Origin of the sequence: Clostridium ihumii AP5 (genome assembly GCF_000612845.1) — a bacterium.
Lineage (GTDB): Bacteria > Bacillota > Clostridia > Clostridiales > Clostridiaceae > Clostridium_J > Clostridium_J ihumii.
The window spans coordinates 230687-275830 of the sequence record NZ_CCAT010000045.1 but is presented as its reverse complement, the minus strand read 5'-3'; the positions used below and the strand labels follow the sequence as shown (position 1 = coordinate 275830).

Annotated in this window: 40 protein-coding genes and 1 pseudogene (1 of these 41 running past the window's edge); 38 read left to right on the top strand and 3 right to left on the bottom strand. The window is 26.5% G+C overall.

Features of this window, described 5'->3' with window-relative positions; genetic code table 11:
- From BN346_RS09135 to BN346_RS09090, 11 genes are all read left to right on the top strand, one after another.
- A partial coding sequence (locus BN346_RS09135) for an ATP-binding cassette domain-containing protein (RefSeq protein WP_040328085.1) occupies positions 1-1236 on the top strand: 1236 nt, incomplete at its 5' end.
- Positions 1229-2989 carry an ABC transporter ATP-binding protein gene (locus BN346_RS09130; RefSeq protein ID WP_040328025.1) on the top strand — a complete coding sequence of 587 codons (1761 nt, stop codon included), beginning with the start codon at positions 1229-1231 and terminating at the stop codon, positions 2987-2989. The genes BN346_RS09135 and BN346_RS09130, both read left to right, overlap by 8 nt.
- A gap of 237 nt (positions 2990-3226) precedes the next feature.
- A complete protein-coding gene (locus tag BN346_RS21605) occupies positions 3227-3376 on the top strand; it encodes a hypothetical protein (RefSeq protein WP_158644470.1) in 150 nt (49 codons plus the stop codon).
- Positions 3377-3420: 44 nt separating this feature from the next.
- The gene (locus tag BN346_RS09125; protein WP_040328024.1) at positions 3421-4038 is read left to right on the top strand and encodes an NUDIX hydrolase N-terminal domain-containing protein; all 618 of its coding nucleotides are present in this window, start codon (positions 3421-3423) and stop codon (positions 4036-4038) included.
- A 141-nt stretch (positions 4039-4179) separates the two neighbouring features.
- Positions 4180-5241: a hypothetical protein gene (locus tag BN346_RS09120; protein WP_040328023.1), complete on the top strand. Its 1062-nt coding sequence runs from the start codon at positions 4180-4182 to the stop codon at positions 5239-5241.
- A gap of 543 nt (positions 5242-5784) precedes the next feature.
- On the top strand, positions 5785-6546 hold the full coding sequence (locus BN346_RS09115; RefSeq protein ID WP_040328022.1) for a GNAT family N-acetyltransferase: 762 nt from the start codon (positions 5785-5787) through the stop codon (positions 6544-6546).
- A gap of 146 nt (positions 6547-6692) precedes the next feature.
- Positions 6693-8267, top strand: coding sequence for an ATP-binding cassette domain-containing protein (locus BN346_RS09110; protein WP_040328021.1), 1575 nt, complete (start codon positions 6693-6695; stop codon positions 8265-8267).
- Positions 8268-8392: 125 nt separating this feature from the next.
- Positions 8393-10048, top strand: coding sequence for an ATP-binding cassette domain-containing protein (locus BN346_RS09105; RefSeq protein WP_040328020.1), 1656 nt, complete (start codon positions 8393-8395; stop codon positions 10046-10048).
- Positions 10049-10376: 328 nt separating this feature from the next.
- Positions 10377-11237, top strand: a complete 861-nt coding sequence (locus BN346_RS09100) for an Rpn family recombination-promoting nuclease/putative transposase (RefSeq protein WP_242838413.1) — start codon at positions 10377-10379, stop codon at positions 11235-11237.
- A gap of 32 nt (positions 11238-11269) precedes the next feature.
- Positions 11270-11470, top strand: a complete 201-nt coding sequence (locus BN346_RS09095) for a hypothetical protein (protein WP_040328019.1) — start codon at positions 11270-11272, stop codon at positions 11468-11470.
- 393 nt (positions 11471-11863) lie between these two features.
- Positions 11864-12988: a radical SAM protein gene (locus BN346_RS09090; protein ID WP_040328018.1), complete on the top strand. Its 1125-nt coding sequence runs from the start codon at positions 11864-11866 to the stop codon at positions 12986-12988.
- Positions 12989-13249: 261 nt separating this feature from the next.
- On the opposite strand, the gene BN346_RS09085 is transcribed toward BN346_RS09090, so the two are convergent.
- Positions 13250-14431 (bottom strand): dicarboxylate/amino acid:cation symporter, encoded by a 1182-nt coding sequence (locus BN346_RS09085; protein ID WP_040328017.1) that lies wholly within the window; start codon positions 14429-14431, stop codon positions 13250-13252.
- A 415-nt stretch (positions 14432-14846) separates the two neighbouring features.
- Between BN346_RS09085 and BN346_RS09080 the strand changes: the two genes are divergently transcribed.
- The 14 genes from BN346_RS09080 (at position 14847) to BN346_RS09015 (ending at position 29778) form a co-directional block, all read left to right on the top strand.
- Positions 14847-15284 carry an ACT domain-containing protein gene (locus BN346_RS09080; protein ID WP_040328016.1) on the top strand — a complete coding sequence of 146 codons (438 nt, stop codon included), beginning with the start codon at positions 14847-14849 and terminating at the stop codon, positions 15282-15284.
- Between the two features lie 289 nt (positions 15285-15573).
- Entirely contained in the window at positions 15574-16101 is a 528-nt protein-coding gene (locus BN346_RS21170; RefSeq protein ID WP_051540226.1) for a YbjQ family protein, read from the top strand.
- Between the two features lie 283 nt (positions 16102-16384).
- Positions 16385-17062: a response regulator transcription factor gene (locus tag BN346_RS09070; RefSeq protein WP_040328015.1), complete on the top strand. Its 678-nt coding sequence runs from the start codon at positions 16385-16387 to the stop codon at positions 17060-17062.
- Complete coding sequence (locus tag BN346_RS09065; protein WP_203226292.1) at positions 17063-17908, top strand: sensor histidine kinase; 846 nt, start codon at positions 17063-17065, stop codon at positions 17906-17908.
- A 114-nt stretch (positions 17909-18022) separates the two neighbouring features.
- Complete coding sequence (locus tag BN346_RS09060) at positions 18023-18703, top strand: ABC transporter ATP-binding protein (protein ID WP_040328014.1); 681 nt, start codon at positions 18023-18025, stop codon at positions 18701-18703.
- Positions 18696-21122, top strand: coding sequence for an ABC transporter permease (locus BN346_RS09055; protein ID WP_040328012.1), 2427 nt, complete (start codon positions 18696-18698; stop codon positions 21120-21122). The genes BN346_RS09060 and BN346_RS09055 overlap by 8 nt, the downstream gene beginning before the upstream one ends.
- Before the next feature lie 172 nt (positions 21123-21294).
- On the top strand, positions 21295-22074 hold the full coding sequence (locus tag BN346_RS09050; RefSeq protein ID WP_040328010.1) for a carbon-nitrogen hydrolase family protein: 780 nt from the start codon (positions 21295-21297) through the stop codon (positions 22072-22074).
- A gap of 18 nt (positions 22075-22092) precedes the next feature.
- Complete coding sequence (locus BN346_RS09045; RefSeq protein WP_203226291.1) at positions 22093-22974, top strand: alpha/beta hydrolase; 882 nt, start codon at positions 22093-22095, stop codon at positions 22972-22974.
- A 235-nt stretch (positions 22975-23209) separates the two neighbouring features.
- Positions 23210-23848, top strand: a complete 639-nt coding sequence (locus tag BN346_RS09040; RefSeq protein WP_040328008.1) for a plasmid pRiA4b ORF-3 family protein — start codon at positions 23210-23212, stop codon at positions 23846-23848.
- Between the two features lie 306 nt (positions 23849-24154).
- Positions 24155-26581, top strand: coding sequence for a PEP/pyruvate-binding domain-containing protein (locus BN346_RS09035; protein WP_040328006.1), 2427 nt, complete (start codon positions 24155-24157; stop codon positions 26579-26581).
- A gap of 83 nt (positions 26582-26664) precedes the next feature.
- Positions 26665-27933: an alpha/beta hydrolase gene (locus BN346_RS09030; protein WP_040328004.1), complete on the top strand. Its 1269-nt coding sequence runs from the start codon at positions 26665-26667 to the stop codon at positions 27931-27933.
- A 132-nt stretch (positions 27934-28065) separates the two neighbouring features.
- Positions 28066-28608, top strand: coding sequence for an HAD-IIIA family hydrolase (locus BN346_RS09025; RefSeq protein WP_040328002.1), 543 nt, complete (start codon positions 28066-28068; stop codon positions 28606-28608).
- Positions 28609-28846: 238 nt separating this feature from the next.
- Positions 28847-29452 (top strand): histidine phosphatase family protein, encoded by a 606-nt coding sequence (locus BN346_RS09020; protein ID WP_040328000.1) that lies wholly within the window; start codon positions 28847-28849, stop codon positions 29450-29452.
- 59 nt (positions 29453-29511) lie between these two features.
- Complete coding sequence (locus BN346_RS09015; protein ID WP_051540224.1) at positions 29512-29778, top strand: GNAT family N-acetyltransferase; 267 nt, start codon at positions 29512-29514, stop codon at positions 29776-29778.
- A gap of 843 nt (positions 29779-30621) precedes the next feature.
- On the opposite strand, the pseudogene BN346_RS21345 reads toward BN346_RS09015, so the two are convergent.
- Positions 30622-30765, bottom strand: a pseudogene (locus tag BN346_RS21345) (IS6 family transposase); the annotation flags it as partial.
- A gap of 35 nt (positions 30766-30800) precedes the next feature.
- Between BN346_RS21345 and BN346_RS09010 the strand changes: the two are divergent.
- The 7 genes from BN346_RS09010 (at position 30801) to BN346_RS08980 (ending at position 38533) form a co-directional block, all read left to right on the top strand.
- Positions 30801-31583 carry a GNAT family N-acetyltransferase gene (locus tag BN346_RS09010; RefSeq protein WP_040327998.1) on the top strand — a complete coding sequence of 261 codons (783 nt, stop codon included), beginning with the start codon at positions 30801-30803 and terminating at the stop codon, positions 31581-31583.
- A gap of 133 nt (positions 31584-31716) precedes the next feature.
- The gene (locus BN346_RS09005; RefSeq protein WP_040327996.1) at positions 31717-32523 is read left to right on the top strand and encodes a GNAT family N-acetyltransferase; all 807 of its coding nucleotides are present in this window, start codon (positions 31717-31719) and stop codon (positions 32521-32523) included.
- Between the two features lie 308 nt (positions 32524-32831).
- Positions 32832-34652, top strand: coding sequence for an ABC transporter ATP-binding protein (locus BN346_RS09000; protein WP_040327995.1), 1821 nt, complete (start codon positions 32832-32834; stop codon positions 34650-34652).
- A 1-nt stretch (position 34653) separates the two neighbouring features.
- Positions 34654-36450, top strand: coding sequence for an ABC transporter ATP-binding protein (locus BN346_RS08995; RefSeq protein ID WP_040327994.1), 1797 nt, complete (start codon positions 34654-34656; stop codon positions 36448-36450).
- A gap of 104 nt (positions 36451-36554) precedes the next feature.
- Positions 36555-37241: a phosphatase PAP2 family protein gene (locus tag BN346_RS08990; protein ID WP_051540222.1), complete on the top strand. Its 687-nt coding sequence runs from the start codon at positions 36555-36557 to the stop codon at positions 37239-37241.
- A gap of 194 nt (positions 37242-37435) precedes the next feature.
- A complete protein-coding gene (locus tag BN346_RS08985) occupies positions 37436-37723 on the top strand; it encodes a hypothetical protein (protein ID WP_040327992.1) in 288 nt (95 codons plus the stop codon).
- Between the two features lie 177 nt (positions 37724-37900).
- A complete protein-coding gene (locus tag BN346_RS08980; protein WP_242838415.1) occupies positions 37901-38533 on the top strand; it encodes a beta/alpha barrel domain-containing protein in 633 nt (210 codons plus the stop codon).
- A gap of 170 nt (positions 38534-38703) precedes the next feature.
- Here the strand turns inward: BN346_RS08980 and ytaF are convergent, their stop codons facing one another.
- Entirely contained in the window at positions 38704-39318 is a 615-nt protein-coding gene (gene ytaF / locus BN346_RS08975) for a sporulation membrane protein YtaF (protein ID WP_040327988.1), read from the bottom strand.
- Positions 39319-39680: 362 nt separating this feature from the next.
- Here ytaF and BN346_RS08970 point away from each other — a divergent pair, with 362 nt between their 5' ends.
- The 6 genes from BN346_RS08970 to BN346_RS08950 all read left to right on the top strand — a co-directional run.
- Positions 39681-41024 carry an MATE family efflux transporter gene (locus tag BN346_RS08970; protein WP_040327987.1) on the top strand — a complete coding sequence of 448 codons (1344 nt, stop codon included), beginning with the start codon at positions 39681-39683 and terminating at the stop codon, positions 41022-41024.
- Between the two features lie 349 nt (positions 41025-41373).
- Complete coding sequence (locus BN346_RS21600) at positions 41374-41529, top strand: hypothetical protein (protein ID WP_158644469.1); 156 nt, start codon at positions 41374-41376, stop codon at positions 41527-41529.
- Between the two features lie 294 nt (positions 41530-41823).
- Complete coding sequence (locus BN346_RS08965) at positions 41824-42633, top strand: lectin OAA family protein (protein ID WP_040327985.1); 810 nt, start codon at positions 41824-41826, stop codon at positions 42631-42633.
- 201 nt (positions 42634-42834) lie between these two features.
- The gene (locus tag BN346_RS08960) at positions 42835-44013 is read left to right on the top strand and encodes a sensor domain-containing diguanylate cyclase (RefSeq protein ID WP_040327984.1); all 1179 of its coding nucleotides are present in this window, start codon (positions 42835-42837) and stop codon (positions 44011-44013) included.
- Positions 44014-44298: 285 nt separating this feature from the next.
- Positions 44299-45051: a D-Ala-D-Ala carboxypeptidase VanY gene (locus tag BN346_RS08955; RefSeq protein WP_040327983.1), complete on the top strand. Its 753-nt coding sequence runs from the start codon at positions 44299-44301 to the stop codon at positions 45049-45051.
- Positions 45052-45116: 65 nt separating this feature from the next.
- Positions 45117-45144, top strand: the start of a protein-coding gene (locus BN346_RS08950) for a heavy-metal-associated domain-containing protein (RefSeq protein ID WP_040327982.1). The gene runs 176 nt beyond the window's last position; 28 of the gene's 204 nt are visible here — the first part of the coding sequence; it begins with the start codon at positions 45117-45119; the stop codon falls past the right edge of the window.

Here is a 45144-nt window from a genome sequence, read left to right as displayed (position 1 = left end):
CCTACAATACTTCTTACATTCAGGAATGGTAGAGTGGTTTATGAAGAAGAAAAAAAGGTTGGATTTGTTACAAGACAGATGAATTATTTGTCAGAGATATTAGTTAATAGGGAAACAGCAAATGAAAGAGCTTTATTTGGATTTGCACCTTCTCTTAACAAAAGATTTATGAAAGCTCACCTTTTTAGGTCAAATTATAATACTAAGGTTTTAGCTAAAGAAACATCAAGCAGTATGATGGTGAATGTTGTGGCTAGTATTGCAGCTGTGTTTATTATTTTTATGTTGTCATTGAAAGTATCTAGTGGTGCGTTATCAGTAGGTATGTTCACTTCTATAGCAGGAAGCATGATTAGTTTAAGTAAGATAGTTGCTTTTCAGTCCTCTGAATTAATTTTAGAATTTTCAAAACACTATGAGTATGCAAAGGATTTAGATGAGTTTACAAAGCTTAAGAGAAACAGATTAGAAAACTCGGAGTGTGAAAATAAAATACCCTTTGAAAGTCTTGTGATAAAGGATCTTTGGTTTAGGTATGAAGAGTCTGGAGAATACATTTTGAAAGGAGTTAATTTATCACTGAATAAGGGGAAATCTTATTCAATGGTTGGACTTAATGGAGCTGGTAAATCTACCTTGGTAAAAATTATGGTAGGGTTGTATCGTGATTATGAAGGTGAAATACTTTTAAATGGGAAGGATTTAAAGTCATATAAATTTGGAGAGCTAACAAGTATATTTTCTGTAGTTTCTCAGGATTTTGCAAAATATTATGTATCACTAAAAGAGAATATAGCATTTGAAAATTCAGAAGCAGATATTAGTGAAGTGATTAGGCTTATGGAGTTGGATGAAGTAGTTAATAATTTACCTAAGAAAGAGCATAGTCATCTTGGAAAAATCTATGATGATGGTAATGATTTGTCTGGGGGAGAATGGCAAAGACTTGCAATTGCACGTGCTTTGCATTTGAATTCACCTTTTATGATAATGGATGAACCTACTGCAAGTTTAAGTCCAACAGCTGAGAGTATGATTTATAATCAATTTTTAAATATAGCCAATGAAAAGACTCTATTTATGATAACTCATAGGTTAGGTTCAACAAAAATAACTGATGAGATTATTGTGCTTGATGAAGGAAAAATTATTGAAAAAGGAACTCATGAAGAATTGATGGAAAATGATAATGTGTATGCACAATTATTTAGAAAGCAAGGTGAGATGTATGACTAATAAAAAAATGTCTGGGACAAAGGTTCTTAGTAGATTAATAAAATATACTTGGCATGCAAGCCCCATTACATTTGTTCTACTTGTTATATCCTCCTTGTTTATGAGTATTCTTGGATTCCTTGAAATTGTTTTAATAAAGACATTGTTTGATAGTATTGTAAATGTTGCAAATGGAGAGGCAATAAATTCAATTTATAAACCTATTTTAAGTTTACTAGTGATTTTGTCATTATATCCATTGGGGGAATGGATTGAGTATATGGCAAAAGGGTATTTTTGGAGACGTGGTAGTGGATATATGAAATTTTTACATCATAATCGTACAAGCTGTATGAAACCTATAGAGTTTGAGGATTCAGCTAATATAGATAGGCTGAAAAAAGCAAGCTTTGGCAGTGAAGAGGCTCCAAGTGGACTTCGTGTTATTATACAGATATTGTTTTTATATATACCATATATTTTAAGTTTATTAATATATTTGATGAATATTAATCCTATATTGGTACTTGTAATTATTTTAATTTTTATCCCCACATTCTTGTTAGAGAAAATTAGAGTAAAGCAAAGTTTTGATTTTGAAGACAAAATGGGCAATAGGAGAAGACAAACTGAGTACTTTGAAAAATGTATTATATCAAGAGAATACTTTAAAGATACATTGCTTAATGGTTCATTTGAGTATTTTTATAAACTATTTGATGAATCAAACAATGAATTTAGTAAAGAGTTTGTTTCTAATAAAAGACATATCCTTAAGGTATCAGTGTTTATGAAATTACTAAATTCTATAGGCTTTTTAAGTGTACTTATGCTTTTAGTGTATTTTGTTTACTCAGGAGTTATATCAATTGGTTTGTTTGCAGCTATTTATTATTCTATTTCTAAAATAACAACAATGATGAGAGATGCAATTGAGGATCTTGGAAGTGCCCTTGTAGGTATTTCAAATACTTCATTTTTAGTAAGGCTTCTTGATGAAGATTTTGATTTAGGTAAAGATGAGTACATTCCTAAAGATCAAGATATTCAATTAAGAGATGTAAGTTTTACTTATCCAAATTCTAATGTAAGTTCACTTAAAAACATAAATCTTACCATTAAGGCGGGAACATCACTGGCAATTGTAGGAGAAAATGGTTCGGGGAAAAGTACAATGACAAAGATAATTATGGGTTTATATGATCCTACAAAGGGTCAGGTTGTTTATGGAGATAGATCACTTAACTCTTATTCAAGTGATTCAAAGTTTAAAGGGATTAGTGCAGTTTTTCAAAATTTTATTAAATATAAGTTATCAGTAGAGGACAATATAAAAATAAGCAATATTACATCTGAACTAGGAACTGAAGATGTTCTTGATAAGACAGAGATAAGTTTACCTAAATTAAATATAAAAGGGAGCACAATTCTATCTAGGGAGTATGGAGGTCAAGACCTTTCTGGTGGGGAATGGCAAAAAATTGCAATTGCCCGTGGACTTTATCGCCCAAATAACATAATTGTCTTAGATGAACCTACTGCAGCCATTGACCCAATTGAGGAAGCTAATGTATTTGACTCCTTTAAAAGAATAAGTATTGGAAAAACATGTGTCTTTGTAACTCACAGATTAGGTTCGACTAAAATTGCAGATAGAATTATAGTAATGGATAAAGGTGAAATAATAGAAGAAGGAACGCATTTAGAATTGTTAAACATGAAAGGCAGGTATTATGAATTGCTGCAATCCCAAGCACAGTGGTATGAACGCTAACACATTTATGGCTTATAAACAGTATCAAATATTGATGAGTAATTTGGAATTATTATGTTCTAAAAAATTTATATAAGTAACATATAAATAACCTTGAGAAATCAGGGTTATTTTTATAGAAAAAAGAAAATACATCATATATAAAGTAAACTATTATAAAAAAGTTATTGAATAATAAAAATTAACATTTTTACAAGGTGAGATAAGAGTAATAGTTATTTCACATAGTATTAGAAAATGTGCTTTATAAATATTAAGATTATATTTATAAGAGGCAAATTAAAGAGATTGTCATCTGTTTGTAAAAATAATTATAAAAAGGTTATAAGTGGTAATGATTTAAAAAAAACTAACGATAATATTGTAGATGTATCTTATTTAATATAAAAGATAAATTCTAAGAAGGGGGAAATAAAATAGGGGATAAAATTATGAATGATTTAGATGAATTAATAAAGATTGCAATGGAATTGCAATCAATAGCTCAAAATGGCCTAACATATACAAAGGATCCGTTTGATAAACAGCGTTTTGAGAGAGTAAGGGAAATATCGGCACAAATGATAAGTATGAAAACAGAACTTCCACTTGAAAAAGTTAAAGGTTTGTTTTGTAATGAAACTGGGTATCAGACACCTAAAATAGAAACACGAGCGGCAATATTCAAAGAAAACAAAATTTTACTTGTAAAAGAGCAAGACAAATGGTCACTTCCAGGTGGGTGGGTTGATTACAATGAATCAATTGCGTCTAACACAATTAAAGAAGTAAAAGAGGAAGCGGGTTTAGATGTTATTCCTTTAAGGATTATTGCAATTCAGGATAGAAATAAACATAATTTTCCGAAATTTGCTTATGGAATTTTTAAAGTGTTTGTTCTTTGTTATGTAATAAGTGGTAGTTTTAAAGAAAATGATGAAACAACTGAAAGTGGTTTCTTTTCTCTTGATAATTTGCCTATCATAGATGAAAATAAAAATGTTTATGATCAAATCAAAATGTGTTTTGATGCATATAAGAATGAAAAATGGGAAGTTGTATTTGATTAGTTATATTGTTCTAATTGATATAAGTATTGTTTTCATATATGACAAATTATTAATATGTTATAAAGAGAAAAAAGTATAAAATTAAAGGAAGTGAGTTTTAGTGAGGGTTTGGTACATAAACTCTTTCACTAAAGATAAAATATGAATATTAATAGTACAACAAATTTAACAAAGATTAAATTTGATACAAGTCAGGCTTTAGTAAATAAAAATGATAAGATTAAAGAAAAATGTGTGCCAGATGAAATAACAATTATACCATGGGAAGATATAGATTATGAAAAATGCATAGGGAAAGATGAAAATGAATTTGAGGTAGTTAGTTATTACAAGATTAAAGAGGAAGTTTTAAATAAAGATTATCTTGATGTGTTTTCTTCAAAAGCTCAAGGTGAAGATGTAAAATGTTATGATTATTATGTAAAAAATTTTATAGCTGAAATAACTAAAAATTTAAGTGATAGTAGTAGTTTAAATGACGATGTACAATCATTAGAAAATGGAATAAATGATCTTGTTAAAGAACTGAAAAAGAACACTTTAGATGGTGTTTCTAATAAAATAGAAAACTTAAAAACTGAGTTTAGTGTAAATGGGGTAAATTTTACTTTAAAAGAATTAATGGATTCTTCAAAGGTTATGGAGTATGCAAAATTTACTATACCTAATATAAAAAGTGGTTTAGATTATGATAATTATGCAGAAATGGGAATAGCTAAAGGTAAGGTAAATACTTATGCAGAAAAAAATTTAAATACAGATCAACAAGGACTACTTAATTCAACTATGTCTGCAAGAATACAAAAGATTATAAATTCAGTTCCAGAAAGAATAGATGAAAATTATAAGAAATCTATAGTTGTGGATGTAGATAATAAATTCTATGGTATTAAATATGTACAGACTGCTACTAATATAGAGTATGCCAAAAATATTATGAATGTTTTTGAAAATGTAGACTATTCAAGTAAAGAAAGTTTTGAAAAAGCTACACAAGTATATAGAGATCTTATAAAACCCGTATTGGAATCAGCAGGTGTTAAAAATATGGGAAGAAATCAAGCTTTAACTGATACAATTAATTATGAAGTTAATAGACTCAAATCTTTATTTGATGAAAATTGTAAAAGTGTTATTTTATCAATTGATAGAGTAAAGAAAGTGCTTGGAAATTCAAAAAAGATAATAGATGTTTGGAGATAAGTTTAAAAATTAATAATATAAAGTTTATATTTGAAGCAACTCAAATAGAGGTGCTTCTTTTTTAGTTTATGCAGAAATTTAAAGAAATAACAAATCTATAAATACTTAAAAACAATATATCCTAATATAGGGTTCCAAGCTGAAAAATGAAATTATTCAAATATTAAATGAGAATAGTAGTATTCCAAGAAACAGGTTTTTCAATTGATAAATTTATTTTTTAATAATACTACTGATAGTATAGTTTGTTCTCAAATTTACTTTTATAATCAGTTTAGAATTGTAAGGTAATATATTCAAACATTCATAGGTAATGTTGAAACCTGGCATATAGGTAAGTTGTCACATTTTATTTTTCTATTGTGGATAAAAAGCTATAGCACCTTCGTAGCTGAGGTTTTAACCTTGGCGGTCTTTGCGTTGGATCCAAATACTTAAAAACTCAATTTTAATATTCATTTAGAAATTTTAATTGTAAATTATTATAAATATAGTTACAATATGGATAAGATGAAATTAAATTTAAAAAGGAGGTAAGAACATATGGAACTCATAAAGCTTACACAAGATAATCTTGAGACGGAACATATTTGTTGTGCTATTGCCAATAACAAGGATGTACAGGTTGTGTCAAAAAAGTTGTGGTTGAAAGAGCGATTGGATGAAGGACTTGTTTTTTTGAAATGTAATGTTCGAGGAAAATGCTTTATAGAGTATATTCCAGCAGAAAATTCATGGTCTCCAATAGATGCTAATGAATATATGTACATTAATTGTCTTTGGGTGTCAGGAAAATTTAAGGGTCAAGGATATTCTAATTTACTTATGGAGGAATGTATTAGAGATAGCAAAGAAAAGGGAAAGAAAGGGCTTGTTGTTTTATCTTCAACAAAGAAAAAGGGATTTCTTTCAGATCCTAAATATTTAATATATAAAGGTTTTAAGAGAGCTGACACAGCAAATCCATATTTTGAACTTATGTATTTTCCATTTTATGAGGACTCACCAAAACCATGTTTTAAGTCTCAAGTAAAAGATATATCCAAAGAGGTATGTAGGGATGGATTTACATTATATTACACAAGTCAATGTCCATTTACTGCAAAATACGTTCCAATTCTTGAGAATATGGCAAAAGAGAGAAATGTTAGGTTCAAATCTATTCATATTACCACAAAAGAACAAGCACAGAATGCACCAACACCATTTACAACTTTTACTTTGTTATATAATGGTGATTTCATTACTCATGAAATATTATCAGAGAAAAAATTTGATAATATTTTAAAAAAAAGAGGAATTTAAATGTATATTACCGTGGAAATTATCTAGATAAGGTTAAAATTAGAAATAGGGGAACATTTTAAGCTTTAACTATGAAGAACACAGATTAAAAACAATAATATATTAAAAAATAGTTATAAAACATAATGAACTAGGAGAAGGGGATTATGAGAAAATACTTTAAAAGTGTAAGAATATGTTTAATCATAAGTATAGTAGCTGATGGATTAGTAACTGCATCTAGTTCTATGCTCATGTATATTCAAAAAGTACTATTTGATTCAATAGGGGCAGGAGAAAGCGTTGGGATTTGGAGTTACATATTAGCTTTAATTATATGTATAGGGGCAATTATATTTTTTTCATATGTAACAATGATATTTAGTATTAAAAGTAGAGTAATGGTTGGAAAAGAAATGAGAAGAGATTTCTTTTCGATTATTACGAGTTATAGTAGCGAAAGATTTCATTCAAAACAGTTAGGGGAGTATATATCCATACAAGGAAATGACATAAAGGTATTAGCTAATTCATATTTAAACGCTGTAGTCGATATAATAAAGTCAATTAATATGTTTATTATTTATGGAGTTATAATGTTTGTATTTGTTAACTGGAAAATGGCAATAGTAGTTTTAATTTTAGCAATTTTTTCAGCTTTTATTCTTCCTAAAATAACTGAAGAAAAATTGTCAAAGAGAAATAAAGATTATTTAGATGATACTGGAAAATGTAATTCAAAAATACTAGATTTGATGTATGGATTTAAACTTATAAATAGCAATACTAGAGAAAATTTTAATAAAGTTTTTAATGAAAATATAAAAAATAATGCTAAAGTAGAGTTTTTATATAAACATGTGGAGTCAATTGCAAACGCAATGAATTCTACTGCCACATATCTAATTAATGGAATTGTAATTATTATTGCTTCAATTATGATGTATAGAGGAGAAATAACAATTGGAACAGCTGTTGCATCTATTGGGTTTACAACTTTATTTACTGAGCCAGTTGAAGTTTTTATTTATGCTATAAATGTATATAAATCAAGCAAAGGAATAAAAGGAAAAGTAGGAGATATGATGAATTTTGAACCAGTAAGTTTGGTTGAGAAAAATTCATTTGATAAAGGAATTGAGTTTAAAAATGTAAGTATAAAATATGATGATTTTTGTATGGAAAATATATCTTATAACTTTAGTAAAGGAAAAAAATATGCAATAGTAGGTAGCAGTGGTTCTGGAAAGAGTAGTTTGATGAAGGCATTGATTAAAGAGAATTTTATTGATGAAGGTGAAATATTAATTGATGGAATTAATATAAAGGATATAGATGTAAGTGCAATTATTAGTTATATTAGTCAGGAAGAACATATATTTAAAGATGATTTTTATAATAATGTCACATGTTTTTCTTCATATTCTGATGAAAAATTAGAGGATATTAACAGCTATCTAAAAGAAGAATTTCTTGAACCAATTAAAAATAATCCTAATTCATCAACACTGAGCGGTGGACAAAAAGGATGTATTAAGTTTATTAGAAGTTATCTTGAGGATAAAGAAATATGCATATTTGATGAGGTGTTTGCAGGTGTAGATAATCAGAATATGAATGTTCTTAAAGAATATATATTAAAAACCAATAAAACAATTATAATGATAACACATAAACTTGTTGATAATTTAGATGAGTTTGATGATGTCCTAATTTTAGATAAGGGAAAAATTTTGAGCTAAAAAATATTCTTTAATGTGGGAGAAAATAGAATAAATAAATACAGAAAATTCAAAAAACAAATTATATATAGGGTTCAAAGCTCAAATATATTTTTATGTAAGCTTAATTTAAGGGGAAGAGTACTATGAAGAAATATATAATGAAGGTAAAAAAATACCTTATATCTCAAATTATAATAGATGCTTTATTAGTAATAATACTTTCATTTTTGCCAGTTATTCAGAAAAATTTATTTGATACAATTGAAGGAAAGGGTGAATTACATATAGGAAATTATATATTTCTATATGTGTTCAGTTTAATTATTATAGCAGTATTAGCTTATTTTAATTATTTAATAACAAGCAAAGGAAGTATTGAGTTTAGGAGAGTATTAAAAAAAGACTTATTTAGATCAATTACATTTTATAATAATAAAAAATTTATAGAAAAATCAGTTCCAGAGTATATATCAATATTCAATAATGATTTAGCATCTATTGATGAAGATTATCTTTTAGGAATGGTAAGTATTATTAAGGCTGTTAATATGATTATTATTTATAGCGTTACTATAATACTATTCTTTGATTGGAGAATTGCAATATTACTTTCAGTGATATCAGTGATAAGCATAACAATCTTTCCAAGGTTCACTTCAAAAAAATTAGCAGATCAAAAGTATGAAGAACTTAAGAAAACAGAATTGTATACATTAAAATTTACTGATTTACTTCAGGGAATTAGATTGTTTAATAACAAAACTAGAAAGCATCTAGAATTAGAACATGAAAAGAAGCTAGGAGAAATGGCCGATATTGAATATAAATATGGACGAATGAGATCAATTGCTATAGTTGTAAATGGTGGTTCAACATATTTAATAAATTTTATTTCTATATTATTAGCAGCATATCTTTGTATTGAAGGAAAAATTACAATAGGAGCTGCAGTAGCATCACTAGGATATATATATTCATATATACCACCTATGCAAATGTTAATGAAAGCTATAAATGGATTGAATGCATCAAAAGATGTAAGGAAAAAGCTCATAAATCTTTTAGATAGTGATGAAGGAACAACTCAGTATGAGAAAATAAAAGAATTAAAATCAAATATAGAAATAAAAAACATGAATATTAAATTTGATGAATTTGAAGTAAAAGATTTCTCGTTTAAGTTTGAAAAGGGAAAAAAATATGCACTTATTGGAAGTAGCGGTTCTGGAAAATCTACTATACTAAAAGGGTTAGCAGGTATTAATAAAATAGAATCAGGAAATATTTATATAGATGGATTGGATATAAGTAACATTGATACAAGTGATGTTTTAGCATATTTAGATCAGAATGAATATATTTTTTCTGATGGATTTGAAAATAATATTACTGTGTATGATTCATATTCAATGATAGGAATAGATAAAATAAAAAACGGTATAGATAAGTATGTATACAACACGATTTCTAAAAGTAAAAACTGTAATGAATTAAGTGGTGGAGAAAAGAAGACTGTTGCTATTTTTAGAAAACTAATACAAGAATCGTCTGTTCTTTTATTAGATGAACCTTTTACTGGAGTTGATAAGAAACTTTCTAAAATTCTTATGGATGAGTTACTGAAACTTGAAGATAAAACTATTATTATGGTAACTCATGATATAAAAGAAGAATTAGAAGGATTTGAGGAAATAATACTCATGAAAAATGGACAAGTAATTAAAAATGGAGAATTCAGTGTAATAAGTGAAACTCCAGAGTATAATAATTTAGCAAATGGAGAAATTGTTACAGCTTAAGTTGAAATTAATATATACTTAATACAAGTATAGTTATGACAATAATTATTATAAAAGTTATTAAGAAAAACTTTTAAATCATATAAATGAAATAGAAGGAACCTTGAGAAGTCAAGGTTCTTTTTTGTGAAAAATATAAGCATTTATTTGAATTGAAGAGTAAACTTTCAATTTAAATTTATATATTGTTATAAAAATATTTTTTAGGATATAATATATTTAAGTATATAATAATTTAAAGGACGTGAAAAATTTGAATAAACAACATGATTTTGATGCCGCATGAAAATCTATACTAGAAGCATTCGAGGTAGAAATCACAGAATTATTGTTTCCAGAACTCTTTGATAAAATAGCATGGGAATTAGGCACAGAATCTTTAGATAAGGAACTACTAGAAATACAAAAAGAAATTTTTGATAAAGATAGTAGTGAAAAAATAATATCAGATAAAATAATAAAAGTAAGATTGAAAAACAATGAGAATAAAATAATATTTATTCATGTAGAAGTACAAAGTTACAGTAGTGACAGAGAAGTATTTGGAGAGCGAATGTTTAGATATTTCTACAGAATATGGAATAAGTTTAGATATAAGTATAATGATAAATCAGAAATAATAGCAGCAGCTATTTATATATATAAAGGTAGTAGAGGAAAAGATAAAAGTTACATATATAAACTACCAGAGATAGAAAAAGAAATATTAACATATAACTTTAAAACTATAGATATAGAAACATTAGATTTAAATAAAATAAGTGAAGAAAATCCATTAAAGTTAGTTTTTAAAATGGCTAAAATTTTACTTGAAACAGGTGCAAAAGATGAGAATATATTTAATGCAAAAATAAACTTAGCAGAAGAATTAAAGGATTATGATAAAGTTAAAAATAATGAGCAAATAAAAGCACTAGTAGATTTTCTAGAATATTTATTTCTAATCAATGATGAAGAATTAGATGAAAAATATAATGAATATAAAAGAATAAGTGGGGGTGTGTATAAAATGACAATAGAAGAAATAAGAAAAAAATATTATACACAAAAAGGAAGAGAAGAAGGGATAGAAAAAGGGAAAATAGAAATGGCAATAGAAATGCTAAAAGATGGAGAGCCAATAGAGAAAATAGTCAAATATTCAAAACTTACAGAGGAAGATGTAAAGGAACTAAAGAAAAATTTATAGAAATATATATTAGCGAGGGTTAAGTATATAAAATGACAATAGAAGAAATAAGAAAGAAATATTACACACAAAAAGGAAGAGAAGAAGGAATAGAAAAAGGAAGAAAAGAAGAAAAATTGGAGTTAGCTATAAAGTTATTGGATATTTTAGATGATGAAACTATATCTTTAAAAGTGGGATTAGATATAAATGAAGTTAAAAAAATAAGAGAAGAAATGGAGGCAGGTAATTAACCTGCCTTTTTATTAAACGTAGTATGGAAAAATATAAAAGTTACATATATAAACTATAAGAGATAGACAAGTGTAATGTAGGGGATTGATGTATGTTACAGCAGAAAAAACTTGAAACAATAACTAAAATAATGTATCATCTATAGAGAAACAAACTCGGATTTTAAATTATATTTTATATAATTATTACTTAAGAAAAATAAAAATTAACATAAAAGTTTAAACTTACAATGATTTGAGACCCTTGGGTGTATTTAGAAACATTCTAGGGTTTTACTATGCCGAAAGGTATTAGGTACAAGTTGTGTGTTTACCTTTAGAAGAATATGTTAAAAATACAAAAAGAAGATTTGAATTTAATCTTTATGAAGATTAATTAGAGGAGGATATATTATGAAGATTTCAAAGAAGGATGCTTTGTCATGGTTTGAGTTTTTTGCAATGTTGCCAGAAGAAGAGGAAGTTATGACAAAACAACAAGAAATTATTTATGCTACTTTTGCGCAAATTGAAGAAGCAATTGATCATAGAAACGATATGTTAATGTCAGAAATTAAAGGATTAAAAAATATAGAGAATAGAAGTTTATTTGTGGGAAATGAAAGCAAGTACCCAAAAGGATGTCGTTCTTGTTTATTAGGAACTGGTTTAAGTGCAATTAGAAAAACAAATAAATGTAACATACAATGTAAATTCTGTTACAATTACGGAGAACTAGGAGATATTCCACCAATTGGTGAAGGTATGTGGGAAATTGGCGGAACAAAATTCTATGAAAAGGATATTGATTTACTTCTTTCTATACATAATAAACCTACAGGTATTTCATATGTTTACTTAGAGCCATTTATGGAAATTGAAAAATACTATTCTGTTATAAAGAAATTCAGTGATGCGAAAATTCATCAACATTTATATACAAATGGGCTTTTAGCTACAGAAGAAACATTAAAAGCATTAGCAGAAGCTGGACTTGATGAAATACGTTTCAATTTAGGAGCATCTAATTGTTCAGATAAAGTTATTGAAAATATAGGAATAGCAAAAAAATACATTAAAAATGTAGGTATTGAAACTCCAATGACTCCTGAGTTTTTTGAAGGATTCTTTAAGAAAAAACAAGCAATATTAGATACAAAATTAGATTTTATAAACTGTGCAGAATTACATTTAAATGAAAACAACATAGATAATTACTATGGAGAAAACATGTATGTATCTAGACATGGCTATATATCTCCAATTTGGAGTAGAGAATTAACTTTAAAATTCATGAAAATAGCAGATGAAGAAAATTGGGATTTAGCAGTTCATGATTGTTCTAATAACACAAAATTTGCTAGAGATTTAAATTTAAGTAGCAAAGAAGGAAAGTGGTTTGGAGCAAGCAGCTATGGATGTGAGTTTGCTAAAACACCATATGAAGCATTTTTACCAATATTACGTGATGACAATTTTAAATTCTTAACTGAAGAAGAATTACCAGAAGGATATAAACCAGGAGAATTACTTTTCTAGTTTATATTTATACAAATAAAAGTGAGTATTATTAAAGTATTTTTGATAATACTCACTTTTTATTTATGTAGATTATCATATAGATATTAATAATAAACAAATATTCCATTAGATTTTAAATAATTGAATACATAGGAAACAAAAAATGATTAGGTGCGCAAAACCTAATCATTTTTCATTATGGGTTTAAAGTAATGTCACAAACAGTATTGCTACTGAATTTAAAATTTATCTAATTAAGATACATTTGCAGATGTATCTTTAGTAACTAGCATTTTTATGTTTAAATTTATCTTTAAAAGCATCAACTAATATTGCAATGGCATTATCGCCAGATATATTACAAGCAGTTCCAAAACTATCTTGTGCAATATATAAAGCAATCATTAAAGAAAGTTGAGCTTCGCTAAAGCCAAGATTTGTTTGTAGTACTCCTAGTGCTGCCATTACAGCACCACCTGGAACGCCTGGAGCAGCAACCATTGTAACTCCTAACATAGCTATAAAGCCAGCAAATTGTCCAAATGATAATGGCATACCATTTAATAGCATAATAGCTATGGCACATGATGTTAAAGTAATTGTACTTCCTGATAAGTGGATAGTTGCACAAAGAGGAACTACAAATTCCCTAACCCCTCTAGATACCTTGTTTTTTTCAGCACATTCTAAGTTTACTGGAATGGTAGCAGCTGATGATTGAGTACCTATTGCAGTTAAATAGCCAGGAATTTGATTTTTTAAGCAAGATACAAGATTTTTCTTTCCAACAAAGCAAGCTACTGCAAATTGGAATGTTATCATCAAGATATGCATTGCAAGTACAATTAAGAATACTTTCCAAAAAACAGATAATATTTTACGTACTTCTCCTGCATAAGTCATATTTGCAAAAATACCCATTATATGAATTGGTAACAATGGAATTAGAGCTTTTTCTATTGTTTTCTTGACTATATGTTGAAATTCTATAGATGCATTTAATAAAGTTTTTCCTTTAATTGCAGCAATACCTAAGCCAAGGAGAAATGCTAATATTAAAGCTGTTGTAACAGGCATTAAAGGTGTCATTTCAATTTTAAAAAGTGGCTGAAGTAAATGTTCTTCTGGATTGACTGCATTTGATATAGTTTTTGTAGTAGCTATAAATAAAGGAAATATTTTTGATGATACAAAAAAAGCAAAAAATCCAGCTATAAGTGTAGATAGGTATGCAAACAAAGTAGTTATGCCAAGCATTTTTCCAGCACTTGCACCTAACTCAGCTATTCCAGCAACTATAAATCCAATGATTATAAGTGGTATAACGAAATTTAAGAAATTTCCAAATATGGAGTTAAAGGTAGCAAGAATCTCCACTACTATTCTTGGAAAGAATGATCCAAAAATAATTCCAAGTACTATTGCAATTATAAGTTTTGGTATAAGTCCTAATTTTTTCATAAATTAATTATCCTCCTTTTATAGTTTAATTATAATAATTTAATAAATTAAGAGTATTCTTGTTAATGTAGTTAGTATTATAGCAAAGTAAAATAAGAAAAAAATGTTTTTTTATTAAGTTTTTTGAAATGTTTAGTTATAATAAAGAAATAAATAAAATTCTTAGAATTACATCTTTATTTTTGTTAATTAAAAAAATAAGACTGATAATCATGGATATAGCTTTAATAAGAATTAAGCTAAAACACAAAAATGGGAGATTGTATTTATGAAGAGCACAAATAAGACGTAAGTTCAAAATTTGATGGATTAACAAAATTTATATTTTATTGTATTGTTGAAAAATTTAATTGAATTTATATTAAAAAATTAGGCATTTTAAAAATTATAATTAAATAGTAAGGGGGAAAACATTATGGAAAATAATTATTTTATTGTAGATGGTGAGGTATTGCCAGATATATTTAATAAAGTTGTTAAGGTTAAACAATTATTGTATAAGGGATATGTGAAGGATATAACAGAAGGAGTTAAGGTAGTAGGTATTAGTAGAAGTGCATATTATAAATATAGAGACAAGGTTTTTTTGATGACAGAAGATGTTAAGGGACAAAAAGCTACAATTTCAATATTAGCAAGTCATGAATATGGAACCTTATCTGAGATACTTGAGGTAATAGCAAAGTTTAAGGGAAATATAATAACAATAAATCAAGATATTCCTATAAATAATGCAGCTAACATAACAATAACTTTGGATATATTAAATCTTGAAAGCAGTATCGAAGAGCTGATAGCTGAAATTAAATCATTAATTAAAGTTATAAAAATAACTTTAATAGCTATTGAATAATACTTAGTAAAAATTCAACTTAATATCTAATCATATCTTATTAACTTTAAAGTTTTTATAAATTATATGTGGTTAAATTTTCATACTCAAAATTATCAATTACTAAATGTAGGTAAAATTAAGAATAAGACTACATAGAAAATATATTTAAACTTATATAGATAGAGTGTAATGAATAAAATATATATTAGGATATAGAATATATTGGTTAAAATGTATATAATTAAAATACGATAAAGTTTAGAAATATATAATATCATTATGATTTCTAAAATAGGAGGCAGGTTAGATGGATAAATGTCCTACGTGTGGGAAAGAATTGACAGAAGAGATGATTTGTATAAAAATGTGTTTTCAATGTGGGAGCAAATTGGAAGATAATAGTAATAAACTTTCAAAGAATGAAATTAATATGCTAAAGGAAATAGAAAAAGAAAAGGAACAAATTGAAATTGCGAGAAAAGAAAAAGAATTAAAAGAAAAAATCAAACAACATTTACTTACAACTGGTTTTAATTTTGAAGGATATAAAATCAGTGAATACAAAGGTATTGTTAGTGGTCAAGTTGTATTAGGTACTGGTTTTTTTAGCGAATTTTCTGCGGCAGTTAATGATATATTTGGTACAGAATCAAATGCTATGGCTAATAAGGTACAGACAGCAAAGAAAGCTGCTATGAATAAATTAATTGAATCATCAATTAAGCAAGGTGGGAATGCTATTATTGGTGTTGATTTTGATTTTGTAACATTAATAAATAATATGATTGGAGTTTTTGCTAATGGAACATCTGTATTTATAGAGAAAAGTATTTAATAATATGGAATATCTTTAAAATATATAATAAAGGTTAATTTTTAAGCTCACAGGTTTTAACTGTGGGCTTTTATATATGGCTAAATTATGTAAAACTATATTTACATAATTTGGTGATTGCCATGTAAAAACTTAATAAATACTTAGTGTTGATGAAATGGTGAAAAGTATATATAATACCATATTGAATACTACTGATGTTTTTAGTATTTGAATATATATGTGTTAGAATGTAAAAATAGATTTAAAATATAAAGATTATTTAAATAAAGGAGTCTTACAGTTGAAAAATATTATTATAGTTGAAGACGATAAAGCGTTATCTAACGGAATTACACTAGCTTTAAAGAATCCAGAGGTTGATATTTTACAATGTTATGATATTGCATCTGCAAAACAAAATCTATCAAAAGGCGACTTTGATTTATTGATTTTAGATATAAATTTGCCAGATGGAAATGGGCTTGATTTACTTTGTGAAGTTAAAAAGGAATATCCTATGCCTATAATTATGTTAACAGCAAATGATATGGAAACTGATATAGTTACAGGATTAGAAATGGGTGCAGATGATTATATCACAAAACCATTTAGTCTTGCTATACTTCGTGCTAGGGTAAATACACAGCTAAGAAAGCAGAGCTTCGTAAAATCAAATTATTTTAAGCAAGATGGATTTATATTTGATTTTGACAAAATGGAGTTTTTCAAAAATGATACTTTAATCGAGCTTAGCAAGACAGAACAAAAGCTTTTAAGAATGCTTGTAGAGAATAAGACTGTTACTTTAGAACGTAGTATTTTGATAGATCGTATCTGGACAGATGGTGCAGAATATGTAGATGAAAATGCTCTTTCAGTTACCATCAAAAGGCTTCGTGATAAGCTTGAAGACACTCCTACAAAACCACAATATATCAAAACTGTCTATGGAATTGGTTATTTGTGGGCGGTGAAATAGATGAATATATTTAAAGTAAATAAAGTTATGGATCGTTTAAATGAAATGATAGATAATGCTATAGATGGAAAACCAATAGAAAGTGTTTTTGATGAAACTAAAATGTCATCATTAGAAACAAAATTAGCTCATTTTCTTACAATGAACAGTACTACTAAAGATCAGATTACAGAAGAAAAAGCAAAAATAAATGAACTTATTTCAGATATTTCTCATCAGACTAAAACACCTCTTGCAAACATTTTATTGTATACACAATTGTTAGCAGAAAGTGATTTATCTGAGCAAGAACGAAAATGTGTAGATTTACTTATGGAGCAGTCTGAAAAGCTAAATTTTTTAATTTCTTCTCTAGTAAAAACTTCTCGATTGGAAACAGGAGTGATTTCTGTGTCTCCAAAGCTTAGTAGTATAGATAAACTTCTAGATAATGCAATAAAACAAGCAAAGACAAAGGCTGAAGCTAAAAATATTGAATTGACGGTTGAAAAAAAGGAAATCTATGCAATGTTTGATCTTAAATGGACAGCAGAAGCACTATATAATATTATAGATAATGCTATTAAGTACACTCACAGTGGAGGGAATGTTTCAATATCTACAACAGCTTATCAGCTTTTCTGTCGTATAGATATTACAGATACAGGAATTGGTATGACTGAAGAGGAAACAGTAAAAATTTTTTCGCGATTTTATCGTGGGCATTTAGTAAACGATGAAGAGGGTGTTGGGATAGGGCTTTATTTGGCAAGAGAAATAGTTGCAAGTCAAGGTGGATATATTAAAGTTCAGTCAAAACCCCAAAAAGGCTCTACATTTTCTATGTTTCTACCAATGGAAGGCTAAAATCTTTCAAAACTGTAAGAATTCATTGAATAAGGAAAGATTGTAGAAAGATTTATAGTTTATAATCTGTATTATAGTAATATGATACAGATTTTTTTATGGAGGATTTTAATTATGATTATTCTTGAAACAAAGAATTTAAAGAAAATATATGGTAGTGGTGAAACTGCGGTTCATGCATTAGATGGTGTTAACTTAAGTATAGAAAATGGTGAATTTATTTCTATTGTAGGTACATCAGGTAGTGGAAAATCTACACTTTTGCATATGCTTGGTGGACTTGATCGTCCTACAAGTGGCGATGTTATTGTAGATGGTAAAAATATCTTTAGTTTAAAAGATGAAGAGCTTACTATTTTTCGTCGACGCAAAATTGGTTTTGTGTTTCAAAACTATAACCTAGTACCAACACTTAATGTTTATGAAAATATTGTTTTGCCAATTGGGCTTGATGGAAATACTCCTGATAAGAAATATATAGATAGAATTATTAATATATTAGGCCTGGAAAGTAAACTAAAAAATATGCCAAATAATTTATCTGGTGGACAGCAACAGCGTGTTGCAATTGCAAGAGCATTAGCATCTAAGCCAGCAATTATTCTTGCAGATGAGCCAACAGGAAATCTTGATAGTAAAACAAGTCAGGATGTATTAAGCTTACTAAAAGTTACAAGTGAAAAATTTAAACAAACTATTGTTATGATTACGCATAATGAAGAGATTGCTCAGCTTGCAGACAGAATTATACATATTGAGGATGGACAAATTGTAGGTGGTAGTAGCAATGTTTAAAGTAAAGAATAAAAAAACAATAAATTTTCTTGCAAAAAATAGTTTAAAAGAATATAAAATGCGTAATATATTTACATTAATAGCTATTATATTGTCAGTTACTCTTATTTCAGGTCTTGCATTTTTTTCAAGTGCAATACAGGAAACAAATCGTAAGGATTTAATATCAAGACAACATGTTATTTATCATGAAGTATCATATAATCAAATAAAAAGCATAAGACAAAATGAAGAAATTTTATCTAGTAAAGAGTTTAAAAGAGGAAAAAGTTTTGAGGTAGATGACTATATTATGCTTCCATATTATATGGAGCAAAATGAAGCATCTATGTTAAATCTAAATATAATTCAGGGTAAATATCCTAAAGAAATCAATGAAGTTTTGGTTTATGAAGAAATGCTTGTTAAAATGGGGGTTGAACCAAGAGTTGGTGAAACTATTTCCATTTCGTTTTTAGATGGTAGTACAGAAGAATTTACAGTGTCAGGCTTAACAAAAAGTGAAGGAACTACAGATGTATTCCCTTTATATTTGTCAAAAGAATATGCAATAAATGGGAGTCAATTAAAAGCTATTCCATTTGATATTTCTGCACAAATAGTAGATGCAGAGAAAATGAGTAGTGAAGAATTTTTAACTTTAATTCGTAAAATTGGTGCTGATTCTGGTATAGAACGAAAAAATATTAATGAAAATAACGCATTTGTAAAAAGTCTTTCTTATAGTTTTAGAGAACTTACTATGATTACTTTAATTTCAAGTGTTATTTTACTTGTTAGTATATTAGTTGTTTATAGCATATTTTATATATCTATATCCGAAAGAACAAGGCAGTTTGGTCAGCTTAGAACAATTGGTATGACTCAAAAGCAGGTAAAAAGAATGGTAAGAAAAGAAGGCACTACGCTTTCACTCATTGGTAGCATTATCGGAATTACTATTGGTGCAACTTTTGCATTTACTATGAAACCAAAAGGTTTTAATTTGATTTGGTTTTTAATTTATAGCTTTGCTATTTTACTTGCAAATTATATTACAGTACAAATAGCTATTGCAAAGCCTGCAAAACTTGCAGCAAGTATATCGCCTATTGAAGCAAGTAAAGTCAGTGGATATGAAGAAAAAAATGAAAAGATTCAAACAAAAAAACTGCAAAGAAAACTTTCTCCATTATCACTAAGTATGATTGCTCCAAGAGGAAATCGCAAAAAATCAACAATGACTATGATTTCCCTTTGCTTAGCAGGTGTTGTATTTATGTGTGCAAGTACTTTTGTAAGTTCTGTCAATGAAGAAAAGTTTGCAAGACAATCTTGGTTTGAATTTGGAGAATATGAAATTAATCTATCACCAAATGCTGTACAAGTGAATGAGTATGGTGAAACAGGTATAAAGAAAGATAATCCTTTGAGTTACGAGCTTGTAGATAAACTAAATAATATTAAAGATGTGAAAGAAGTTATTCCTATGCAAAATTTATCAGTGACTTACACATATAATGATGTAACAGAAAAAGATATTGCAGCACCTTTCAAAAAAGAAGATACTGAACTTATTAATCAATATTTAAAAGGAAGTAGCATCAACTACAATGATATTGTTAAAAATAAGGAAATTATTATAGCTCATAATGAAATTGCCAAAGAGATTTTTGGATGGGAATTTGAGCTTGGAGATACTGTAACTTTAAAATGGTATAACGGTGAAAAGTATGTGGAAGATGTTTTTACTGTTTCAGGAATATTGGAAAACAGCAGCAAATTGTATAAGAACTCTGATATGTTTAAGATTTCATATAATGCAGGTTGGTTTATGATGCCTGAGGACTTGCTTACAAAAATGATGGAACCAGGATTTAATCTCAATACTAGAATTATAGTATCCTCCACAGATTATTTGAAAAGTGGAGATGAGATTGAAAAAGAGATTGTTACATTAACAGAGAGTAATCCGCTTATTACTTTATCTACACTTAAAGATTCATTAGAGCATCATAAGGAGCAATTCAATATGATGTATACTAGCTTTATGGGAGGAGCTTTATTTGTAATTGCTTTTAGTATGATAAATTTACTAAATACACTTATATCAAATGTTATGGCACGAAAACGAGAATTTGCTTGTCTTGGTGCAATAGGTGCAAGTAAAAAGCAAATTATAACTATGATTTTAGGGGAAGGTTTATACTTTGCAGTTATCAACTTTGCAAGTACAGTTCTGTTTGGAACTTTAGCTGGTTATATTATGGTTAAGATTATGGGAATGAATGGATTAAAATATATGGAATATCAATTTCCAATTGGTTATTTTAGTTTATATAGTATTTTTGTTTTTGTTGTTCCAATAGTCTTATCTTTTACTATTGGGAAAATAATTAATAAAAAACCTTTGGTAGAGAGACTAAGAGATGTGGAGTAAATTTAAAGAATAAATAGTAAAGTTTAATTTTAAGATCACAGATTTAACTGTGATCTTTTATATATGATTAAAACTCCTAAATGTTAGGGTTATACATATATAAAGAGGTATTAAAATAAGTTTGTAGAATTAAGTAGAAGGTGACAACTAAAATGGTTAAGGTGGTGTTATTGTGAGGGTTTCAGTAATTGCTATGCAGTTTCCAATAACATTTAATATAAGTGAAAACTTGAAGGAAATAAATTCTCTATTGGAAAATGCTAAAAAGGATGACTTAGTAGTTTTACCTGAAGGGGCATTGTCAGGTTATAGTGATGATATTAGCTTTTTAAATGATATTGATGTTGAAGAACTTAAAAATGCAATGAAATTATTAAAAGAAGATGTAGTAAAGAGAGAAATACATTTAGTATTCGGTACTTGTATTCTTGAAGAAGGTGCTTGGTATAATGCAGCTGTATGTTATTCATACAATAATCCAGATTTTATATATAGAAAGTTAAATTTAGCATTTCATGAAAGAGGATATTTAAGTGAAGGAGATAAACTAGATATTTGTAAACTTAAAATAGGGCAAGAAACTTTAAAGTTAGGTATACAAATGTGTAGAGAGATTAGATTTCCGGAGCAATGGAGGTGGCTAGCACTAAATGATGCAGAAGTGTTTGTGTATTTAACAAATGCTGTACAGGGAAAAGGACTTCCAGTTTGGAAAAGCCATCTTATTAGTAGAGCAGCAGAAAATCAAAGATTCTTAATAAGTTGTAATAATGCAGATATAAAGCAACATTGTCCTACTATGATAATTGATCCGAGTGGAGAAATAATCCAAGAAGTTGTGTCGAATAAACGTTGCTTTATAAAATGCGAAATTGAAACTACTAAGGTTTCTAATTGGTATATAAGTCAATGTAGAAATGATATTGTAAAATTAGTTAGTGATAAAAATTAAAATAGGGGATGAAAATAATTGGAACAGTTTTTTATAAATAATGAAAATATGGATGTACGAGTTTGTAAGTGGGGAAGTGATGATAATCCTACAATTATTTGTTTTCATGGATTAGGTAGCACTAATTTAAGTTTCCTTGAGATAGGAGAACTTTTAAAAGATAAATATCATATTATATCAATTGATTTACCTGGACATGGAAGAACACCAGCATTTGAAAATGATGAAGACTATGGAATACCAAATCTAATAAAATGGGTGTCAGATGTAATTAAATTATTAAATAAAGATAATTTTTATATATTGGCACATTCTTGGGGCGGCTGCATCGCACTTCATTATGCAGCAAAGTATCCTAAAAAAGTTAAGAAGATATTATTATTAGATGGAGGATATCATCAAAAGCAAGCAATATACGATTATTTTAAAAAGATTGATAAAGAAAAATTAAATTTTAAACCTGATTGTTCTTTGGAAGAAGAAATAAAATCATATGAAGAAGATTTTAATGGCTATGTATTTTCCAATTGGAATGACTTTCTAGAAGTTGAGAGGAACAATTACTTAAGATGGTCAGAGTTATTAGAAAAAGCTTCAAAGGATTTAATGAAAGAAGAAGAGGATGGAACTATCAGATTTTGTGCTTGTGGAGATACTGCAAGAGGTGCTATTAAATCTATGTATAACTTTCCTACTAATGAAATATATAAGAAATTAGAAACACCAATATTGCTAATACAAGCAACACTTCCTGAATCTTGGGCTGAAATTAGAAACATATTGGTTGAGGAATTTGAAAAAAATGTGAACTGTTTAGTAAAAAAAGTAGAGGCAACACATTTAATCCATTGGGACAATCCATTTTTTGTAGCAGAAGAAGTAATGGAATGGATGAAATAAGTATAGTATATCAAATGGAAATGATGATATTAAAAGAAAAAGGAAAAAGTTTTTCAATTGATAAATGTGTTATTTAAAATTTGAATTTGAAACCGTATAATTAGGTTATAAAAGAATTATAAAATTTATGGATTATGGGAATTTTTAAAATACCGATACATGTAATAGATTAGAAACATTGCATATTCTATAAAAAATATTAATAATAATTTAAACTAGAAAAGGATGATTTTATATGAAAGCATATCAAATAAAAATAACACTTGTAGGTAGTTCTCCATTAATATGGAGAAAAGTAATAGTTCCAGCAGATATTACATTTAAAAGACTACATGATGTAATTCAATTTTCAATGGGATGGAAAAATTATCATTTATATGATTTTAATATAAGAAAAGAAAATATTATAATTACTGGTGATGAAGAAAGAATTGCTGAATATGAGTTTTATTCTAAGATGAAATTAACAAAGAAAAATGATCCACATGGATTTATAGCTAATACTTTAAAAGTAAAACCAATGCTAAGTAGTAAGGTTAAAATAGATAAGTACTTAAAAGAAGAGCAAAGTATTGAATACATATATGATTTCGGAGATTATTGGAAGCATGATATAACATTAGAAAAGGTAATAGACGATTATCAATATGGTTATCCAACATGTGTAGATGCTGATGGGGGGTGCCCACCAGAAGATGTAGGTGGAATATTAGGATACATGGAATTTTTAGATGTAATGAATGATAAAAATAATCCAGAATATGAAAATTTAAAAGAATGGGCAGAGAGCCAAGGGTATGAAGATGACTTTGATATTGTGTATGTTAATGCTATAATGGCAAAACAATTAAAATTAAAAAGAATAAAGAAATAATTGAATTTACAACCTTGAGAAATCAAGGTTGTTTTATTTATTTAAAATTAATTAAGAATTAATAAGCAATAGTGATGATAGATATATTTATAGTTTTAAAATAGTTCTAAAGTCTATCTTATATATATATATTGATTCTAAATATATATATTTGTAAAAAATGAACAATAAATTAATAATATGGAATAAAATTAAAAAAACATTAACAAATGAGATTTGTTATATGACAAAGATAGTAAATTAATAGAAGTATAATGTAGATAAATATAGAAAATGAAGTATAACTATCATATATGGAGGTAAAAAATGTTTAAAGAGATAAATCAATTATCATCTAATGATGCAGAAAAGTATGGTTCTAAAGCTAGTATTTTAGGTGAACTTATGTTTAATGGCATTAGAGTTCCAAATGGATTTGCTATATCTAATGAAGTATTTATTAAATATATGGAATATAACAATATAGAGTTTACTATTGATGATTGCTTATCTAGAAATGAAAAAATATGTAGTGAGATTATTAATGGTGAATTTCCTGAATTTTTAGAGCAAAAATTAAAAGAAGTATTTGATAAAAGTCAATTAGGCAACAGATATATAGTGAGGTCTTCAGCTTTATGTGAGGATAATATGGTAAGTAGCATGGCAGGAATGTTTAGTTCCTTTATAAACTTAAGTTCATTCCATGAAGTTATAACATGTATAAAAAAATGCTATGCTTCTGCTTTTAGTGATAAGATAATAGCTTATATTTCAGACAATGGGTTTGATGTGAATTCTCTAAAAATGGGAGTAATTATTCAAGAGTTTATAGTTGGCGATTATTCAGGTGTGAACTTTTCAGCAGATACTATTTATATGGATGAGGATGTTATGCACATCAATGTGGTAAATGGTTTTTGTGATGAATTTGTTAGTGGAAAAACCAAATCAAGTCTTTTTTCTATAAGGAAAAAAGATGGATCAATAATAGAAGAGAATATTCAAGATGAACATAAGATATTTTCTCAAAAACATATTAAGAATTTATTTGAAATTACAATGAGTATAGAGAAACTTATAAAAGAAAAAGTAGATATTGAATGGACTATGAAAGATGATGAAATTTATATTCTTCAAACAAGACCTATCACTACTTTTAGGGAGAACAATTTTGTTGTAAATTGGAGTAATTCAGATGATAAAAGATATACTTGGTATTGCGAAAATGACAAACCACTTTTTAAGCTAATAGCTGATATAGATAAGAGGGAGTTATGTGCTTTAAATAAAGGGGCTTACTCCGTGGGCGATAAATTTGCATATATTGATGTTATTGTACAAAATGGTTATTCATATTATAGGAATAAAGAAATGAATGATCATGAAAATCAGAGAAATATTTTTAAATATGAAGTGAACGAATTAGTTAAAGCTGGTAAGAACATTTTCCAAGATAAATTCTTACCTGAATTAATTAAACTTACTAATGAATTAGACTTATATATAAAAGATAAAAGTGTACCTACTAAAATAAGTGAATTTTTAAAGAAAAGTTTAGATTATATGGAGTTTACTAGTGAAAATCATTTAAAAGCTGCATATGCATGTGAATATATAAAAGAATTTGAAGCATATTGCAAAGGAATCATTAATGATTTAAGTCAACAAGATTTGTATGATTTAGTATTTAATAAAAGCCTTTTGAGTAAGGAAAGAGAATATTATGTATTAATAGCTTCAATGATTAATGATAACCCGAACATTAAAAAAATGTTTGATGAAATTAAATATGATGAGATTATATTTAATCATTTAAAACTTATTCCAGAGGCAAAAGAAATTTTATCATTGATAGATGAGTATGTAAAGGAATATGGAATTTCACAGCTGGATTGTAATTTAATAAGTACAAAGATAGAGCCAACTATATTAGAGAAACCATCAACAATTTTAAGATATATAAGAGGATTTATTGGAATAGATTCAAATGTGTATTTGGAGTCTATTAAGAAAAGTGAAAAGAATAAATACTTCATTAAAAACTTATTTTTAGAAAAAGTTGGTGAAAATCAGAGAGAGGAATTTTTAAGTAAACTTAAATTAGCAGAAAAAGCTTATGTAGCAAGAGATAATCATCATTACTACTTTGAACGTAAATCAAATGCATATTTAAGTCTAGCATTAAATTATGCATCAACAATATTAGAAAATAACAATAATATACCTAAAAAGGGAGATATATATTTTTTAACTGTCGATGAAATCATAGAGGGATTAACTAATAATTCAAATCTTTTTCCGGTAATTAAAGAAAGAAAAGAAGAATATGAAAAGCAAGAGAAATTAATTCCACCTGAATATATGGGCATAGAGCCAACTGAAGAGTCAGAATCAATATTTAAGGATGATAATAGCACTGGATGTAAAAGTGACGATTATATAAGATTAACTGGAATATCTGGTCTTAAAAAGAAAGTTAAAGGAAAAGTGCATGTAGGTATTCCAGATTTCATTAATGAAGAGCGCATATTAGTAATACCATATACACGTTGTGGAGATGTTATTCCAGTATTAGATAAAACAATAGGTATAATAGTTGAGCAAGGATCTCCTTTTGAACATTTAGGAATTATATTAAGAGAATTAGATATTCCATGTATTTACAATGTAAAGGATGCTTGTACTCTTTTATCCAATGGAGATGAAGTTGAAATTGATGGATTGAAAGGTGAAGTTGTTTATAAAAAATAAATTAAAATGTATTTCAAATAACATAAAACATCTCATTCATAAATATATAATTACTTAATTTAAGGAAGGTGAGTATACAAGCTATGAGCAAATATAATCTGGAAACGGAATTAATTAAAAGATTAAAATTGAATATTCAAAATGACAAAGAAAAAACATTAAATGAATTCCTTGAGTTTTTAAAGGAAAAAGAAACTCCAATTATTGAATCAATACATGATGACCCAGACAATTCATTAGTTACAATATTTTATTTTGCTGAAGAACCCACTGACAATGTGCTAATAATGACACCAATACTACCAGCTTTAACTGATGAGAATGTTGAAGAACATCTTCTTGAACGTATTAATGATACAAATTTATGGTATGGAACTTATAAAATTAGAAGTGACGTAAAATTTTCCTATAATTTGTTTCCTAATGACTCACTACTTACATGCTGTGAGGAAAGATGTAAGAATATGAGAGCAGATAGGTTTAACAAAAATAAATTGATTTTCAATAGACCAGGTAGTTGCAAGGTTGAAATACCATATGTTAACATGCCTAAATCAGATAAAAATTTTTGGACTGAAGAAAGAAATAATATTCCAAAAGGAACTATCATAAAATATGAATTTGAAAGTTCATATTTTATAGAGCCTAGAGTTATAAATGTTTATACACCTTTTAATTATAGCAATGATTCATCACCTTATGGTTTTATTACATTAACAGATGGACATGATTATATAAATGTTCTTAAAGCAGAACAAGTTTTGAATAATTTGATTTACGATAAAAAAATCCCACCTATTGTAGCAATTTTTATTGATTCAACAGATAAAAGATCTGAGGAGTTATCTTGCAATGATTTATTCTGCAACTCTGTAGCAAATGAAATGATTCCTTGGCTAAGAAAAAAATATAATTTATCAGATGATCCTAAAAAGGCAATAATTAGTGGATTAAGTCTCGGTGGATTAACAGCTACATATATGGGATTGAAACATTCTGATGTATTTGGAAATGTACTTTGTCAATCAGGTTCATTTTGGTACAAGCGTGTAAATACAAATGAAAAAAATAAATATCAAGTAGAATCTAAAAAGAGAGATAATGAACTTGATTGTTGGATAAGTGAACAAATAAAATTAATTCCCAAACTACCACTTAAGTTTTACATGAATATAGGTGTTCTTGAAAATAAAAAAACAATGATTAATAATTCGCTGAATGTTAAGGAAACATTAGAATCACTAGGATATCATGTTGATTTTGAATTTTTTAAAAGTGGGCATGACTATCTGAGTTGGGGTGAGAAACTTGCTAGTGGGTTAATTTCACTTATTGGACATCAGAATGATTAAGAAAATAATAAGTACACAGAAGATAGCAGTGATAAAATAAATTTTTAGAAAGTAAATGGGTAATATAAAATTCAAAAATATTGTGAAGATAATCGGTTGTCAATTATGTTTAGTATTGAGGAGTGAATATAAATGGATTTTAAAAAAGTACAAGCTATATTTATAGATAGAGATGGAACTATAGGCGGTACAGGAAACTTTATACATCCTAAAGAATTTCAATTATATCCATTTTCTGCAACAGCTTTAAATTTATTAAAAGCTAAAGGCTTTAAGATTTTTGCTTTAACAAATCAACATAGGATATCAAGAAATGAAGTTAAACTAGAAGAATTTATGCAGCAATTTGATGAATATGGATTTGATGATGCATTCATTTGTCCTCATGGAGAAAATGAAAATTGCAATTGTAGAAAACCTAATGGAGGATTATTGATTGAAGCCGCCAATAAATACAAGCTTGATTTAGAAGATTGTATAGTAATTGGAGATGTAGGTAGTGTTGATATGGTATTAGCAGATAAATTTAATTGTGTTAAGATTCTTGTTAAAACAGGTTGGGGAGAAAATTCTTTAAATGAATACAGAAATACATGGGAAAATGTTGAACCAGACTATATTGCAGATAATCTTCTTGAAGCATCAAAGTGGATTGTGGAACATTATGAAAGTTGAAAATTAACAATACGAAATAAAATTAAAAAATGTATGATACATACAAAATAAATAAAAAGATTGAATATGCAAATCAGTAAAAAATATATATGAAAAATATAGTTATGGGAATTAGAAATATAAAAGATAGTTTTACTATTATAAATTTAAAGAATTTATTAGTAAAAAATAAGATTTATTAATACATTGAATGACAATGCAAATATAGATGATAGTTAAAATTAGGGGGTAATTTAAAATGAATATTTATTTAGTTAGACATGCTAAAGATGATGATAGATATAGAGGGGGATGGAGTGAAGTAGATTTGATAGAGGAAGGTAAAGAACAAGCTAAAAAACTTGCTGAGTTTCTTTATTTAAAGCAGGAAGAGTTTAAAATAACAAAAATTATTTCAAGTGATTTACAAAGAGCTTTATCTACAGCAAATGAAGTAGCTAAAAATATAGATATAAAAATTGAAATTGATAAAGAATTGAGAGAGATGAATAATGGAGATTTAGGGGGAATGTTGAATAAAGAAGCATTAGTGAAATATCCTGGATTGTTTTTTAATACTTTAAAAATGAATGAGAAATATCCTAATGGTGAAAGTCCAGATGATTTTTATAATAGAGTAAAGAAATGGTTTGATGATGTGATATGTAAATACAAATTTTCAAGCGAAAATATTTTAATTGTAACTCATGGTGGTGTAATAAATATAATATGTCACATTGTAAAAGGTATTGAATGGACCAACAAAAATAAACCATTTAAAACTTCAAATGTTGCAATCTACAAATTAAATTGTGAAGAAAAATTAGAATTTGAAATAGAAAATTATAATGATTTTTTGAAATAAAGCCATCATGAATTATTATAAGAATAAATGTTTATTAATTACAAGATGAGCAAAAGGAATTGGTAAGGATTTTATTAAATATAATTAATTTTGGATTTGATAAAACAGAAAATTGCTTAAATTTAATACAGAAGTGTTTTAATAATATATATAAGAATATGAATAGAATAGGTGTAGAGATGTATTCATTTAATGAACGATTTATAAAATTGTTTGAAAGTCTTGGATTTGTAAGAGAAGGTGTAATAAGAGAACAGGTTTATAAAAAAGGAAAATTTGTAGATGAGTATATATATGGTTTACTAAGACAAGAGTGGAAAAAGTAATAAAATAATTATTAATGATAGTTAGTAATTTTGTTTTTGATGGTAACAATATTAAAACAAAGTTGCTGACTATTTTTATTGTATGGATTTTGAATATATTAAAATTATTTTTTATAGTATTTTAGAAACATTAATGTTCAAAATTAATACCGAAATGTTTTGGTGATATATAAAATATTTAATATCAAATATAATTATGTATATAAATAGTGTACGAGAATTAGTAAAAACTGTTTAATAGATTAATGCCTTGAGAAATCAGGGCTATTTTTTTATTAAAGGTGTAATACTTAAGTTCATTAGAAGAATATATACTATTTGAAATAAAAATATATTAATTTTGAATTTACAAAAATAAAGTTTGGCTAAGATAACACAGTTATTACGAATATATTCCAAATATATAAATTAATTAGATAAATTGATTTTAAATAAATATATTTGCAAAAAAATGAATAATAAATTAACAACATAAAATGAAGTTAAAAAAATTTAATAAGTAAGGTTCAGTATATGACAAAAATAGTAAATAAATAGAAGTACAATGTAAATAAAGATAGAAATCAAATTAATTTAATATATATGCGTGTTGAAGTTATGGAGATATATTACTTGAAGATTTCTTCATGTGATGAAAATATTTAGATTCATCGCATAAAATATATGTTTAAGATTAGTAATCTGTTAAGTAGATATGAAAAAATATCTTTAAAATTCTTAGAGTTGTTAGTTCTTTGAAAAGTATATAAGTTTGAAGATTTTATTGCATAGCAAACAAGTCTGCAATAAATTTGATTTTTGCAGGTTGATCAAAAATATTAATTAAAATTAAACTGCTGTAAATCAAGTATCTTTATCTAATTCAGTAGTTTCAAAACCAGCTACCTCTGCTGGTGTAAAATCATTTAAAGAACCATGAGGACGAATGAAATTGTACTGAAAGATAAACAAGTATACTAAGTTATTAGCTTTTTCAAATATATTAATTTTGAATTTACTTATTTGGATAGGAGATAGATAGAATGATTGAAATTGTAGAAGTTAAAGTCGAGCAAGAAGCAAATAGACTAAAAAGTAAGTATATTGAGAGCTTAAAAACTCCAATAGATGGTTTTTGGCAGAATGTAGAAGTGGCTAGTTCAAAATGTTATGAAGTCTTGTACAATGGTAAAGTTGCAGGGCACTTTTGTGTAAATTCATGTAAAACATTAGTACAGTTTTATGTTTCTAAAGAATACTACATGAATGAAGAAGAAATTTTTAAATATATTATTACAAGTGATATAGTAGAAAAGGCGGGGGTTTCTACAAAAGAACCAGAATTTATGTCCTTATGTCTTGACTATCAAAAAAATATAACTGTAGATTCATATCTTTTTACAGATAATGAAAAAGTAAGATATGAATTAAATAGTTTTTCAAAGCTATCTTTTAGATTAGCTCAAGGGCAAGATATAGATGAAATAAAAAATAAATGTGATCCGGCATTTAAGGGATATTATGAGAAATTAATAGATAATGAGCAGTTATTTGTATTATATGATAATGATAACTTACTTGGAATTGGAGAATTTAGAATAATTAAAGAACATGGAGAAAAATATGGTGATATAGGTATGCATGTGGTTGAAAAATATCGTGGAAATGGAATAGGAACCTATATTAATGTTAAGTTAAAAGAACATTGCTATAGCAAAAATTTAATTCCAATGGTTTGTTGTGATGTAAAAAATATTATATCTAAAAAAACTTTAGAAAAATCAGGCTTTATAGCCAATCATAGAATTATATTGTGTGAATTCTAATTATTAAGAGTTAATAGGATTATTATAAATGGTGAAAGTTTAATAAATGGTATACAAATAAAAAGCTATAACAAGTGGAGAGATGATTAAGGCTATTATGGCTTAAATATATTTCTTTTAATAATATGTAGATATGAAAGAATTAAAAATAAATAAGGATAAATTGCTTGAGGTATACAAATCAGATATACATAGTTTTTTATTTGATTCTATTATTGAAGGCAATACACCAGCACAAATAATTGTTGATGATATTGAGAATATATCAATATTTTTAATATATGAAGGAAATTGTGTTTACTTTGGTGGAGAGGTAGGAGATAAGAATAAATATAAAGAGGCAATAACTTTCTTTAAGGAGAACTATTTAAATGATAGTAGAAGAAAAGAAGTAGGGTTAGTCAAAATTAATTATTATCCAGAAGTCTGGGAAAATGAATTATTAGAAGAGTTAAAGGGATTTAAACATAAAGTAGTAGATAGATTTTTATTTAAACAAGAACTGAACTCTGTTCCAATAATAAAGAAAAATGATGATTTAATAATTAAGAGTATAGACAATGATATATTAAAGAAGGATTCGTTAGGAAATCATAACTGTCTTATAGATGAAGTAGAGGGAATGTGGGGCTCAGTAGACAACTTTTCTAATAATGGTTTTGGTTATTGTGCAATAATGGATGAAAATATAATTAGTTGGTGTACGTCAGAATATGTAAGTAAAAATTATTGTGGAATAGGTGTTGAAACTATTGAAGAATGCGAAGGAAAAGGTGTAGCAACTATAATTGCAAATGAATTTTTAAAAAAATGTGTAGATTTAAATATAGTTCCGTATTGGGATTCTTGGAAGGAAAACACTCCATCAGTTAGAGTAGCTGAAAAAAATCAATTTCAAAAGATTTGTGATTATAGAATTGTGCTTGTAAAACTTAATTAAATAAAATCACAATAAAGTAAATATTGAATCAGCTGGGGTTTTTACTCTAGCTGATTTTTAAGTGAAATAAAGAAATATTCTCAAATATTACATTTTATATTTGAGAAAGTTAAGGATATACGACAATTTATAGATAAATTTAAGAGGAAAGTTATTTTCAGACAGTCTTTAGGTTCACATAGTAAGTTAAGAAATATTTTTAAATTTTAATGTAGTTTTAATATCAATAAATTGGTAAAAAAGGTTGAGTATTCGAAGATATTGTGGTAATATTTAGAATGTTTCTAAAACTGAAAAGGGGTGGAATTATGAATGAAAACAATGATAGGCGTGGACTTATCAGTAATGTTAAATTTCTAATTAGGAAGACCTTGAAATGGGACAAGAAGTTGTTGTATTATTTTGGTTTATTTACTATAGTAACAGCGTTGATTCCATTTATAAACATATTTGCTCCAAAATTTTTAATTGATGAATTAATGGGGGAGAATAGAGCACAAAGATTAATCATAATAATATTAAACTATTTTATTATATCATCAGTATTAAACTACTTGAATTCATATTTAGAAGGATCATATTCACCAAGATTAATGGACATAACATTTAAATTCACCAACCTTATAAATGAAAAGTGTATGACTATGGATTTTAAATACACTGAAAATCCTAAAATTTTAAACGATATAGAAACAGCAGGAAAAGCTGTAGCAGGAGCTGCTTTTGGCATTGAAAGTGTGATTCGTAAGCTTTTTGGATTATTTGGACTAGGAATTGCATTTTTAGGATACGTAACTATTGTGGCCACATTAAGTCCATGGATTATATTATATTTAATAATTAATGTATGGATTGTTTACTATTTAACTACTAAAGTAAAAAAATATGAATATAAAAGAAAAGACGATGTTTCAGAGTTAAATAGAAAAAGTAAATATATTTATGATATTATGTGTAATTTTACTTATGGAAAGGATATACGGGTTTTCAATTTAAGTCAATGGATAGCTAATAAATTTTATAAATTTAAGAAAGATCAAGTTAAAATTGAAAAAGATATTAAATATAAATATTTTAAAGTAGCGATAGTTGAAGTTTTTCTTTTATTGATTAGGGAAGGAATAGTATATGCATATTTAATTTACAAGGTATTATATGGAAATATGAGTATAGGAAATTTTACTATGTATTTTGCAACAATAGCAAGTTTTGCAGGATGGATGCAAAAAATATTAAATGATATAGCACATATAAATGCACAGAATTTATATATAAATGATTTTAGAGATTTTATTGAAAAGGATTTAAAAAAGGAAGAATTAGATTATTTAAATATTCCTAAAGATGATACTTATGAAATAGAGTTTAAAAACGTATCATTTAAATATCCTAATAGTGATAGATATATCTTTAAAAACCTTTCTTTAAAAATAGAGAAGGGTCAAAAATTAGCTATGGTAGGAGTTAATGGTGCAGGTAAAACTACATTTGTTAAGCTATTAACTAGACTTTATGAACCTCTAGAAGGTGAAATACTAATAAATGGAGTGAATATAGCAAATTTTGATAGAAATGAATATTATAAATTATTTTCAGTAGTGTTTCAAGAAATAAAAATGTTTGCTTTTTCTATAGCTGAAAATATAGCATTTAAAGATAAAGACTGTATAGATAGAAAAAAAGTTTTAAATAGTATTGAAATGGCTGGAATAGGAGAAAAGATTAATTCATTAGAAAGGGGAATAGATACATCATTACTTAAAATATTTGATTCTAATGGAATAGAATTGTCTGGGGGAGAAAATCAGAAATTGGCTCTTGCTAGAGGATTATATAAAGATGGACATATTGTAATTTTAGATGAACCGACAGCAGCATTAGATCCTATTGCAGAATATAATATATATATAAACTTTAATAGTATGATAGGTAATAAAACAGCTTTTTTCATATCGCATAGGTTAGCGAGTACAAGGTTTTGTGATGTTATAGCTTTTTTCGAGAATGGAGAAATAAAAGAATATGGAACACATGATGAACTTTTAAATAAAAATGGAAAATATGCAGAAATGTTTAATGTACAAGCATCCTATTATAAGGAAGAAAACTTAGAAGAGGAGGGTGCATAACATGAAAAAGAAAAATGAGTTAGAAATAAATAAGGATTTTAGTACTGTTATATATTTCCTGGGATTAATTCATGGAATTTCAAAGTCATATATACCAATGTTGATTTTATCATCAACATTAAAATCACTAACTCCACTTGTTAACATAATAATTCCTAAATTTATTATAGATGAATTAATAAATCAAAGAAGAATGGAAGTATTTATTACGTTAGTAATTACAATTATAATTGGAAACTTTTTATTGAGTTTGTTTGATAAGTGGTTAGATACCATAATTTATATAAAAAATAAAGAAATATTAGATGAAATTAATTTATTAATAGGAAAAAAAATAATGAATATGGACTTTGAAAAAATAGAAGATCCAGAAGTTTTAAATTTAAAGGAAAAAGCCCTATATCCTATTAATACTCAATATGCTATAGAGAGAATAATAAGTGAAACAGTGAAAGTAATAACAAATATTATAACAATTATAAGTCTTGTAGTAGTAATTTCAACTTTAGACTTATATATTATTTTAATCATACTTTGTATAATTGGTTTAAATTCTTTTATATATAAAAAATCTCAAAAAGTTGAGCTAGGTTTGTACAAAGTATTAATTCCTTTAAATAGAACATCAGAGTATTTTGATAGTATAATTAAAGATTTTTCTATGGCTAAGGATATAAGATTATATGATATAAGTCCTTTAATTATGGAAAAATATAAAGAATATAATGAAGCTTCATTATATGAATTTGGTAAGGTGTTTAAAACTATATGGAAGTATAATGGACTTAGCAAGATAAATCTTCAAGTGCAAATGTTAATTATTTATGCATATATGACTTATAAAGTATTTGTAAAGTCTATAGGAATAGGGTCATTTACAATGTATGTAGCTTCGGCTGTGAATTTTAGTAATACTGTATTAGAGTTTAGTACTAATTTTATATCATTAAGACAAATGTGTAAGTTATTAGAAACATATATTGAGTTTGAGCAAATTAAATCTATTAATAATAGTGGTCATAAGAAAATTGAAGATATAAAAGAATTTAATATAGAATTTAAAAATGTATCATTTAAGTATCCAAGAAGTGATGATTATATATTAAGAAATATATCAATAGTTATTAAAAATGGAGAAAAATTATCAGTAGTAGGACTAAATGGAGCAGGGAAAACCACATTTATAAAATTACTTACAAGACTTTATGAACCTACACAGGGGGAAATTTTATTAAATGGTGTAAATATTAACGAGTATAATTATGAAGAGTACATGAAATTATTAGCTGTAGTATTTCAAGATTTTAAATTGATGGCATTTAGTATTAAGGAAAATGTGGCTCTTGATAATTGTGAATTTTCAAAAGATGAAGAAATTGAAAAAGTACTTAAAAATGTAGGGTTAGAAAAAGATATATTGAAATTGCCTAGTGGAATAAATACTCATATATATAAGACTTTTGAAGAAGGTGGCATAGAGTTTTCAGGAGGACAATCTCAAAAACTAGCTATTTCAAGAGCAATATTTAAAAATTCACCAATAGTTATTTTAGATGAACCTACAGCAGCATTAGATCCTATTGCAGAAGCAGATATATACAGTAAATTTAATGAATTAATTGGAGGAAAAACTGTTATATATATTTCACATAGATTATCAAGTTGTAAATTCTGTGATAAAATTGCAGTATTTCATAAAGGTGAAATTATTCAATATGGAACTCATAAGGAACTAGTAGGGGTTGTAGGAAGCCAGTATGAAAGTATGTATATGGCACAGGCACAGTACTATGTTTAGAAATAAAAATAATTTTGCAGTAAATTATAAAATATGTATCTATTTAAAGCTTTTAAGCAATATAATATGAATTATAGAATAATTTAGTATAAAAGGTGGTTTTTATGAAGTGGTTACTAGAAAAATATAATGTGAAAAGTATAAAACCATATTTGTGGATATTTTCTATAGTTTTAACTAGTATAGGATATTTTTTAATAAATAATGCTCCAAATCAAAAATTACATTCACTATATACAGAATTAGATAGCTTAGTTCCATTTATAAATGTATTTATCATTCCATATATGATGTATATGCCGAATTTGGTAATTTTACTTATAATAATTTGTTATTGTGATGAAGAAAGATATTTTATTTCACTTTTGGCTTTAAATATAGGAAATTTTATTTGTCTTATAATTTACATGTTTTTTCAAACCTATGTGCCAAGACCAGTAATAATTCATGATGATTTTTTGTGCAGTTTTGTTAGGTTTATTTATAGCAAGGATAATCCATATAATTGTTTTCCTAGTATTCATGTAGTAGCAACTTTTTCAGTTTTAAAAGGAATAAATAAACTTAAAAACATGCCTATAAAATATAAAATTAGGTTTAATATAATTGGATGGTTAATTATAATTTCAACTCAATTTGTCAAACAACATATAATTATGGATTTACTAGCTGGGTTAGTTTTAGTGGAAGGTGTTTATAAAGGCATAGAATATATATTTTATAACACCAATTTCATAAAAAAATTTCATAAAAAGAAAAAAGATATTAATAATGTAGAAATCTTTAAGTAGGAATTTGGGCAAAGTTTATTAGGTTTTATAAAATAGAAAAAAGGGTATATTAATTAAGTAGAGAATTTATTAAAGAAGTACTATTCCTTAATATTAAAGTGTTTTTTATGCAATGAGAAAGTAGATAATTTGAAGTCTTGAGCAATCAAGGCTTTTTTTATGATTTAGTATATTTAAAAATGAGAGGTACATTTATGATAAATTTAGACTTTTTAGAGTATAACTTAGAATATGCACAAGCTGTGGCGGATATGTGGAATGATAGTGAAGAAAGTTGGGGAGGATTTTACAATGAAATGTATGATAATTATAATATTGATAAAATAGAACTTATGGAAAATATTTCACCTAGCAATTTACTTTCATCAGCAAAAGCATTTGACGATTCTATGAAAGAATATGCAAAAAATTATAAAAAGATTGATATGGATGTTAAGCTTTATAAAAGTCTAGATGAATTTGAAAAATGCTATTTAGATTAGTTAAATTTACACTTCTAACATTAAAAATTTATATTGAATGTTTGAAGTTTTTTTGAATTTATATTTAAATATTTTAAACAAAGGTATATTATATATATAAACATAATTTTAAAAGGAAAAGGGGGAATTATTTTGGCAAAATATGTACCAGAGTTTAAAGGTTTATTAAGAAGTCATATGATTGAATTACCAAGAGTAATACGTGATGCTAGTGGAATTATTATTTTTGGAAAAAGGATTAAGTCATTAGTGTTTTCTACTGATGTAGCTATAATAAAAAATACTAATGCAGATGCAGTTATAGCAGTATATCCTTTTACTCCACAACCAATAATAACAGAAGCATTGTTGTTAGCATCTGATATTCCTGTATTTTGTGGTGTAGGTGGAGCTATAACTACAGGGAAAAGGGTTGTAAACTTAGCATTGGATGCTGAATTCAAAGGTGCAATGGGTGTTGTAATGAATTCATCTATATCAAATGAAGTTGTTAGAGAAATGAGAGATACAATAGATTTACCAATAATAGTTACTGTAGTTTCTGAACTTGATGATATAGATGGAAGAATAGAAGCAGGAGCAACAATTTTAAATGTATCAGGAGCTAAAAATACAGCTAAAATTGTAAGAAAAATAAGAGAGAAATACCCAGAATTCCCTATAATAGCAACTGGTGGACCAACTGATGAAAGTATAAAAGAAACAATACTTGCAGGTGCAAATGCTATTACATATACTCCACCAAGTACTGGAGAAATATTAAATGATATAATGATTTCTCATAGAAAAAGATATGAAGCTGACAAATAAGTATAATTTTATAGTTTCAAACTATAAGTAAAAAGGAGTTCTAAATATTGAATTTTATGTTTAGAACTCCTTTGAAATTAATATATGTATAGTTTAAGAAATATTTTACATATAAATCATATAAAATAGGAAGGAGATGTAGTTAGTATCTTCATCCTATTTTTATTATTTTAATTAAGTAGTTCTAAAATACCAAGTATTATTAATAATACACCTGAAAATAGTGGAGCATACTTACCCAAAATTTTACCTAAAACACGATTACCTATAGATTCACCTAACAGTATTATAATAATGCTTAATACAAATGTAGAAATTACAGTAAATTTAATGCTAACACCTGTTATACTTGCAGCCACACCAGTACCTAAATTATTAAATGTTAAACCTAAGGCTACAAGAAAAGATTCTTTTATGCTAATATCCCCAGACTTATCTAAATCAGATGACTCAGCATATTGAACCATATCATTAACATCTTTTAAAGCTAGTTCTTTTGAGCTAGTCTTGTTTTTGAATTTTAAAAGACTAGTAATTATAAAATATATACCTAAAGCAATTATTATTAAAGCACCTAAACTATTAGATATAGATGTAGGTAAAAACTTTGCTATATAAGAACCAAATAGCATAGATATAAGTGTACCTAAAGAGGTTATAAAAGCTATAATGCAATTTGGCAATATTCCTATATTTATTTTTTTAATTCCATAAGCTATTCCAATAACTAAATTATCTAGATTTGAAGATATACTAAATAATAATGCAGATAGAATTAACATAATAAAGGCAACTCCTTATAATTAGTTACATCTATAATATATGAATAAAATTTAACAATGTTACAAAAAACAATTATTATGTAAATAAAAACAAAATTATGTAAAAATATATTTTAAAATTATAATTTAGGTAGTATTAAGAATTAAATTATCCTAAAAAATATTTTATTATATTATAATTTAATAGTTTTTCTAATTAAAATAGAAATCTTTTGTTTAATTTAAAATAATAATTTTAATATTAACAATATAACTGGCATAAATTTAAAGAAAGAAAATGGTATATGTGGTATAATTTTATTTATTATGAAATTTAGAATATTATCTAGTTAATAATAACGATTTGAGAGTGGGTGACAGATTATATGGAATCGAATACAGTGTTAATGACCAACGGATCAATATGCAAAAAGATTTTTAGATTTGCATTGCCGATTTTTTGGGGTAATTTATTTCAACAACTATACAATGTTGTTGATTCATTGGTAATTGGTAATTTTGTAGGTAGAGATGCCTTGGCTGCAATAAGTTCTACTGGTTCTCTTATATTTTTATTAGTAGGACTATTTGGTGGAATTTTTATGGGAGCTGGAGTGGTTATTTCAAAATATTTTGGGGCAGGTGAAAAAGAGAATGTTCAAACAGCAATTCATACATCTATTGCGTTTGGAATTATAGCAGGAATTATATTAACTTTTTTAGGAACATTACTTTCACCACAGATATTAAGGCTTATGGGCACTCCAGATAGTGTATTTCCAAAAGCAGTATTGTATGTGAGAATTTATTTTGGTGGTATTTTAACCGTTGTAATGTATAATACTGCAAGTGGTATTTTTCAAGCTGTAGGTGATAGTAAGCATCCTTTATATTATCTTATGGTTTCATCTGTTGTGAATGTTGTGCTAGATTTACTTTTTGTAGCAGGGTTTAAAATGGGAATTGCAGGAGCTGCAATAGCAACTGTTATAGCACAAGGTGTAAGTGTTGTATTAGCATTTTATCATCTTACTAAAACAAAAGATATATACAAAGTAAGTTTAAATAAAATACGATTAAATATAACAATGCTTAAACAAATTCTTCATATGGGAATACCAGCAGGTATACAAAATTCAGTTATTGCACTTGCTAACATTGTTGTTCAATCTAATATAAATGCATTTGGAGCTATAGCAGTAGCTGGTTGTGGAGCTTACTCTAAAATTGAGGGATTTGCATTTATTCCAATAACAAGTTTTGCTTTCTCTATGACAACATTTATTAGTCAAAATCTTGGTGCTAAGCAATATGAACGTGCTAAAAAGGGAACATACTTTGGCATTTTTATTTCACTTATGCTTGCAGAAATAGTAGGAATAGTTTTCTTTTTTACAGCACCAAAACTTATTGCACTTTTTAATGGAGAAGCAGAAGTTATTAAATATGGAACATCTCAAGCAAGAACAATTGCATTATTCTATTTTCTTTTAGCATTTTCTCATTGTTTAGCAGGAATTTTAAGAGGGGCAGGAAAATCAATTGTTCCAATGATTGTAATGTTATGTTGTTGGTGCGTTATAAGGGTAATATATGTAACAGTAGCTACACATTATATACCTAGCATAAAAGTAGTATTTTGGGCATATCCATTAACATGGTTTTTAAGTTCTTTAATTTTCTTAATTTACTACTTAAAATCTGATTGGCTTCATGGATTTGAAAAATAAAGGAATATATACTAAATAAAATATACTTTTAAATTAAATTATAAATTTAACTAAAAAGCATTAAACATACAGAATAACTTTAAAAAATATACATTTAAGTTAATATAAATTTTACAATATTAAATTAATATCTGACAAGAAAATAATTTGAAAAACTATATAATATAATTAATTACTGATATAAAAAATATATTAAGTAAAATATTAAAAATTAGGTGTTCACTACTTGAAGATGAATGAGTAATATTTAAAATTTAATACTACAAAAAAGTTTCCAATATTTGATTCAATATGTTGGAAACTTTTTTGTATATATAATTTAAAAATAAAATATATTAGGAGGTCATTTGTGATAAAGAAAAAATATCCGAAAAAAGACTATATAATTTTTTCAATACCCCTAGGCGTTGCAGTTGGAGCAATATTTGATATGGAAGGTGTAGGTGCTACTATAGGAACATTAATATGGGTTAGTTTATACTTTAGTATAAAAAGTAAATACTGAATATGAAAATTAAAACTAGAAGAATATTTTAAATTATTATTATTAATATTTTAAGATTACAGATGAATTTAAAAATTACACTTTTATTTTCATAAATAGCAAGTAGTATTGTATCTAAAATAGATTAAAAAAATATCAATTAGATTTAACACTTAGTGATGTTTTAGCTGAATCTTTTATCCTTTTAAGTTTTGACACAAATCAAATTATACCTTCATATATTAAAGTATATAGAAAATTATATTGGCTAAATTTCTAATAAACCAAAGTTGATTATAAATAGGAGGGATAAGTATGGCTGCTTATCAAGTTCAAAATTATCAAGGTGGACCATGTCCATCATGGATTCCAGGATCAACATGGTTATTAGGTAGTAGAGAAGATCAATATTTAGTTGAAATTGATATTAGATCAAGAGATTGTGGTAGAACTCTTAGAGGAACTGTAACTTACAATGGTGAAGGTCCAATAGAATTATTTGCAGAGCAAGAATATGGAAATATGTATAATGTAAAAGTTCGTTGGGGTGGATCTTCAGGAACTTGGCATGATGAAGGTATATGGGTAATTGGAGGAAGATGTAAGCAAAGATGTACTAGATTAAAAGTTACTGCTAGTGATGATGGAAGAGTTTTAGTGGGAGTTATGAATTATAGTTGTGAAAAAACTATAGGATTTGTAGGAATTTTTATTCCTTCTTATGAAGTTGAAAATCAATGGGGTGGATCTTCAGCACCATGGCATTATGGTGGAACTTGGGTGTTAAGTGGAAGAACTAATCAAAATGTTGTAGCTATGGATATAAAATCAACAGATGGTGGATGTACACTTGAAGGAACTATGACTTATAAAGGAGAAGGTCCAATAGGTTTTAGAGCTGTTAATATTGTAGCTAATAATTATGAAGTATATAACCAATGGGGAGGATCTTCAGCACCATGGCATCGTAGTGGAGATATGATAATTGGTGGAAGAGAAACTCAAAGAGTTATTGAACTAAAATTTAATTCCAATAATAATGGACAGAATCTTAATGGACAAATGAAATATGAAGGTGAGGGTCCTATTGGTTTTAGAGCTAAAATAATAGATCAAATTAAATAGAAAATGTTTTAAATATAGAGATGGCTTTTGGAAAAACCAAAAGTCATCTTTTTTAATGATCTTTTTTAATAAAATTCAAAAAATTGTATTTTGAGTTTTATTCATTATGTTATAATCAAATTATAAAAAACAAAAAATATATAAATTTTTAATAAAATACTTTTATGTAAAATGGTATAAAATATGAGGGGGAAAATATTAATGCTTTCAGAAAAAACATATAGGAGATATAGTAGAGAGATTTTTATGTATTTAGACTTAGATAATGTTATATGTGAGGTTAGTGATAATTTTTATGAAAATCTAAAGTTTAAAAAGGAAGATGTTATAGGAAAAAGTATAAATGACTTTATTATTGAAAAAAGCATAAATATACAAGAAGAATATGACTTAAAAGAATTAGTTTTGAAAGATAAAAATTCAGAAAAGAAATATTTTAGTGTTAAAGTAACTAAGATATATGATGATTCAAACATTTTAATAGGTGCATATTTAATTTTATTTGATATTACAGAGTATAAGAACATTGAACATGAATATACTGTGTTAAAATATTTAGCAGACAAATCATATGACATAATATACAGAGTAGAAGTATATCCCAAATTAAAGTTTACATATATAAATGATGCTGTTGAAAAATTATTAGGTGTAACTAAAGAACAACATTATGAAGATGCAAATATTCTTTTTAAACTTATACATCCAGACGATGCAAAAAAATTACAAGACAAAATAAATAATGTTAGCAAATACAGAAGAGCATTGGAATTAAGGTATATAAATAAAAAAGGAAAGTATATGTTTTTAGAAGATTTTTCTATACCCGAATATGACAAAGATGGTAGGCTTATTTCATTTCAAGGTATAAGTAGATGTATTCAAGATAGAAAAGAGTTAGAGAGCAAACTTCAATATTTAAGTTACAATGATATTATAACAGGAGTTACAAATAAAACTTACTTTACAAAGGAAATGAGACGATTAAACAAAAATGGTACCAATATGGTTACTATAATAATACTTGATTTAGATGGACTTAAAAATACTAATGATGAATATGGACATTTAATTGGAGATGAACTTATAATAGCAGCTGCAAATATTTTAAAAGAAGTATTTTATGAACAAAGTACAATATCAAGAATTGGTGGAGATGAATTTGCAGTAATAGTAAACAATGCAAGTGAAGTCTATATAAAAGAAAAATTTAAAGTGTTAGATGAAAAAATAGAAAAGTACAATTATGAAGAAATAATAAAGATAAGTATATCTAAAGGATATTCGATATATAAAGATTTTAATAAAGATATTAAGTTAACAATAGATGAAGCTGATTATAAAATGTATCAAGATAAAAATAGTAAAAAAAATTATTAAATATAATTTAAAAGATAAATTTAATAATCAGCATATTGTTTAAATTTCAGTAAAATATAAAATATTTTAAAAAAATTAGAAGGATTTTACAATAATTGTATAGAATTAAATTATATAACAAAACAAGAGTGCCAAAAAGAATAATAGGTATTCTTGTTTTTGTTTTTTTAAAGAAGAAAATTATTAATTTAAAATAGTTATAAAAAAATAATGGAAGTCAATAATAAAGATAGTAATTATAATAAATAACATATAATTTATCAACTTAAAACAGGGAGGGATATTATGAGAAAAGAAATAAAAAATAATATGTCTTATATAATGGTTTTAGTTTTATGTTTAATATTTATAATGAGTTATGGTTATGAGAAAGAGTATTACAAAGATAAAAAGTGCTCTATAAATCAAAAAAATGTTGAGAATATAAAAGTAATTCAAGACGATCCAACAGTTGCAACAACTTCTACAAATGAATTTAAAAAATTAGTTTTGGTTAATAAAAATAAAAAAATTCCTGAAGGATATATTGTCAATTTAAAATCATTAAATAATAAAAGAAATTCTGTTGCAGATTTTATATACGATGATTTAAGTGATATGTTAACAGAGGGTAGTAATAAAGGATTAAGTTTTTGGGTGGCATCTGGATATAGAAGTAGTGAATCACAACAAAACATATTAGATGAAACTATAAATGAAAATATTAATAAAGGCATGACTTATGAACAGGCATGTAAAGAAGCAACAAAATTGGTTATGCCAGCAGGCTATAGTGAACATGAAACAGGATTAGCACTTGATATAACATCTAGTAGTTATTTAAATTTAGATGAAAAACAAGAAAATACGGAAGAAAATAAATGGCTTAGAGAAAACTGTTATAAATATGGATTCATTCTTAGATATCCAAAGGAAAAAGAAAAAATAACAGGAATTGATTATGAACCATGGCATTTTAGGTATGTTGGAAAAGAGGCTGCAGAGTATATAACCAAAAATAGAATAACCTTAGAAGAATATCTTGAAAAAACTAATTAAGAATACCCATGTTATATTTTGCACATACTACGTTTGAAAACTTTATAAGTAAGGAGAATGTGATAATGGATAGAGAACATTATATGGTTGAAG

Bases quoted from the DNA above. Each gene is read 5' to 3' on its own strand.
- BN346_RS09130 (WP_040328025.1), top strand. From the start codon at position 1,229: ATGACTAATAAAAAAATGTCTGGGACAAAGGTTCTTAGTAGATTAATA.
- BN346_RS21605 (WP_158644470.1), top strand. From the start codon at position 3,227: ATGTGCTTTATAAATATTAAGATTATATTTATAAGAGGCAAATTAAAG.
- BN346_RS09125 (WP_040328024.1), top strand. From the start codon at position 3,421: ATGAATGATTTAGATGAATTAATAAAGATTGCAATGGAATTGCAATCA.
- BN346_RS09120 (WP_040328023.1), top strand. From the start codon at position 4,180: ATGAATATTAATAGTACAACAAATTTAACAAAGATTAAATTTGATACA.
- BN346_RS09115 (WP_040328022.1), top strand. From the start codon at position 5,785: ATGGAACTCATAAAGCTTACACAAGATAATCTTGAGACGGAACATATT.
- BN346_RS09110 (WP_040328021.1), top strand. From the start codon at position 6,693: ATGAGAAAATACTTTAAAAGTGTAAGAATATGTTTAATCATAAGTATA.
- BN346_RS09105 (WP_040328020.1), top strand. From the start codon at position 8,393: ATGAAGAAATATATAATGAAGGTAAAAAAATACCTTATATCTCAAATT.
- BN346_RS09095 (WP_040328019.1), top strand. From the start codon at position 11,270: ATGACAATAGAAGAAATAAGAAAGAAATATTACACACAAAAAGGAAGA.
- BN346_RS09090 (WP_040328018.1), top strand. From the start codon at position 11,864: ATGAAGATTTCAAAGAAGGATGCTTTGTCATGGTTTGAGTTTTTTGCA.
- BN346_RS09085 (WP_040328017.1), bottom strand. From the start codon at position 14,431: ATGAAAAAATTAGGACTTATACCAAAACTTATAATTGCAATAGTACTT.
- BN346_RS09080 (WP_040328016.1), top strand. From the start codon at position 14,847: ATGGAAAATAATTATTTTATTGTAGATGGTGAGGTATTGCCAGATATA.
- BN346_RS21170 (WP_051540226.1), top strand. From the start codon at position 15,574: ATGGATAAATGTCCTACGTGTGGGAAAGAATTGACAGAAGAGATGATT.
- BN346_RS09065 (WP_203226292.1), top strand. From the start codon at position 17,063: ATGAATATATTTAAAGTAAATAAAGTTATGGATCGTTTAAATGAAATG.
- BN346_RS09060 (WP_040328014.1), top strand. From the start codon at position 18,023: ATGATTATTCTTGAAACAAAGAATTTAAAGAAAATATATGGTAGTGGT.
- BN346_RS09055 (WP_040328012.1), top strand. From the start codon at position 18,696: ATGTTTAAAGTAAAGAATAAAAAAACAATAAATTTTCTTGCAAAAAAT.
- BN346_RS09040 (WP_040328008.1), top strand. From the start codon at position 23,210: ATGAAAGCATATCAAATAAAAATAACACTTGTAGGTAGTTCTCCATTA.
- BN346_RS09035 (WP_040328006.1), top strand. From the start codon at position 24,155: ATGTTTAAAGAGATAAATCAATTATCATCTAATGATGCAGAAAAGTAT.
- BN346_RS09030 (WP_040328004.1), top strand. From the start codon at position 26,665: ATGAGCAAATATAATCTGGAAACGGAATTAATTAAAAGATTAAAATTG.
- BN346_RS09025 (WP_040328002.1), top strand. From the start codon at position 28,066: ATGGATTTTAAAAAAGTACAAGCTATATTTATAGATAGAGATGGAACT.
- BN346_RS09020 (WP_040328000.1), top strand. From the start codon at position 28,847: ATGAATATTTATTTAGTTAGACATGCTAAAGATGATGATAGATATAGA.
- BN346_RS09010 (WP_040327998.1), top strand. From the start codon at position 30,801: ATGATTGAAATTGTAGAAGTTAAAGTCGAGCAAGAAGCAAATAGACTA.
- BN346_RS09005 (WP_040327996.1), top strand. From the start codon at position 31,717: ATGAAAGAATTAAAAATAAATAAGGATAAATTGCTTGAGGTATACAAA.
- BN346_RS09000 (WP_040327995.1), top strand. From the start codon at position 32,832: ATGAATGAAAACAATGATAGGCGTGGACTTATCAGTAATGTTAAATTT.
- BN346_RS08995 (WP_040327994.1), top strand. From the start codon at position 34,654: ATGAAAAAGAAAAATGAGTTAGAAATAAATAAGGATTTTAGTACTGTT.
- BN346_RS08990 (WP_051540222.1), top strand. From the start codon at position 36,555: ATGAAGTGGTTACTAGAAAAATATAATGTGAAAAGTATAAAACCATAT.
- BN346_RS08985 (WP_040327992.1), top strand. From the start codon at position 37,436: ATGATAAATTTAGACTTTTTAGAGTATAACTTAGAATATGCACAAGCT.
- BN346_RS08980 (WP_242838415.1), top strand. From the start codon at position 37,901: ATGATTGAATTACCAAGAGTAATACGTGATGCTAGTGGAATTATTATT.
- BN346_RS08970 (WP_040327987.1), top strand. From the start codon at position 39,681: ATGGAATCGAATACAGTGTTAATGACCAACGGATCAATATGCAAAAAG.
- BN346_RS08965 (WP_040327985.1), top strand. From the start codon at position 41,824: ATGGCTGCTTATCAAGTTCAAAATTATCAAGGTGGACCATGTCCATCA.
- BN346_RS08960 (WP_040327984.1), top strand. From the start codon at position 42,835: ATGCTTTCAGAAAAAACATATAGGAGATATAGTAGAGAGATTTTTATG.
- BN346_RS08955 (WP_040327983.1), top strand. From the start codon at position 44,299: ATGAGAAAAGAAATAAAAAATAATATGTCTTATATAATGGTTTTAGTT.